The organism is Methylobacterium marchantiae (genome assembly GCF_042679825.1).
GTDB classification, from domain to species: Bacteria; Pseudomonadota; Alphaproteobacteria; order Rhizobiales; family Beijerinckiaceae; genus Methylobacterium; species Methylobacterium marchantiae.
The window spans coordinates 1-56,834 of record NZ_JBHTND010000023.1 but is presented as its reverse complement, the minus strand read 5'-3'; the positions used below and the strand labels follow the sequence as shown (position 1 = coordinate 56,834).

The 56,834-nt window shown below is 67.3% G+C and carries 51 protein-coding genes, 1 tRNA gene and 2 pseudogenes (1 of these 54 running past the window's edge); 26 read left to right on the top strand and 28 right to left on the bottom strand.

Annotated features, from left to right (window positions below; genetic code table 11):
* From ACFQ4G_RS16195 to ACFQ4G_RS16175, 5 genes are all read right to left on the bottom strand, one after another.
* A protein-coding gene (locus tag ACFQ4G_RS16195) for a hypothetical protein (protein WP_238207215.1) crosses the window boundary here: on the bottom strand, positions 1-283 show its 5' portion. It extends 233 nt beyond the left edge of the window; 283 of the gene's 516 nt are visible here — the first part of the coding sequence; its start codon is at positions 281-283; its stop codon lies beyond the left edge, outside the window.
* Between the two features lie 139 nt (positions 284-422).
* Positions 423-674 (bottom strand): hypothetical protein, encoded by a 252-nt coding sequence (locus ACFQ4G_RS16190; protein WP_238207213.1) that lies wholly within the window; start codon positions 672-674, stop codon positions 423-425.
* 194 nt (positions 675-868) lie between these two features.
* Positions 869-1,027, bottom strand: a complete 159-nt coding sequence (locus ACFQ4G_RS16185; protein ID WP_238207211.1) for a hypothetical protein — start codon at positions 1,025-1,027, stop codon at positions 869-871.
* Between the two features lie 116 nt (positions 1,028-1,143).
* Positions 1,144-1,467 carry a hypothetical protein gene (locus ACFQ4G_RS16180; protein ID WP_238207209.1) on the bottom strand — a complete coding sequence of 108 codons (324 nt, stop codon included), beginning with the start codon at positions 1,465-1,467 and terminating at the stop codon, positions 1,144-1,146.
* Complete coding sequence (locus ACFQ4G_RS16175) at positions 1,464-1,628, bottom strand: hypothetical protein (RefSeq protein WP_379040600.1); 165 nt, start codon at positions 1,626-1,628, stop codon at positions 1,464-1,466. Before ACFQ4G_RS16175 ends, ACFQ4G_RS16180 begins: the two co-directional genes overlap by 4 nt.
* A 663-nt stretch (positions 1,629-2,291) precedes the next feature.
* Between ACFQ4G_RS16175 and ACFQ4G_RS16170 the strand changes: the two genes are divergently transcribed.
* On the top strand, positions 2,292-3,200 hold the full coding sequence (locus tag ACFQ4G_RS16170; protein ID WP_238207205.1) for an MBL fold metallo-hydrolase: 909 nt from the start codon (positions 2,292-2,294) through the stop codon (positions 3,198-3,200).
* A 14-nt stretch (positions 3,201-3,214) separates the two neighbouring features.
* Here ACFQ4G_RS16170 and ACFQ4G_RS16165 read toward each other — a convergent pair whose 3' ends face one another.
* Together ACFQ4G_RS16165 and ACFQ4G_RS16160 are read right to left on the bottom strand one after the other, a co-directional pair.
* Complete coding sequence (locus ACFQ4G_RS16165; protein ID WP_238207203.1) at positions 3,215-4,687, bottom strand: amino acid permease; 1,473 nt, start codon at positions 4,685-4,687, stop codon at positions 3,215-3,217.
* A 150-nt stretch (positions 4,688-4,837) separates the two neighbouring features.
* On the bottom strand, positions 4,838-5,611 hold the full coding sequence (locus ACFQ4G_RS16160; RefSeq protein WP_379040597.1) for a DJ-1/PfpI family protein: 774 nt from the start codon (positions 5,609-5,611) through the stop codon (positions 4,838-4,840).
* A 259-nt stretch (positions 5,612-5,870) separates the two neighbouring features.
* Here ACFQ4G_RS16160 and ACFQ4G_RS16155 point away from each other — a divergent pair, with 259 nt between their 5' ends.
* From ACFQ4G_RS16155 to ACFQ4G_RS16145, 3 genes are all read left to right on the top strand, one after another.
* Positions 5,871-6,614, top strand: coding sequence for a sigma-70 family RNA polymerase sigma factor (locus ACFQ4G_RS16155; RefSeq protein ID WP_238207201.1), 744 nt, complete (start codon positions 5,871-5,873; stop codon positions 6,612-6,614).
* 239 nt (positions 6,615-6,853) lie between these two features.
* Positions 6,854-7,264: a DUF1236 domain-containing protein gene (locus ACFQ4G_RS16150; RefSeq protein ID WP_238207199.1), complete on the top strand. Its 411-nt coding sequence runs from the start codon at positions 6,854-6,856 to the stop codon at positions 7,262-7,264.
* A 195-nt stretch (positions 7,265-7,459) separates the two neighbouring features.
* Positions 7,460-7,777, top strand: a complete 318-nt coding sequence (locus ACFQ4G_RS16145; RefSeq protein ID WP_238207197.1) for a hypothetical protein — start codon at positions 7,460-7,462, stop codon at positions 7,775-7,777.
* A gap of 44 nt (positions 7,778-7,821) precedes the next feature.
* Here ACFQ4G_RS16145 and ACFQ4G_RS16140 read toward each other — a convergent pair.
* A pseudogene (locus ACFQ4G_RS16140) lies at positions 7,822-8,286 on the bottom strand (GGDEF domain-containing protein); the annotation flags it as partial.
* Between the two features lie 21 nt (positions 8,287-8,307).
* Positions 8,308-9,039, bottom strand: coding sequence for a GGDEF domain-containing protein (locus tag ACFQ4G_RS16135; RefSeq protein ID WP_238207194.1), 732 nt, complete (start codon positions 9,037-9,039; stop codon positions 8,308-8,310).
* Positions 9,040-9,416: 377 nt separating this feature from the next.
* Between ACFQ4G_RS16135 and ACFQ4G_RS16130 the strand changes: the two genes are divergently transcribed.
* Positions 9,417-10,208 (top strand): OmpW/AlkL family protein, encoded by a 792-nt coding sequence (locus tag ACFQ4G_RS16130; RefSeq protein WP_379040593.1) that lies wholly within the window; start codon positions 9,417-9,419, stop codon positions 10,206-10,208.
* A 76-nt stretch (positions 10,209-10,284) separates the two neighbouring features.
* Here ACFQ4G_RS16130 and mscL read toward each other — a convergent pair whose 3' ends face one another.
* The 3 genes from mscL to ACFQ4G_RS16115 form a co-directional block, all read right to left on the bottom strand.
* Entirely contained in the window at positions 10,285-10,707 is a 423-nt protein-coding gene (gene mscL, locus ACFQ4G_RS16125) for a large conductance mechanosensitive channel protein MscL (RefSeq protein ID WP_227437509.1), read from the bottom strand.
* Positions 10,708-10,764: 57 nt separating this feature from the next.
* Positions 10,765-11,649, bottom strand: a complete 885-nt coding sequence (locus ACFQ4G_RS16120; protein ID WP_238207192.1) for a CDP-alcohol phosphatidyltransferase family protein — start codon at positions 11,647-11,649, stop codon at positions 10,765-10,767.
* Positions 11,650-11,747: 98 nt separating this feature from the next.
* A complete protein-coding gene (locus ACFQ4G_RS16115) occupies positions 11,748-12,458 on the bottom strand; it encodes a phosphatidylserine decarboxylase (protein WP_238207191.1) in 711 nt (236 codons plus the stop codon).
* A gap of 271 nt (positions 12,459-12,729) precedes the next feature.
* Here ACFQ4G_RS16115 and ACFQ4G_RS16110 point away from each other — a divergent pair, with 271 nt between their 5' ends.
* The 10 genes from ACFQ4G_RS16110 (at position 12,730) to ACFQ4G_RS16065 (ending at position 25,995) form a co-directional block, all read left to right on the top strand.
* Positions 12,730-12,873, top strand: a complete 144-nt coding sequence (locus ACFQ4G_RS16110) for a hypothetical protein (protein ID WP_238207190.1) — start codon at positions 12,730-12,732, stop codon at positions 12,871-12,873.
* A 15-nt stretch (positions 12,874-12,888) separates the two neighbouring features.
* Entirely contained in the window at positions 12,889-12,978 is a 90-nt protein-coding gene (locus ACFQ4G_RS16105) for a K(+)-transporting ATPase subunit F (protein ID WP_238207189.1), read from the top strand.
* Positions 12,979-13,004: 26 nt separating this feature from the next.
* A complete protein-coding gene (gene kdpA, locus ACFQ4G_RS16100; protein WP_238207188.1) occupies positions 13,005-14,720 on the top strand; it encodes a potassium-transporting ATPase subunit KdpA in 1,716 nt (571 codons plus the stop codon).
* Between the two features lie 2 nt (positions 14,721-14,722).
* Positions 14,723-14,908, top strand: a complete 186-nt coding sequence (locus ACFQ4G_RS16095; RefSeq protein WP_238207186.1) for a hypothetical protein — start codon at positions 14,723-14,725, stop codon at positions 14,906-14,908.
* 84 nt (positions 14,909-14,992) lie between these two features.
* Positions 14,993-17,086, top strand: a complete 2,094-nt coding sequence (gene kdpB / locus ACFQ4G_RS16090; protein WP_238207184.1) for a potassium-transporting ATPase subunit KdpB — start codon at positions 14,993-14,995, stop codon at positions 17,084-17,086.
* A 213-nt stretch (positions 17,087-17,299) separates the two neighbouring features.
* On the top strand, positions 17,300-17,905 hold the full coding sequence (locus tag ACFQ4G_RS16085; protein WP_238207183.1) for a K(+)-transporting ATPase subunit C: 606 nt from the start codon (positions 17,300-17,302) through the stop codon (positions 17,903-17,905).
* Positions 17,906-17,930: 25 nt separating this feature from the next.
* The gene (locus ACFQ4G_RS16080) at positions 17,931-20,660 is read left to right on the top strand and encodes a sensor histidine kinase (protein WP_238207181.1); all 2,730 of its coding nucleotides are present in this window, start codon (positions 17,931-17,933) and stop codon (positions 20,658-20,660) included.
* The gene (locus tag ACFQ4G_RS16075) at positions 20,657-21,361 is read left to right on the top strand and encodes a response regulator transcription factor (RefSeq protein ID WP_238207179.1); all 705 of its coding nucleotides are present in this window, start codon (positions 20,657-20,659) and stop codon (positions 21,359-21,361) included. The genes ACFQ4G_RS16080 and ACFQ4G_RS16075 overlap by 4 nt, the downstream gene beginning before the upstream one ends.
* Before the next feature lie 499 nt (positions 21,362-21,860).
* Positions 21,861-22,958 carry a UV damage endonuclease UvsE gene (locus ACFQ4G_RS16070; protein WP_238207177.1) on the top strand — a complete coding sequence of 366 codons (1,098 nt, stop codon included), beginning with the start codon at positions 21,861-21,863 and terminating at the stop codon, positions 22,956-22,958.
* A 283-nt stretch (positions 22,959-23,241) separates the two neighbouring features.
* Positions 23,242-25,995 (top strand): PAS domain-containing protein, encoded by a 2,754-nt coding sequence (locus tag ACFQ4G_RS16065; protein ID WP_238207176.1) that lies wholly within the window; start codon positions 23,242-23,244, stop codon positions 25,993-25,995.
* A gap of 75 nt (positions 25,996-26,070) precedes the next feature.
* On the opposite strand, the gene ACFQ4G_RS16060 is transcribed toward ACFQ4G_RS16065, so the two are convergent.
* Entirely contained in the window at positions 26,071-26,529 is a 459-nt protein-coding gene (locus ACFQ4G_RS16060; RefSeq protein ID WP_238207175.1) for a response regulator, read from the bottom strand.
* Positions 26,526-27,587, bottom strand: a complete 1,062-nt coding sequence (locus ACFQ4G_RS16055; protein ID WP_379040587.1) for a sensor histidine kinase — start codon at positions 27,585-27,587, stop codon at positions 26,526-26,528. The genes ACFQ4G_RS16060 and ACFQ4G_RS16055 overlap by 4 nt, the downstream gene beginning before the upstream one ends.
* A gap of 438 nt (positions 27,588-28,025) precedes the next feature.
* On the opposite strand from ACFQ4G_RS16055, the gene ACFQ4G_RS16050 reads away from it, so the two are divergent.
* The 3 genes from ACFQ4G_RS16050 to ACFQ4G_RS16040 all read left to right on the top strand — a co-directional run bounded on the left by ACFQ4G_RS16050 (position 28,026) and on the right by ACFQ4G_RS16040 (position 31,427).
* Positions 28,026-29,489, top strand: a complete 1,464-nt coding sequence (locus ACFQ4G_RS16050) for an alpha/beta hydrolase (RefSeq protein WP_238207170.1) — start codon at positions 28,026-28,028, stop codon at positions 29,487-29,489.
* Positions 29,486-31,036 carry a GMC family oxidoreductase gene (locus ACFQ4G_RS16045; protein ID WP_238207168.1) on the top strand — a complete coding sequence of 517 codons (1,551 nt, stop codon included), beginning with the start codon at positions 29,486-29,488 and terminating at the stop codon, positions 31,034-31,036. The genes ACFQ4G_RS16050 and ACFQ4G_RS16045 overlap by 4 nt, the downstream gene beginning before the upstream one ends.
* 82 nt (positions 31,037-31,118) lie before the next feature.
* Complete coding sequence (locus ACFQ4G_RS16040) at positions 31,119-31,427, top strand: cupin domain-containing protein (protein ID WP_238207166.1); 309 nt, start codon at positions 31,119-31,121, stop codon at positions 31,425-31,427.
* A gap of 81 nt (positions 31,428-31,508) precedes the next feature.
* Here the strand turns inward: ACFQ4G_RS16040 and ACFQ4G_RS16035 are convergent, their stop codons facing one another.
* From ACFQ4G_RS16035 to ACFQ4G_RS16015, 5 genes are all read right to left on the bottom strand, one after another.
* Positions 31,509-32,279: an SDR family NAD(P)-dependent oxidoreductase gene (locus tag ACFQ4G_RS16035; protein WP_238207164.1), complete on the bottom strand. Its 771-nt coding sequence runs from the start codon at positions 32,277-32,279 to the stop codon at positions 31,509-31,511.
* A gap of 137 nt (positions 32,280-32,416) precedes the next feature.
* Complete coding sequence (locus ACFQ4G_RS16030; protein ID WP_238207163.1) at positions 32,417-34,048, bottom strand: alpha-D-glucose phosphate-specific phosphoglucomutase; 1,632 nt, start codon at positions 34,046-34,048, stop codon at positions 32,417-32,419.
* A gap of 125 nt (positions 34,049-34,173) precedes the next feature.
* The gene (locus tag ACFQ4G_RS16025; RefSeq protein ID WP_238207161.1) at positions 34,174-34,428 is read right to left on the bottom strand and encodes a DUF6894 family protein; all 255 of its coding nucleotides are present in this window, start codon (positions 34,426-34,428) and stop codon (positions 34,174-34,176) included.
* A gap of 318 nt (positions 34,429-34,746) precedes the next feature.
* Entirely contained in the window at positions 34,747-35,505 is a 759-nt protein-coding gene (locus tag ACFQ4G_RS16020; RefSeq protein WP_379040583.1) for a Crp/Fnr family transcriptional regulator, read from the bottom strand.
* A 628-nt stretch (positions 35,506-36,133) separates the two neighbouring features.
* A complete protein-coding gene (locus ACFQ4G_RS16015) occupies positions 36,134-36,859 on the bottom strand; it encodes a Crp/Fnr family transcriptional regulator (RefSeq protein WP_238207157.1) in 726 nt (241 codons plus the stop codon).
* Positions 36,860-37,400: 541 nt separating this feature from the next.
* Here ACFQ4G_RS16015 and ACFQ4G_RS16010 point away from each other — a divergent pair.
* From ACFQ4G_RS16010 to ACFQ4G_RS15990, 5 genes are all read left to right on the top strand, one after another.
* The gene (locus ACFQ4G_RS16010) at positions 37,401-38,117 is read left to right on the top strand and encodes a Crp/Fnr family transcriptional regulator (protein WP_238207155.1); all 717 of its coding nucleotides are present in this window, start codon (positions 37,401-37,403) and stop codon (positions 38,115-38,117) included.
* A gap of 263 nt (positions 38,118-38,380) precedes the next feature.
* Positions 38,381-38,656, top strand: coding sequence for a hypothetical protein (locus tag ACFQ4G_RS16005; protein WP_238207153.1), 276 nt, complete (start codon positions 38,381-38,383; stop codon positions 38,654-38,656).
* A gap of 212 nt (positions 38,657-38,868) precedes the next feature.
* On the top strand, positions 38,869-39,546 hold the full coding sequence (locus tag ACFQ4G_RS16000) for a response regulator (RefSeq protein ID WP_238207151.1): 678 nt from the start codon (positions 38,869-38,871) through the stop codon (positions 39,544-39,546).
* A gap of 276 nt (positions 39,547-39,822) precedes the next feature.
* On the top strand, positions 39,823-40,107 hold the full coding sequence (locus tag ACFQ4G_RS15995) for a hypothetical protein (RefSeq protein ID WP_238207149.1): 285 nt from the start codon (positions 39,823-39,825) through the stop codon (positions 40,105-40,107).
* Between the two features lie 72 nt (positions 40,108-40,179).
* On the top strand, positions 40,180-40,440 hold the full coding sequence (locus ACFQ4G_RS15990) for a PsiF family protein (protein ID WP_238207147.1): 261 nt from the start codon (positions 40,180-40,182) through the stop codon (positions 40,438-40,440).
* A 57-nt stretch (positions 40,441-40,497) separates the two neighbouring features.
* On the opposite strand, the gene ACFQ4G_RS15985 is transcribed toward ACFQ4G_RS15990, so the two are convergent.
* Positions 40,498-41,166, bottom strand: coding sequence for a class I SAM-dependent methyltransferase (locus tag ACFQ4G_RS15985; RefSeq protein ID WP_238207145.1), 669 nt, complete (start codon positions 41,164-41,166; stop codon positions 40,498-40,500).
* Positions 41,163-42,320 carry a glycosyltransferase family 4 protein gene (locus ACFQ4G_RS15980; protein ID WP_238207143.1) on the bottom strand — a complete coding sequence of 386 codons (1,158 nt, stop codon included), beginning with the start codon at positions 42,318-42,320 and terminating at the stop codon, positions 41,163-41,165. Before ACFQ4G_RS15980 ends, ACFQ4G_RS15985 begins: the two co-directional genes overlap by 4 nt.
* Before the next feature lie 148 nt (positions 42,321-42,468).
* Between ACFQ4G_RS15980 and ACFQ4G_RS15975 the strand changes: the two genes are divergently transcribed.
* Positions 42,469-43,668, top strand: a complete 1,200-nt coding sequence (locus ACFQ4G_RS15975) for a DNA topoisomerase IB (protein ID WP_238207141.1) — start codon at positions 42,469-42,471, stop codon at positions 43,666-43,668.
* Positions 43,669-43,708: 40 nt separating this feature from the next.
* Here ACFQ4G_RS15975 and ACFQ4G_RS15970 read toward each other — a convergent pair whose 3' ends face one another.
* Entirely contained in the window at positions 43,709-44,467 is a 759-nt protein-coding gene (locus ACFQ4G_RS15970) for an FkbM family methyltransferase (RefSeq protein WP_238207139.1), read from the bottom strand.
* Between the two features lie 387 nt (positions 44,468-44,854).
* Between ACFQ4G_RS15970 and ACFQ4G_RS15965 the strand changes: the two genes are divergently transcribed.
* A complete protein-coding gene (locus ACFQ4G_RS15965; protein ID WP_238207137.1) occupies positions 44,855-46,270 on the top strand; it encodes a cytochrome ubiquinol oxidase subunit I in 1,416 nt (471 codons plus the stop codon).
* Between the two features lie 39 nt (positions 46,271-46,309).
* Here ACFQ4G_RS15965 and ACFQ4G_RS15960 read toward each other — a convergent pair whose 3' ends face one another.
* Positions 46,310-46,993: a response regulator transcription factor gene (locus ACFQ4G_RS15960; protein WP_238207135.1), complete on the bottom strand. Its 684-nt coding sequence runs from the start codon at positions 46,991-46,993 to the stop codon at positions 46,310-46,312.
* Positions 46,994-47,250: 257 nt separating this feature from the next.
* Entirely contained in the window at positions 47,251-48,147 is an 897-nt protein-coding gene (locus tag ACFQ4G_RS15955; protein WP_238207133.1) for a GGDEF domain-containing response regulator, read from the bottom strand.
* Positions 48,148-48,504: 357 nt separating this feature from the next.
* Here ACFQ4G_RS15955 and ACFQ4G_RS15950 point away from each other — a divergent pair.
* Positions 48,505-48,579: transfer RNA gene (locus tag ACFQ4G_RS15950), tRNA-Thr, on the top strand.
* 163 nt (positions 48,580-48,742) lie between these two features.
* Here the strand turns inward: ACFQ4G_RS15950 and ACFQ4G_RS15945 are convergent.
* The 4 genes and pseudogenes from ACFQ4G_RS15945 to ACFQ4G_RS15930 all read right to left on the bottom strand — a co-directional run.
* Positions 48,743-49,178 (bottom strand): annotated as a pseudogene (locus tag ACFQ4G_RS15945) (IS5/IS1182 family transposase); the annotation flags it as partial.
* Between the two features lie 232 nt (positions 49,179-49,410).
* Positions 49,411-54,252 (bottom strand): NAD-glutamate dehydrogenase, encoded by a 4,842-nt coding sequence (locus ACFQ4G_RS15940; RefSeq protein ID WP_238207130.1) that lies wholly within the window; start codon positions 54,250-54,252, stop codon positions 49,411-49,413.
* Between the two features lie 245 nt (positions 54,253-54,497).
* Positions 54,498-54,629 (bottom strand): hypothetical protein, encoded by a 132-nt coding sequence (locus ACFQ4G_RS15935; RefSeq protein ID WP_379040576.1) that lies wholly within the window; start codon positions 54,627-54,629, stop codon positions 54,498-54,500.
* Between the two features lie 5 nt (positions 54,630-54,634).
* On the bottom strand, positions 54,635-56,834 hold a 2,200-nt coding region (locus ACFQ4G_RS15930), incomplete at its 5' end, for an SbcC/MukB-like Walker B domain-containing protein (protein ID WP_379040574.1).

The window sequence follows — 56,834 nt, the reverse complement described above, 5'->3', positions numbered from 1 at the left end:
GCACGCCGTAAGTGCCGTAGCCCCAAGCGCTCGGGACCAATTCGGTGGGCCGCGGGAAACGGGTCAACGGCGCCCCGAGGTAGTCGCCGCGGATCAGGGGGCCGGCATAGCTCTCGTCGAACCGCTGAAGCGATCCGCCGTGATGGCCATAGCTGGACGCGATGATGGTCTGCGCTTCCGCTGCCTGGGGAAAGGCAAATTGGGAGCAGGCAAGGCCGAGGCCCAGCAGGCATCCGAGCTTCGAGGCATGCGCGTACCTCGACCATCTGTGCGTGTGCGACATTCGAACCTCGTTGCATGCGGCGGGATGGGCATGAACCGCGCGGTGTCGACGGTCGTTCCGAAAGTCGGTGGGGCGCCAGAGGCGAAGATTGCGTAGAGGCCATCGGCCCCGATGGTGGCGGACCGGTACGGGCGTCGCCTTAGCGGCACGTGGTGACGCGGCGGACGATCCAGCCCTCGCCATCCACGAACATGCGCTTGCGCGACTTGGTGCAGGCGAGCCCGTCGTCCTCCGCCTCGATGCTGAGGGCCACCTTGCCGAGTTCGGCATCGTGATGGGGGGAGGAGGGAGAGGCGTTCTCCGTGACCGGCATTGCCTCGGCGGAGAGGGAAGACAGGCCGAGGATGAGCGCCGCGCCCAGCGCAGCGGAAAAACCGAACCGTTTCGTCATCACAACCTTGCCCGCGTGCCGTTTCACCGGAACGCCTTCGAAGACCCAAGCCATTGCGCCAATTGCAGCGCTTGGTCTGTAAAGTCGCGTCGAGCCGAAACGGTTGCAGTGCAATGACGTGACGCACCCCGAAAAGCGCGGGGTGCGTCGTCCTGTGCGATCTCACACGGCGGCGATCCTGCCGCGCGGTCGGATCAATGGGCGGCGGTGACGGTGAGCATCGGCAGGGTCACGGCGAGTTCCGAGGTCCCGAGGATGCGGGGCGCAAGGGAAGGAAGAGCCAAGGCCGCGATGCCCAGGGCGAGGCTCAGCCCCAGGAGCGACGTTTCGATGCCGCGATAGAATACGTCCATTCTAGCCCCTCCAACCTTCAGGATCGACGCGATCATGGCCGGGGGTGGGTTAACCAAATCCTCCGCGTCGGAGCGGGACGCGAAGTCGATCTGCGGCGGTGATCGCCCGGAAGCGGTCACGCCCTGCCGAGGGCGGCCATGTGGACGAGGTCGGATTCGGGTGGCTTCAGCAGTGAAGCGGCCAGATTGGCTTCGAGGACGATGAGATCGCTGTCCGGATCGGGCTCCCAGCCGCACGCGCAGCCGCCGGGCCCCTCATGGGCGTCGGCGATCTGCCGGTACAGCACACCGATGGTACGCGCCGCCACCGCCAGGGCCTGGAGCGCCGGGAGCGGATTGCGGTTCAGGCTGGTCCAGAAGGCGCGGCGCAGTGCCTCGTCCAGCTCGCTTCCCTCCTTGGGCGGCTCGATACAGGGGCGCGTCGAACGGACGGCGCTCACGCGAGCTCTCCTTTCGTGATCGGAACGGGTTCGGACGCCAGCATCGGCTCCCTCGCTGCGGCCAGGAAATCGACGAGGTCGGAGATGCGGTGCAGGCGCATGTCGACGGCGCATCCGTCCCACCATGCCAGTCGCGCATATCCGCGGATCAGTTCCAGCATCCGTTCCATCTCGGCCGGCCTCCTCGTCCCGCGATCACATGATCTGCGGGCATAAAAAGCGAAGCTGACCGATCAAGCAAGTGTATTCGCGAATATTGGAAAGAGTATAAGGCACATGCCGGCTGGCTCATTAGCAGTTTAGATTTGGATTTATTCTATTCTTTAAGGCAATCTCTGATCTTCTCGTCTATGGCCAGTGCCGTGCAGAGGCCGGTTCAGGGAAGGCATCGGCCGGCAGGCGGTTCGGAGGCGATGCCGACGAACGAACCTTCCGACTCAATTCGCGCACGGTCGGCCGATCGACCGGCGAGCATTTCGGCCGTTGAGCGGCGGCGAATTCTCGTGCCCGAACCGACGATCGAATCCTAAGCAGGTTCGCATTGGCACGCCAACGCTTCACGTTGCTTAGGCCCTTGATATGTCGCAGGTTTTTGTCGCAGAACCGATGACTACTTCTGCAAAACCTGCTTGGTTTCAGCTGAAATCGGGTATTCCAAGCCGTGTGCGTACCCGCACATCGATGTGCAAAGGGGCTGACTACCTGATGGTCAATCCCACATTGATCCTGGCAACCTGCTTGTGGCCGTTCTCGCGAGGAATGGGTCTCATCGGTGCGCCGAAAGGCACCGGATCTGAACGGATCGGGCAATCGGTAGTCGAACGATGACCATGACGCACACGCCTCCGACCGAGGACGGCCTGTCCCTGAAATTCTGGGGCGTCCGCGGTTCCACGCCCGTCAGCGGGCCGGATTATGCCGAGTTCGGCGGCAATACCCCGTGTCTCGAGATCCGCTGCGGCACGCGCCTGTTCGTGGTCGATGCCGGCTCGGGCCTGAACGCCTGCGGCCTGCATCATCGCGAATCGATGCCCAAGGAGATCGATCTCCTCTTCAGCCACCTGCATCTCGACCACACCGCCGGCCTGCCGTTCTTCAAACCGGTGGTCTTCAACCCCGAGCGGACGATCAACACCTATTGCGGCAATCTCGGTGGGGACAGCGCCAAGGCAGCCCTGGACAGGCTGTTCTCGCCGCCGCTGTTTCCGGTGACCCTCGACATCCTTCCCTGCACCCTGGCCCATCACGGTTTCAAGGCCGGGGAGCCGCTAACTTTCGCCGACGGATCGCGTGTCGACACGATCCTGCTCAATCATCCGCAGGGATCGGTCGGCTATCGCTTCGACCATGCCGGCAAGCGTCTCTGCATCATCAGCGACATCGAGCATTCCGACCCCTGGCCGGATGAGTCCCTGCGCCGTTTCGTGGAAGGGGCCGACCTCCTCGTCTATGACGGCATGTTCACCGAGGCCGAGTATCCGCGCTGCTGCGGCTGGGGACATTCCACCTGGCAGAAGGGCGTCGAACTGGCGAAGGCCGCCGGCGCCAAGGCTCTCGCGATCATTCACCTGCACCCCGCCCACAGCGACGCGACGCTGCGCGCTGTCGAGGACGAGATGCAGGCGGTGATGCCGACGGCCTTCATCGCGCGAGAGCGCCAGACCGTCGAGGTCGGGGAGGCGATGGAGCGGGCCTGCAGCACCCCGCACCTCGCCCTGATCAAGACGGCCTGAGGAAGGCGCCCGCCTCAAGCGGCCTGTTCGCGTCCGAGACGGCTGTTGCGGCGACTCCAGGCGAAGTAGATCACGAGGCCAAGCGCGAGCCACGCGACGAGGCGGAGCCAGGTCTCCCCATCGAGGGAGACCATCATCGCAAAGCAGCTGACGATGCCGAGGATCGGCACCAGCGGCACCAGCGGCGTCCGGTAGTCCCGGCGCGCATCGGGCTGAGTCCGGCGCAGGATGATGACCCCGGCGCAGACCAGCATGAAGGCCAGCAGCGTGCCGATGCTGGTCATGTGGCCGAGCTGGCTGATCGGCAAGAAGCCACCCAGCGCACTGGTGAACACCATGAAGAACAGGTTCGAGCGGTAGGGCGTCTTCCAGGTCGGATGGATCTTCGAGAAGAAGCCCGGCAGCAGCCGGTCCTGGCTCATGGAGTAGAACACCCGGCTCTGGCCGAGCAGCAGCACCAGGATCACGGTGGAGAAGCCGGCGATGACGCCGAGCGTGACGAGGCTCTTCAGCCACGGGAACGGCGTCTGCGCGATGGCCGTGTTCACCGGCGCGGCATCGCCCTTCATGGCGTCGTAATGGACGAGGCCGGTGAGAACGCCGGCGAAGGCGATGTAGATGACCGTGCAGATGGCGAGCGAGCCGAGGATGCCGATCATCATGTTGCGCTGAGGGTTCTTAGCCTCCTGCGCCGCGGTGGAGACCGCATCGAACCCGACATAGGCGAAGAACACCACGCCGGCGCCCCGCATGATTCCGCTCCAGCCATACTCGCCGAAGGTGCCGGTATTCTCGGGGATGAACGGCACGTAGTTCTGCGCCTTGATGTAGAACAGGCCGACACCCACCACGACCGCCACCACGGCGAGCTTGATCGCCACCACCACGGCGTTGACCCGGGCGGATTCGCGGATGCCGATCATCAGCAGGGCGGAGGCGCCGACGATGATGAGGATCGCCGGCAGGTTGACGAGGCCGTGCGCGGTTGCGCCGTCCGCCAGGGTGTAGGTCTCGAAGGGCGAATGGACGAGGCTGGGGGGGAGGTTGATGCCGAGCGTGTCCCGAAGGAAGCGGGTAACGTAGCTCGACCAGCTCACCGAGACCGTGGCGGCGCCCACCGCGTATTCGAGGACGAGGTCCCAACCGATGATCCAAGCCACGAACTCGCCCATCGTGGCGTAGGCGTAGGTATAGGCCGAGCCCGCCACCGGGATCATGCCGGCGAGCTCGCTGTAGCACATGCCGGCGAAGGCACAGGCGATCGAGGCGATGGCGAAGGAGATGACGACGGCGGGGCCCGCATGCTCGGCCGCGGCGATCCCGGTGAGCGAGAACAAGCCCGCGCCGATCACCGCGCCGATGCCGAGGGCGACGAGGCTCCAGGGGCCGAGAGTGCGCTCGAGCTTGTTCTCGCCGCCTTCGGCATCGGAATTCAGTCGATCGAGGGATTTCGTCCGGGTGAGATCGCCTGCGAGGCCTGATGCCATGGATCGACGTCCTTCATGGTCGGAGCGCGGGTGTCCGACGTTCAGCGGCATCGCGACTATGCAGCTTTCTCGCCACGGACTTGGCTTTGAAGGGCATAACCTTGGCCTTTCACTGGAGTTCCGGCAAAGGAACTCTTCACTTTCAGGCCCTCACCGTGGCGGCTGCAACGTGGCGGCCGCCAGCGAGCCATCCGCCAGATCCCTGAGGATGGCCCCGGCACGGGCGGCGATCTCCGCTCCGGCGGTCTCCGGCGTGCCGGCGGAGAAGGGCGGCTCCGGTGCATATTCGGCGACGAGCTGGCTCGTCCTGGCGTGATCGTCGCCGCGCAGGCGAGCCGCGAGGACGAGGGCGAAGTCGAGGCCGGCGGAGATGCCCGCTGCCGTCATCCGGTTGCGGTCCACCACCACCCGCCGGTTCACGGGAATCGCACCGAGGCGGGGAAGCACGGTCTCTCGCACGCACCAATGCGACGTGGCGCGGTAGCCGGCGAGCAGCCCGGCGGCACCGAGGATGAGCGAACCGGTGCAGACGCTGGTGATCCAGGACGCCCGGGCCGCCCGCTCGCGCAGGAAGGCCAGCGTCGCCTCGTTTCGCATCTGGCCGGGCGTCCCGTCGCCGCCCGGAACGAAGAGCACGTCCACGTCGCGCGGACAGGTCTCGAAGCTCGTGTCGGCCACGAGGCTCAGGCCGGTATCGCTCGGCACCGGTCCCGCCTGACGGGCGACGAGGTGCAGGCGGTCGCCAGCAAGGCCCGAGAGGATCGCCTGCGGCCCCACGAGGTCGAGAGCCGTCATGCCCGGAAACATCAGCATCGCGATCCGCACGGGCGGCCCGGCGGGTGCGGGCAGTGCTTCGGCGGCGACCGTGCCGGACAGGGCCGCCGCTGCCAGGCCGGCGGTGAAGGCGCGACGATCCATCGGCATTTCTATCCCCTCTTGGCGCGGCTCCCGGACCCGGTCCGACGATCCCTCGACGAGGCCGGCGCCATGGTCCGATCCGTCGCATGTGGATGCCCGTCACACACCCCATCTTAACCGTGTCCCGGCGGGATGCGTGACAGGGTAGGATGCGCTACAACCCCGGGACATGCTACGGCCCCGCCATCGACGTCAGGCGGACCGATCCGATACGGCCGGTCCGAACCGGACGATTTCCTGCCCAACGATCAGAATACGACGAGCCATGACACGCGACGTCCTCGAAACCGGCACCGAAGACCTGAACGGGATGGGCAGCGACGGGCGGCCGAACCTGTCCGCGACCATCCGCACCCATCTCGGCGATCATCTCCGAACCGTCTACGACCGCCTCGGCGCCGATGAGCCGTCGACGCGCTTCGCCGAACTCATCGAGAAGCTGGAAGCCGCCCTCAAGGCGCGCGGCGAGCAGGTGGAGCCCGAGTTCCGCAACGGTCTGCTCGCGGCGGTGCCGTCGCTAAGGGCCTTCGCGCTCTCGCTCACCAGCAACCCCGCCCGTTCGGACGATCTGGTGCAGGACACCCTGCTGAAGGGCTGGCAGCACCGCGCACGGTTCCAGCCGGGCACGAACCTGAATGCTTGGCTGTTCACGATCCTGCGCAACATCTTCTACTCGGATCACCGCAAGCGCGTGCGCGAGGTGGAGGACCAGGACGGCTCCTACGCGGCGCGCCTCGCCACGGCGCCGCACCAGGGCGACCGCCTCGACGTGGAAGATCTGCAGACGGCCCTCGCCAAGCTGCCGCCCGACCAGCGCGAGGCCCTCGTCCTCGTCGGCGCCGAGGGCGTGTCCTACGAGGAGGCCGCCACGATCATGGGTTGCAAGGTCGGCACCGTGAAGAGTCGCGTGAGTCGTGCCCGCGGGCGTCTCGCCGAACTGCTCGGCTACGACGAGGAGGATCTCAGTTCCGACCGGCTGATCCAGTCCGCCATGCCGAAGGACACCTGACATCCGAACGGGGGCACCCGCCGCGGATGCCCCCGCCGACGACCCATGACGAACTGCCGAGATAGCCGTTTTCCGTGTCCTCTCAGACCAGGGACGTCATTCTCCAATATCGGGCCGATCTCGGGAGAATCCGGCAAAATCGATTTTCGAGGCATCCCTTTCCGGAGATCGGGCGTTACTGCCCCGAACCCCCGCTGAGCGTCACCGTTCGCGGGTCATCGGATACGGAGACCTCGACCATGAACATCAAGACCCTTCTCGCCGCTTCGGCGATCGCCCTCTCCCTTCCGCTCGCTGCCCAGGCGCAGGGCCTCGTGCGCGGTGCCGAGCGCGGCGCGCAGGATGGCGCGGATGTGGCCGGCCCGGTGGGTGCCATCGTCGGTGGCGCGGTCGGCGCTGCGACGGGAACCGTCGGCGGCATTCTCGGCGTCGATGACCGTCCCCGCTTCCGCCAGTACGTCACCCGCGAGCGTCACACCTCCTACAATTACGACGGAGACGTCCGCGTCGGCGCTACTCTGCCCGGCAGCGGCGTGACCTATTACGAGGTGCCGTCCGAGTACAACGCCCGCGGCGCGCGCTACACCATCGTCAATGACCGTCCGGTGCTGGTCGATCGTAGCCGTCGCATCGTCGAAGTCATCGACTGATCTCCGGCCTCGATCGGTCTTCGGGCCCGATCAGAGCCCCCGGCGCCTCGGCACCGGGGGCTTTTTTCATGCCCCGTCGAGGGAGAAGTGTGAAATATTCGGTTCGTCACGAGCCGACCAACATTTGTGAGTCGGACGGCGCAACACTTGTCGTGCCCGGACCGTTATTGGTTTCGAGCGAGGGAGACACCCGACATGGCGAATGATCCCATCTTCGACATCGATACTCCGATCCCCGGGAAGCCGGCCTCCCTGGAGGTCGATCCGGCGCTGCCGGAGCCGGTGCGCGATCACCTCGGCCAGCAGTTGCGCTCCGTCTTCGCCACGAACGACGATGCGCCCCGGTTCCTCGGCGATCCCGCCGTGCCGGAAGAGTTCGCGCCTCAGCTGCGTCGTCTGGAGACCCGGCTGAAGACCCATGAAGAGGGTACCGTCGCCGTCGAACAGGCCCTGGACGGGATGCTCGACGACCTGAAGGAGGTCCACTCCGTCCCGGCCCGTTGCACGCCCTGATCGATCGGCGATCGCGATCGCGGCATTGACCGAGGCGATGACCGTCAGGCGACGAGTTGATCCGTGCCGAACGCTGCCTCGTCGAGCCCGTCCCGTCTCTCGACCTTCCGCACCGGGCTATTTCGGCAGACCCGATTTCTCCCCTGGGCCTTGGCCGCATAGAGAGCCGCATCGGCCCTGAGTATCGCGGGTTCGATGTCGGTCTCGCCCGGCTCCACCATGGCGACACCGATGCTCGCCGTGACCCTCATGGTCTGACCCGCGATCGGGAGGGCGCAACAGGCGGTCGCGAGGCGCAAGCGTTCGGCGATGGCCAAGGTCTGCTCTGGCCCCGCGCCGGGCAGGACGGCCAGGAACTCCTCGCCGCCCCAACGGACGGCGATGTCCTCTCGGCGGATGGTGCTGGCGAAGAGGCCGGCGAACGTGATCAGGACTTCATCACCGCTCAGATGCCCGAAACGGTCGTTGATCGACTTGAAATGATCGATGTCGGCCATCAGGATGCCGACCGGCTGCCCTTCCCATTTCGACTACCAGGCTTGGTGCAGGGTCTCGATCAAACCCCGACGATTGGCGAGACCGGTCAACGGATCGGTCTGCGCAAGACGGCCGAGACGAAGGCTGGCGCGTTCGCCCGACATGGCGAGATACGCGAAATGGACCAGGACGCCGGACACCTGATCGACCGCGAGAGACATGCGGGCGGCCTCCTCGGTCTGCATCGGCAGGTCCGTCGCCAGGAGAATGGCCAGTGAGGCCGCGAAGCTCAGAGCATAGAAACTCATCGCAGCAACGATGATGTATTGCGACCAGAGACGGTCACCCGCGCGCGTCCGAAGACATTCATAGACTGCCAGGATCGTGGTCAGCAGGCAGGGCGCGAAGACGAGCGCAAGGGCGATCCGTGGCGACAGGCCGACCAGCAATGCCCCGGTATGCAGGAGCCCGGGTAGCCAGGCCAGAAGCATGAGATGAGACGGCGCGACCGATCGGCCATAGAAGAGCCGCAGCCCGCTCCATGCCAAGGCCAGGCTCGCCCCGAAGCCGCAATAGGTCACCAGCCCCCGCGACAGCGGCATCCACCCGCCCAAAGGCCCGCTCATCATGAACAGGGAGGTGAGGACCGAGAAGAGGATCGAACCGATCCAGTGCCAGAGATAGATCTCGCGGCGCTGTCTCAACACGACCACGATGAACACGGCCAGATAGGCCCCGCGCGACGTCAACGTCGCAAACTGAAGCGTATCGACGTCAAGGGACACGATTCCGACCTCTCACTATACGCCGGTGACGACGCGACGGACGGCGCTTCCGCCACCGAGGGGCATCCGATACGCGATGGGCGTACCGACGCCGCGATGCGGATCGCCATTCCTGAAATGCCACAGTGTTGGAGAATTCAGCGATATCAAATATTATTGTGTGCTTGATCTGTGTTCCAATGTCGGCTGAGAGTGAGGCCATTTTATTAATGCATATAAAACAAATATGTCGAATTTGCCAGTATGCCAACCATATCTATGATCTGTCCTGCCGTGAAATCAGATCGCCACATGAGCGATAGCCAAGAAGGCGACAAGCAGACATTCATTCGAGGAAATGTAAGAAAGGGTTATTGTCTCGTTCATAGGCTGATCTGATGACAAGGACCGGCTCCCCTCGTGCTGAGGCCATCGACGGACGCCACCGATCGATCTCCGCGGTATCATGGAGGTCGCGTCTTCATCCCGAGGGACGGCAAGGGGCGGCGTGGGGCGTGGCTATCCGGCATCTGGGTCTCGCGGGAATCGTCTTGGCGATGGGCTCCTCGATCTGTTTGGGTGCAGACGAAACCTCTCCCATTGGCGTGCCGCTTCCGACGAGGTCGGGCTTTGCCGCGGGCGATATTCTGGTGCGGGGCCGAGTCATCGGCATGTTCGCGGTCGACGAACGATCTCGGATCGATCTGATCGAGGGTACGGTGAGGTTGCCCGCGATGATCCTGCCGGACGCCGACGTCACGTATTTCCTCACCGGCAATCTCGCCGTCGCGGGACAGGCCGGCATCAGCCGGACCAAGCCGGTCATCAAGGGATCGCTGGTTGGAGACATCCCGATCGGAGCGATCAGGAGCTTCGGCGCCTCAGCGGTGATCCAGTATCATGCTTTCTCCGACGGGCCGTTCAAGCCCTATATCGGCGTGGGCCTCAGCCTGTCCGTACCGCTCCGGACCGACCCCGCCGGCGGCTTCGTGACCGCCTTCAGCGTCGATCCCATCGCCGGCCTGCTGCTCCAGGCCGGCTTCGACTATCATCTCGGCGGCAATTGGTACGCCAATGTCGAGGTCAAGAAGATCTGCCTTCCCAGCTACACTCTGGGAAACGTCGGTATCGGCGCCACGGTCGAGATGAACACGGTGATCGTCGGCAGCGGCATCGGCTACCGCTTCTGAGCCGCCTTAGGGTCGACGATGCTCGCTCCGGGACGCGACGATCGAGCCCCGGAGCGAATGTCGAGCGGCCCGGACGTCAGAGGGTCGGCTTCGCTGCGAGGATGTCGCGAATCTCGCCGAGCAGCTTCACGTCGGCCGGCGTTTCGGGAGCGGGCTTCGCCTCTTCCTGCGTCTGAAGCTTGTTCATGGCCCTGATGACGAGGAACAGCACGAAGGCGACGATCATGAAATTGAGCGCCACGGTGATGAACTGGCCGTAGCCGATCACCGCGCCCTGCTTCTTGGCGTCGACATAGGCCGCGCCCTTCTGCACGCTCGAGGACAAGGCGATGTAGTAGTTCGAGAAGTCGAGGCCGCCGGTGACCGCGCCGATGATCGGCATGAATACGTCCTGGACGGCCGAGGTGACGATGGCACCGAAGGCGGCACCGATGATCACGCCGACGGCCAGGTCGACGACGTTGCCGCGCAACGCGAACTTCTTGAATTCTTCCAGCACCGATCGCCTCCCGAGACGCCGCCCTTGAGGGCCCCGAATCGAGGTTAGGCGAGGCGATCAGGATTCGACAGGCGCCGTGCCGCTCTGTCCACGGCCGGTTGCGTCGAGCGGCAGGGTCGCGCCCTCGTCCTCCGCCGACGAAGCGAGGCGATCTTCCAGTTTCGCCCGGCGCCGATACTGCGCCGCCCCGATGGGCAGGGTGATCAGGTAGCCGCCCGCCATCACCACCATCGCCTCGAACGGGAAGCTGATGAACAGGCCGAAGGCGGCGACCACGACGAGGAAGATCGGCAGCACCCATTCGCGCGGCACGCGCTTGCCCATGGTCTTGCCGGAGAAGGTCGGCACCGTCGAGACAACCAACAGGGCGATGCAGAGCGTGTAGCCGAGCACCACCGGCGCCGCCCAGCGCTCGAACGGCAAGCCGAGAAAGTGGAGATAGAGCGGCAGCATGGCGGTCAGCGCGCCGGCCGGGGCCGGCATGCCGACGAAGAAGTCCTTCTTCCAGGCCGCCCGGTTGGGGTCGTCGAGCATGGCGTTGAAGCGGGCGAGACGCAGGGCCATGGCGATCGCGAAGATCAGGGCGACGATCCAGCCGACCGAGCGCAGTTCCTTCAGGGCGAAGCCGTAGAGGATCAAGGCCGGGGCGCAGCCGAAATTGACGAAATCGGCGAGGGAATCGAGTTCCGCCCCGAAGCGCGACGTGCCCTTGAGCATGCGGGCGACGCGCCCGTCGATCCCGTCGAGGAACGCCGCCGCGACGATGGCGATCACCGCCGGTTCGAACTTGCCCTCGAAGGCGAGGCGGATCGCGGTCAGCCCCAGGCACACGGCCATCAGGGTGATCATGTTGGGCGCGATCATCCGGAACGGCACCGACTTGAAGCGGCGCGGCTTCGGCTCGTTGGCATCGGGTTCGAAGGGCGGAAACAGATCGTCCATGAGGCGCCCTCTGAAGGCCGGGCGAACAGTACGAGGCACCGTTCGCGGAAGATCGAAGCGCCGGCTTCCCGGCGGCGCGAGGCGAGCGTCGAGCGAGACTAGATCCGGCGGAAGCCGCGCTCGGGACCGCCGCCGAGATCGGCGAGCACCGTTTCGCCCGCCACCGCCTTCTGGCCGAGGCCGACCAGCACGCGGGTGCCCACGGGGAGGTAGACGTCGACCCGCGAGCCGAAACGGATCAGGCCGAAGCGCTCACCCACGTTCAGGGTGTCGTTGGCATGCACCCAGCCGACGATGCGGCGGGCCACCAGACCGGCGATCTGCACGACGCCGATCCGCAGGGAGCTGCCGCGATGGGTGGTCTCGATGACGAGGCCGTTGCGCTCGTTGTCGTCGCTGGCCTTGTCCAGTTCGGCATTGAGGAACAGGCCGGGCGTGTAGACGATCTGGCCGATCTTGCCGGTCACGGGAACGCGGTTCACGTGGCAGTCGAACACGTTCATGAAGACCGAAATCCGCGTCATCGGCTCCTGCGGCAGGTCGAGCTCGGGCGGCGGCAGCACGGTGGAGATCAGGTTCACCCGCCCGTCGGCAGGCGACACCACGAGGCCGTCCGCCACCGGGGTGACACGCTCCGGATCGCGGAAGAAGTAGCAGACCCACAACGTGAGGATCAGGAAGATCCAGCCCGCGAACTGCGCGAAATAGCCGAACAGGACCGTCAGCACGATGCCGATCAGGATGAAGGGATACCCCTCCTTGTGGATCGGCACGAGGGTTCGACGGATCGTCTCAAGCAGATCGGACATGAAGATTCGCTACTCCTGCGGGCCGATGGATCGGCCGCACCCGCTATGCGGCCGGGTTGGCAGCCCGGACGTCCGCCGTCAACTCTAACCCCCGCACGGCAAGGCAACGGCACCTTCGCTGGCGGCCCGCCGTCCGCCGCCGCTTCGCGGCGCCGATCTTGATGACATCCTTATAAAATCGGCCTTCGCCCTCTCTCGAATTCATACGCGCATCCCGGCCAGTATCGCCCGTCGGCAAACCCGGACCTGCGCGGCGGATGCCCGCCCGCAGGTGTGCTCCCCGTGGGGAGAAGCGGTTTGGCCGGCGCGACGATCCGGAGACCTGCGTCCCATGTCCGACATCCTGTTCCTCGCCGGAGGCCTCGCCTTCTTCGCGCTCAGCGCCGGCTACGCCGCCCTGTGCGACCGGCTCTGACGGGGCGCCCCTACCATGACCCTCGATCTCGCCCTCGGCGCCCTCGTGACCCTCGGGCTGCTCGCCTACCTCACCTACGCCCTCGTCCGCCCGGAACGGTTCTGACCGGCGGTTCTGAAGGATCGACACCCATGACGTTCAACGGATGGTTCCAGATCGCGCTGTTCGGCGCGGTCGTTCTGGCGCTGGTCAAGCCCCTCGGCGGCTACATGACCCGCGTCTTCACCGGGGAGCGGACGCTCCTCTCGCCCCTCGTCGAACCGGTGGAGCGCGGTCTCTACCGGTTCGCCGGCATCGACCGGGACCAGGAGCAGCATTGGCTCGCCTATGCCGGCGCGATGCTGCTGTTCCACGCGTTCGGCTTCCTCGTCCTCTACGCGCTCCTGCGCGTCCAGGACCTTCTGCCCTTCAACCCGGCCGGCCAGGCAGCGGTGGCGCCGGACCTCGCTTTCAACATCGCGGCGAGCTTCGTCACCAACACCAACTGGCAATCCTACGGCGGCGAGACCACGCTCTCGTACCTGTCGCAGATGCTGGGGCTGACGCACCAGAACTTCCTCTCGGCGGCCACCGGCATCGCGCTGTCCATCGCCCTGGTACGCGGCTTCTCGCGCGCTTCGGCGAAGACGGTGGGGTCGTTCTGGGTCGATCTCACCCGCACCACCCTCTACCTGCTGCTGCCGCTCTGCATCGTCTACACCCTTTTCCTGGTCTCCCAGGGCATCCCACAGACGCTCGGCCCCTATCTCGATGTCACGACCCTGGAAGGGGGAAGGCAGACCCTGGCGCTCGGGCCGGTGGCGAGCCAGGTGGCGATCAAGATGCTCGGCACCAATGGAGGCGGGTTCTTCAACGCCAACGCCGCCCATCCGTTCGAGAATCCCACCGCCCTGTCGAATTTCGTGCAGATGGTCTCGATCTTCGCCATCGGCGCGGCGCTCACCAACGTCTTCGGCCGCATGGTCGGCGACGATCGCCAGGGCTGGGCGATCCTCGGCGCCATGGGCGCGCTGTTCCTCACCGGGATCGCAGTGGTCTACGCCGCCGAGAGCGCCGGCAGCCCCGTGCTGAACGCCCTGCATCTCTCCGGCGGCAACATGGAGGGCAAGGAGGTCCGCTTCGGCATCGTCGCCTCCGCCCTGTTCGCCGTCGTCACCACTGCCGCTTCCTGCGGGGCGGTGAACGCCATGCACGATTCCTTCACGGCGCTCGGCGGCATGATCCCGCTCATCAACATGGAACTCGGCGAGGTCATCGTCGGCGGCGTCGGCGCCGGGCTCTACGGCATGCTGGTCTTCGTCATCGTCACGATCTTCGTGGCCGGCCTCATGGTCGGGCGCACGCCGGAATATCTCGGCAAGAAGATCGAGGGACGCGAGGTCAAGATGGCGATGCTCGCCATCCTGTGCCTGCCGCTGATGATGCTCGGCTTCACCGCTTTGGCCACCGTGGTCGCCGCCGGCCTCGCCGGACCCGCCAATGCCGGTCCGCACGGCTTTTCCGAAATCCTCTACGCCTATACCTCGGCAGCGGCCAATAACGGCTCGGCCTTCGGCGGCCTCACGGCGAACACCGCCTTCTACAACACGACGCTCGCCATCGGCATGCTGTTCGGCCGGTTCTTCGTCATCGTGCCGGCCTTGGCCATCGCCGGGTCGCTGGCGGCCAAGAAGACCCTGCCCGCCTCGGCCGGCACCTTCCCCACCCATGGCGGCCTGTTCGTCGGGCTGCTGGTGGGCGTGATCCTGATCGTCGGCGGGCTCACCTTCTTCCCGGCGCTCGCCCTCGGGCCGATCGTCGAGCATCTCGCGGGTGCCGCCGGCCAGACCTTCGGGACGGGAGGCTAGGGATGCGCCACGCCATGCCGCCGCGGATGGTCGGCCGCCACCGGCCCCGACCCCGCTCCGCGAGCCGCGCCCGTCCCGCCGAAGCACGCGCCTCCGACATCGTGCTCGCGATCACCGGCATCGTCGTCCTCGGGGCGCTGGCCCTCTACGCCGCGCTCCTCCTCGTCGAGCGGGCCGTGCCGGGTTGAGCCGAACCCACCCTCTCCCTCTGCGGGAGAGGGGAATGCGCACTGCCCACGCGATCCTCTCCTTCTCGGACCTCAGAGTCTCCCATGACCCGCCCATCCTCCTCCAGCCTGTTCAGCGCCGCCCTCGTCGGGCCGGCGCTCGTCGGCAGCGTCAAGAAGCTCGATCCCCGCGCCATGATCCGCAACCCGGTGATGTTCGTGGTCGAGGTGGTGGCCATCCTCACCACGATCCTGTTCGCCCGCGACCTCGCCACGGGCGCCCCGGACCTGGCCTTTTCCGGCCAGATCATCCTGTGGCTCTGGTTCACCCTGGTCTTCGCCAATTTCGCCGAGGCCCTGGCCGAGGGACGCGGCAAGGCCCAGGCGGCGAGCCTGCGCCGCACCCGCACCGAGACCAGCGCCAAGCGCCTGCGCGGCAACGGTGCGGATTACGAGACCGTGCCCGCCACCGCCCTCAGGGTCGGCGACGTGGTGCTGGTGGAGACCGGCGACATCATCCCCTCGGACGGCGAGGTCATCGAGGGCGTCGCCTCCGTCAACGAGGCCGCGATCACCGGCGAATCCGCCCCCGTCATCCGCGAATCCGGCGGCGACCGCTCGGCCGTCACCGGCGGCACGCAGGTCCTGTCCGACCGGATCAGGGTGCGGATCTCGGCCGCCAGCGGCTCGACTTTCGTCGATCGCATGATCGCCCTGGTGGAGGGGGCCTCGCGCGCCAAGACGCCCAACGAGATCGCCCTCAACATCCTGCTCGCTGGCCTGACGCTGATCTTCGTCTTCGCCGTGGCCTCGATTCCGAGCTTCGCCTCCTATGCCGGCGGCGCGATCCCGCTCATCGTCCTCGTGGCACTGTTCGTGACCCTGATTCCCACCACCATCGGCGCCCTGCTCTCGGCCATCGGCATCGCCGGCATGGACCGGCTGGTGCGCTTCAACGTGCTCGCCATGTCCGGCAGGGCGGTGGAGGCGGCGGGCGACGTCGACACGCTCCTCCTCGACAAGACCGGCACGATCACCCTCGGCAACCGTCAGGCCACCGAGTTCCGCCCCGTACACGGCGTCTCGGAGCAGGATCTCGCCGATGCGGCCCAGCTCGCCTCGCTGGCCGACGAGACCCTCGAGGGCCGCTCCATCGTCGTGCTCGCCAAGGACAGGTACGGCATCCGCGCCCGCGACATGGCGAGCCTCAACGCCACCTTCGTGCCGTTCACGGCGCAATCGCGCATGAGCGGCGTCGATCTCGACGGATCATCGATCCGGAAGGGCGCGGTGGATTCCATCGTGGCCAGCGTCGGGCAGCCGCCCATGGCGAGCCGCGGCTCGAACGCCGCCATCGCCTACAAGCCATCCGCCGATTCCCTGGAGATGCGCGAGGTCCAGTCCATCGCCGAGGAGATCGCCAAGGCCGGCGGAACGCCGCTCGCCGTCGCCCGCGACGGACGCCTCCTCGGGGTGATCTATCTCAAGGACATCGTGAAGGGCGGCATCCGCGAGCGCTTCGCCGAACTGCGCCGGATGGGTATCCGCACCGTCATGATCACCGGCGACAACCCGATGACCGCCGCCGCCATCGCCGCCGAGGCCGGGGTCGACGATTTCCTGGCCCAGGCCACTCCAGAGGACAAGCTGGCGCTGATCCGCAAGGAGCAGGCGCAGGGCAAGCTCGTCGCCATGTGCGGCGACGGCACCAACGATGCTCCGGCCCTTGCCCAGGCCGATGTGGGCGTCGCGATGAATACCGGCACCGTGGCCGCCCGCGAGGCCGGCAATATGGTCGATCTCGATTCCGACCCCACCAAGCTCATCGAGATCGTCGGCATCGGCAAGCAGCTCCTGATGACGCGTGGAGCACTGACCACCTTCTCCATCGCCAACGACGTGGCGAAGTACTTCGCCATCATCCCGGCGATGTTCCTCGGGCTCTATCCGCAGCTGCAGGCGCTAAACGTGATGGGGCTGGCCTCGCCGCAGAGCGCGATCCTGTCGGCGATCATCTTCAACGCGCTCATCATCGTGGCGCTGATCCCGCTCGCCCTGCGCGGCGTGACCTACCGGGCCGTGGGGGCCGGTGCACTCCTGCGCCGCAACCTCCTCGTCTACGGCCTCGGCGGCCTCGTCGTCCCCTTCCTCGGCATCAAGGCCATCGATCTGGCCGTGACGGCCCTGCATCTAGCCTGATCGAGGCACCCCTTTCCCGGCCGCCTGCAGCGAAGCGGAAGGTGAGCCGGGGCCCAGCATCAAAAGTCGCGAAGCGTCGAAACGTCAGCGACGTCCCTATCGAGCCGCTGGCGCGGCGCTTGTCGCGCGGGTTCCCGGATCACCGTCCGCCGATGCTTCAGGCGTCCGGGAAAGGGGAGCCCGAACCACTCCTCCACACCACGCGAGACCGTCATGCTCACCCAGCTCCGCCCCGCTTTCGTCCTCATCGTCGCGCTCACCGGCATCACCGGCCTCGCCTATCCCCTGGCCATGACCGGCATCGCCGGTCTGGTGTTTTCGTCCCAGGCCGCCGGCAGCATCGTCCTGCGTGACGGCAAACCCATCGGCTCGGCCCTCATCGGCCAGTCCTTCACCAGCGCGCGCTATTTCCAGGGCCGGCCCTCCGCCACCAGTGCCGCTGACCCGGCCGATGCCGCCAAGACCGTGCCGGCGCCCTACAATGCGGGCAATTCCGCGGGCTCGAATCTCGGCCCGACCAGCGCCGACCTCGCGACCCGCGTGAAGGCCGATCTCGACGCCCGGCAGGTCGAGAACCCGGAACTGCCCGTCCCCGTCGACCTCGTCACGGCGAGCGGGTCGGGCCTCGATCCCGACATCTCGCCGGAGGCCGCCCTGTTCCAGGTGTCCCGCGTGGCGACGGCCCGCGCCCTGCCGGAAGCTCGCCTGCGTGCCCTCGTGGAGTCGAAGATCGAGGGACGGCTCCTCGGCGTGCTAGGCGAACCCCGCGTGAACGTGCTTGCCTTGAACCTCGCCCTGGACGATCTCGGATCGCGATAGACCCTCTCGAGGAGAATTCCCCCGGATGTCCGATCTCCGCCGAGATCCGGATCGGCCGTCGCCCGAGGCGCTGCTCGCCGCGGCGCGCCGGGAAGAGCGCGGCCGGGGGCGGCTGAAGGTCTATCTCGGCGCCGCGCCGGGGGTGGGCAAGACCTACGAGATGCTCACGGTGGCGCGGGCCAAGCGTAAGGCCGGCACCGATGTGGTGATCGGCATCGTCGAGACCCATGGCCGCGCCGAGACGGAGGCCCTGGCGGAGGGGTTCGAGACGATCCCCCGCCGCTCCGTCCCCTATCACGGCACCGAGCTCGGCGAGATGGATCTCGACGCGCTTCTCGCCCGCCGCCCCGCCCTCGCTTTGGTGGACGAACTCGCCCATACCAACGCCCCCGGCAGCCGCCACCCCAAGCGATACCAGGACGTCGAGGAACTGCTCGAAGCCGGGATCGACGTCGACACCACCCTCAACATCCAGCACGTGGAGAGCCTTAACGACGTGGTGGCGCAGATCACGCGCATCCGCGTGCGCGAGACGGTGCCCGACGGCATCCTGGAGCGGGCGGAGGATATCGAGGTCATCGACCTCAATCCCGACGACCTGATCCAGCGCCTCAAGGACGGCAAGGTCTACGTCGCCGGCCATGCCGAGCGGGCGCTCAGGCACTACTTCTCCCGCGGCAACCTCACGGCCCTGCGCGAGCTCGCCCTGCGCCGCACCGCCGACCGGGTCGACGAGGAGCTGCTCACCCACATGCAGGCGAACGCCATCGCGGGCCCCTGGGGAGCCGGCGACCGCATCCTCGTCTGCGTCAGCGAGGACCCGCGCGGAAGCGGCCTCGTCCGCTACGCCAAGCGGCTGGCCGACCGGCTCCACGCACCCTGGATCGCCCTCACCGTGGCAGGACCGCGCGGTGCCGCCCTCGCCGAGGCGGAGCGCGACCGCATCGCCGATACCCTGCGGCTCGCCGACAGGCTCGGCGGCGAGGCGGTGACCATTCCCGGCGGCAGGCGCGTCGCCGACGACATCCTCGCCTATGCCCGCGCGGCGAACGCCAACCACGTCGTCGTCGGCAAGTCGGACCGCTCGCGGCTGTTCGAGATCGTCAACGGCTCGGTGGTGCACGACCTCGTGCGGCGCTCAGGAGCGATCAGCGTCCATGTCATCGCCGGCGAGGCCGTGGAGGACGTCCCCGTGGCCGCCAGGGCCGTGCGGACCGCCCCGCCAGCCCGCCCGATCGCGCCATGGCCCTTCCTCCTCGCCATCTGTGCCGTCGGGATCGCCCTCGGCTTCGGGCTCGCGCTCCAGCCCTTCGTCGGCGTCGAGAACGCCGATCTCGTCCTCCTCACCGCGGTGCTGGCGGTGGCGGTGCGCTACGGGCTGGGCCCGTCCCTCGTCGCGGTGGTGGCGGCCTCGCTCGCCTACAATTTCTTCTTCCTGCCGCCGGTCTACACGCTCACCATCGCGGACCCGACCAACATCGCCGCCTTCTGCCTCTTCACCCTGGTGGCGGTGCTGGTCTCGAACCTCGCCGCGCGCTCGCGCAAGGAGGCGGTGGTATCGCGGGCCCGTGCCCGCGACACCGAGCTCCTCTACGGGTTCAGCCGCAAGCTCGCCGCCTGCGGTACCCTCGACGACGTGCTCTGGGCAACGGCCTTCCAGGCGGCGGCGATGCTCAAGGTCCGTGTGGTGCTGCTGATGCCCGAGGCGGGTTCGGTCACGGTCCGGGCCGGCTACCCGCCGGAGGATTTCCTCGACGAGGCCGACATCGCCGCCGCGCAATGGGCCTTCGACAACGAGCGCCCCGCCGGCCGCGGTGCCGATACCCTGCCCGGCGCGAGGCGGCTGTTCCTGCCCCTGCGAACGGGACGCGGCATCCTCGCGGTGATTGGCCTCGACGCGGACGGGACCGGGCCGCTCCTCACGCCGGAGGGACGGCGCCTCCTCGATTCGCTGTCCGACCAGGGGGCGCTGGCCATCGAACGCGTCCGCCTGGTGGAGGATCTCGACCGGGCCGAGCGGGCCGCCGAGACCGACCGCCTGCGCCAGGCCCTGCTCACCTCGATCTCGCACGACCTGCGCACGCCGCTCGCCGCCATCCTCGGCTCGGCCAGCACTCTGCGCGACCTCGACGAGGCCCTCGACCCGCCCGCCAAGGTCGAGCTCGTCGCCACCGTCATCGACGAGGCGGAGCGGCTGAACCGCTTCATCGTCAACCTCCTCGACATGACGCGGCTGGAGGCGGGCGCCGTGGTGCCGAATGTAGGCCCGCAGGACGTGGCTGAGATCGTCGATACCGCCCTTAGACGGATGGAGAAGATCCTGTCCGGCCACCGGGTCGATCTGGACATCGCCGCGCGCCTGCCGCCACTCAGGCTCGACCCGGTCCTGTTCGAGCAGGTGCTGGTGAATCTCCTCGACAACGCTGCGAAATACGCCACCGAGGGCTCCACCGTGAGCGTGCGCGCCCAGCGGGACGACGGCGCCGTCCGGATCCAGGTCATCGACGAGGGCGAAGGTCTGCCGCCGGAGGATCTGGAGCGGATCTTCGACAGTTTCTACCGCGTCCGGAAGGGCGACCGCGTGCGGGCCGGGACCGGTCTGGGGCTGGCGATCTCCCGTGGCTTCATCGATGCCATGGGCGGCCGTATCGAGGCGGCCAACCGCACCGACCGGAGCGGCGCCGTCTTCACCCTGCACCTGCCGGTTCCCGCACCGGAACACGACCCGAGGCACGGGCCGGAGCTTGCCGCATGAGCCTGACCATCCTCGTCATCGACGACGAGCCGCCCATCCGCCGGTTGCTGCGCATGGGCCTGACCACGCAGGGCTACACCATCGTCGAGGCCCCCAACGGCCGGACCGCCCTCGACCTCCTCGGGCGCGAGCGGGTGGACCTCGCCATCCTCGATCTCGGCCTGCCCGACATGCGCGGGCACGACCTCCTGCGCGCCATCCGCGAGCGACATCGCGACCTGCCGGTCCTCGTCCTGTCGAGCCGCGACGACGAGCCGGGCAAGGTCGAAGCCCTCGATCTCGGCGCCGACGATTACGTGACGAAACCCTTCGGCATGGGCGAACTCCTCGCCCGCATCCGCACGGCCCTGCGCCACCAGCTCGCCCAGCAGGGCGAGCTGCCGGTCTTCCAGGTCGACGGATTGAGCGTCGACCTCGTTCGCCGGATCGTGCGGGTGAACGGTGCCGAGGTGAAGCTCACGCCGCGCGAATACGACTTCCTGCGGGTGTTCGTGCAGCATGCGGGCAAGGCCTTGACCCATTCGCAGCTGATGAGCGCGGTCTCTGCCTCGTCAGACCCGCAATACCTGAGGGTCTACATCCGCAGCCTGCGCCAGAAGCTGGAGGCGGACCCGGAGCGGCCGCGCATCCTCCTCACCGAGACGGGGGTCGGCTACAGGATGCGGGCGCCTGAGGATGCGGGACGCGATTCCGTTCGGTGACCGTGTCCGGGGCGCTGCCACCCGGTTTGTCCGCGCCGGATCCGAGGCGGAACTCGATCCGTTCCGCCGACAGAGGCACCGCCTCGGGCCGGCAGGGCGTCTCGCCGGCGGCGTAATGGACCGCGTCCCGGCAGCTCCGGAACAGGCCGCCGCCGAGACCATGGATCTCCACCGCGACCCAGCGCCCCTGGCGGTCCTGCCCGACGATGAAGCTATGAGGCGGAGGCGGCGCGGCCGCGATCTGGGGGAGGGAGAGCTGAAGGGCTCGGGGCATGGCCTGTCTTGGGTTCGCGCGATCCGATGCGAGGACCGCGCCGGAAACCTGGGCCGTTCCGCCTAAAGGATCGAGCAGCAACGGACTGGTTTCGCGTGAGGATCTCGTGAGGAAGTGGCGCCCTCACGGGACGCTCGGTGCCGCACGATCGGATGGGACATTGCACCGCCCCCGGTACGCGCAAGGGTCCGCGAGACCAAAGCGGGACGACGCCGTTATCCCCCCATGATGATGGACACGCCGCGTCTCGGTTTCTGCTGCACCTTCGTGCTCGAAGGGGACCCCGCCCGTTTCAAGACGCTGAAGGCCGCCCGCGAGGCGACGCTCCACATGAACCTGTCGCACACCACCATGAGCCATCTCGACGGGCTCGCGCCCTCCGCGAGGCGGGCGAAGCTCGAGGGGATCGCCCGGCACAATCTCGCGGCGCTGGAGCGTCAGATAGCCTGGGTCGCGGCCCGGCCGCCGCTGGAGCGGCTCCTGCGGATCGCCAGCAACGTCCTGCCCGGCTACACCCACCACGTGGCCCGCGGGATCTATGCCGAACCCGATGTGGTGGACCTCGTCGAGACTGGTCTGGCGCGGATCGGCGAGGGCGCGCGGGACAGTGGGGTCCGCCTCAGCTTTCACCCCGGGCCGTTCTGCGTCATCGCCTCGCGCAACCCGAATGCCGAGCGGAAGGGGATCAAGGAACTCGAATACCATGCCGCGCTGATGGCGATGATGGGCTACGGCGCCGGTTGGCATCCGCATGGCGCCCATATCAACATCCATGTCGGTGCCCGCGACCCCGGCATCGCAGGCTTCCGGGACAGCCTGCCGAAGCTCTCACGTACGGCGCGCGATCTCCTGACGGTGGAGAACGACGAGAACGCCTTCGGCCTCGATACGGTCCTGGAGCTGGCGGACCACGTTCCTGTGGTCCTCGACCTGCATCATCACTGGGTCCAGAGCGGCGGCTCCTATATCGAGCCCGACGTTCCCCGGATCGCCCGCATCCGCGAATCCTGGCGCGGGACCCGCCCGATCGCCAATGTCAGCCTCTCGCGCGAGGCGTTGCTGGAAGGGCACGACCCGGACCGGCTGCCCGACTACGCGGCGCTGGTCGCCGCCGGCCACAATTGGCGGGACATCGCCGCTCATTCGCAGCTGATGGGCAACCGGGCCCTCAACGCCCTGGTGGCCTGTCACCTCGCCTGGGCGGATTTCGAGATCGAGGCGAAGGGAAAGAACCTGGCCTCCACCGGGATCGCGGCCGAGATCGGCCGAGGCAGGAATTCCGATCCGGCACGCGGCGGCGGGGTCTCCGACGCGGCCGCGTGACGGGCGAATCGCGCGTCATGCGACGGATCCTGCCTCTCCCGGAGATGTGCCAGACCGCATCCGGAGAGTGGCGCAGAAAGCGCACATGCCCATGTCGATCGCCCTCGATCCGCCAGTGGACGAAACCGCTCGTCTTCGCCCAGCTTTGACCATGATCGACGTTGCTATGGGCCATGGCGCACACCATCTCGCACCCGGTTGCTGGGTCGGGACTTTCGGCGCATGAACCGGCAGATCTCGGCTGTTCTGTCCGAACGAGACGAAGACGGGCGGGAAGAGCTCTGTGGACCACGACGACACTAGCGCGGGCATCGAGACGGACCGGCGGGCGGCCCTCGCGCGCTACGGCATTCTCGACACCGAGAGCGAGGCCGATTTCGACGATATCGTTAAGGCGGCGTCGGCGGCCTGCGACATGCCGATCTCCCTGATCTCCCTGCTCGACGGCGACCGGCAATGGTTCAAGGCCGAGACCGGGTTCGGCCAGCGCGAAACGCCGCTCACCTCCTCCATCTGCGCCCATGCGGTCCACGAGGGGGACCCCGTGTTCGTGATCCCCGACACGACCCGGGACGAGCGGACCGCCGCCAATCCCCTCGTCACCGGTGCCGAGCATGTGCGCTTCTACGCGGGCGTGCCGCTGCAGACGGCGGAGGGCATCCCCCTCGGTACGCTCTGCGTCCTCGACACCAAGCCGAACAGTCTGAATCCGGCACAGATCCTCATCCTGCGGACGCTTGCGAGGCAGGTGATGGCCCTGCTCGACCTGCGCCGCGCCCTTCGGGAGCAGCGCGAGGGCGACCGGCTCAACAAGGCGATCCTCGAGAGCGCGGTCGATTACGGCATCATCTCCATGGACCTGTCCGGACGGGTGACGAGCTGGAACACGGGTGCGGAGCGGGTCCTCGGCTGGTCCGAGGCGGAGATGTGCGGCGAGCTCGCCCATATCTTCTTCACGCAGGATGACGTCGAGAACGGCCTTCCCGAGCAGGAGATGGGGGCCGCGCTGCTGCATGGCCGCGCCAGCGACGAGCGCTGGCACAGGCGCAAGGACGGCGCCCTGTTCTGGGGCCTCGGCGAGATGATGCCGCTTTTGAACGAGGACGATCGTCCGGAGGGGTTCATCAAGATCCTGCGGGACCGCACGGAACAGCGCCTCGCGAGCCAGAAGCAGCGCACCGACGCCGAATTCATGCGCAGCGTCCTCGCCTCCTCCGGTGACTGCATCAAGGTGCTCGACCTCGACAGCCGGCTGACCTTCATGAGCGAAGGTGGGATGCGCGTGATGGAGGTCAGCGACTTCAACGCGATCAAGGGCTGCCCCTGGCCGGATTTCTGGCATGATCAGGGCAATGCCGACGCCCTGGCGGCCATCGAGGCAGCCAAGGCCGGAGGCATTGGGCACTTTCAGGGTGTCGCCGATACGATGGCGGGAAACCCGCGCTGGTGGGACGTGCAGGTCACGCCGATCCTTGATGCCGAGGGCCGCCCCGAGCGGCTGCTCTCGGTCTCCCGCGACATCACCGTCCAGAAGACCGCCGAGCAGTTGATAAGCGCCAGCGAGATGCGCTGGCGTGGCCTGTTCACCAGCATGCAGGAGGGGTTCTTCCTCGGCGAACTCATCCGCGACGAGGCGGGGCGGGTCTGCGACTACCGGTTCCTGGAGATCAATCCGGCCTTCGCCCGGCAATCGGGCCTGCCCGAGGACGCCGTTGGCCGGACCATCCGCGACCTCGTGCCGGATATCGAGGATTGGCTGATCGAGACCTATGCCGATGTCGTCGAGACTGGCGAGCCGACCCTCTTCGAGATCACCGTGCCGGGCCTCGCCCGGACCTTCGAGGTCCGCGCGGGCCACGAGAGCGGTCAGCGATTCAGCTGCCTCTTCCTCGACGTCACCGAACGGACTCGGAGCGAGACCCGCCGCATTGCCATCGCGGAACTCGGCGACCGCCTCCGCCACCTCGGCGATCCGGTCGAGATCTCCTTCGCCGCGGCCGAGATCCTGGGCCGCACCCTCGGCCTGTCCCATGCCGGCTACGGCGCCGTGGACCAAGAGCGCGAGACCATCCTCGTCGGGCGCGGCTGGTCGGCGCCCGGCCTTCCCCGCATCGACGGACTTCACCAGTTCCGCGAATACGGTTCCTATATCGACGCGCTGAAGACCGGGGAGGTCGTCCTGATCGAGGATGCCGCCGAGGATCCGCTCACTAGGGCGGATGCGGCCTCGCTCGCCGCCATCAGCACACGGTCCCTCGTCAACCTGCCCGTCATGGAGCACGGGCGGTTCGTGGCCCTGTTCTACATCGTGAAGGACGTCCCCCATGCCTGGACGCCCGAGGAGATCGGCTTCGTCCGCAACGTCGCCGACCGGACCCGCGCGGCGATCGCGCGGATCGAGGCGGAGGCGCAGCAGCGCGTGCTCAATCTCGAACTCAGTCATCGCATGAAGAACATGCTGGCGATGGTGCAATCCATCGCCACGCAGACCATGCGCAACGCCACCGATATCGCCACCGCCAAGGACGTGCTGGCCGGGCGCCTGATCGCCCTCGGCAAGTCGCACGACCTGCTGCTGGGCGGGTCGCTCGGCGATACGCCCCTGAAGACCCTGATCGAGAGTGCCCTGGAAGCTCACAAGGACAAGCCGGACCGGTTCTCGCTTCGTGGGCCGGCCCTCAATGTCGGCGCCAAGGCGGCGATGTCGCTGGCCCTCATCCTCCACGAACTCGCCACCAACGCCGCCAAATACGGTGCACTCTCCACCGACGAGGGCGGCGTCACCATCGTCTGGGAGATTCGGAGAAACGAGGGTGACGGCAGCGATCAGGTGCTGCTGCGCTGGGTCGAGGCCGGGGGGCCGCCGGTGACGCCGCCGACCCGCACGGGGTTCGGCACGCGCCTGATCGGACGTGGCCTCGCCGGCAATTTCGGCGGCGAAGTCTCTCTCGACTATCGCACGTCCGGTGTGGTCTGCACCCTCGAAGCCTCGCTGAAGGGCCTTCAGGCCGTGGATACCCCGCCCGACTTCCGCTAGGCGACGGCCCGGAGGCGGATGCCGCATTTCGCGAAAATCCGATGACCAGCAAGTTTTAGCTCGACTGGACCGGCTTCAATCCGCCCGGATATGCGTCGGACCGGAATCCTTGGAGCCGAGCGTGCAGCCGCAGGGGAACGCTCTGGCGCCGGAATCGGACCGCTGCGGGATCGCCTCGCAGGTGAGGAGATGCTGAAGCAGCGCCTCCATCTGCTCCTTCCGATACGGTTTCTGCATCACCGGCACGCTCCGATAGGCCGGCTCCACGCCGACATGGCCGTAACCGGTCGCGAATAGGAACGGGATGCAGCGTTCGAACAGGATGTCGGCCACGGGATAGCTGCGTGCCTCGCCGAGATTGACGTCGAGAACGGCCAAGTCGAACTCGGTCGCCTGCAGATGCTTCAGGGCCTGATCCAGACGCATGGCGACGACGACCTCACAGCCGAGATCGAGCAGCATGTCCTCGGCGAGCATCGCCACCAGGCTCTCATCCTCCACCAGCAAGACGCGGCGTCCCATCATGATGCTCATGCGGCAGGACGCCCCGCCACGATGTCCTGCCCATGCCATCCCAAGGCGGTCAGCGGAATCTCGAGCCGGCAGACGACCCCCGTCGGCGCGAAGTCGATCGCGGCGCTGCCGTCGAACTCCAGCGGAAGCTGCCGCTCGATCAGGCGCGAGCCGAAACCCTTCCGCGTCGGCGGAGTCACTTCCGGGCCGCCCGTCTCCGTCCAGGTGAGGGAGAGCTGTTCGCGCCCCTCCACATCGGCCAGCGTCCACGCCACCGCCACCCGTCCGTCGGGAACCGAGAGGGCGCCGTATTTGGCGGCGTTGGTCATCAGCTCGTGCAGGGCCATCGCCAGCGTCACCGCCACCTTCGGGTGCAGCCTGGTATCCGCCCCGGCGAGCTCGAACCGCGTCGCGTCGGCCTCCGCGAGCGCATGGGGCGCGATCGCGCGCTCGACGACGCCGACGAGGCTGGCGCTTTCCCAGTTGGCTTCCGTCAGGACGTTGTGGGCGTTGGACAGTGCCGTCACGCGGGCGTCGAACACGGCGCGGGCCTGCTGGTCGGCGACGTTGCGGAAGGTCTGCGCCGCGATGGACTGGACGGTGGCCAGCGTGTTCTTCACCCGATGGTTCAACTCGTTGGTCAGCAGCCTCTGCCGCTCGGCCGCCGCCTTCTCCTCGGTGATGTCGCGGACTTCGATGATCGTGCCGATGATCTTGGCCGTATCGTCCCGGATCGGGCTCGCGGTGAAGCCGACCGGATAGAAATGCCCGTCCTTGTGGACGAACACTTCCTCGCCGCGCTCCTGGTTGTTCTCGGGGAAGGCGCGGTCGATGGCGCATTCCTCCAGCGGAAACGGCCGTCCGTCGGGATAGGTGTGGTGGACGATGTCGTGCAGCGGGCAGTCGCGCGCGAGCACCTCGCCGACGCTGAACCCGGTGAGCAGCTCGGCGGCGCGGTTCATGTAGACGCAGTGCTGTCGGTCATCCATCAGGAAGATCGCCACCGACGCATTGTTGAGCACCGCGTTCAGGCGGCGCTCGGTCTCATGCAACTGCGACCCGCGGCGCAGGGTCGGCAAGGAGGTCGATGCGTCGGTGGAGGATTGAAAAGGCGGCCGGGTCGGCACGAAACGGGCTTTCTGCGAGGAATGGGTAGGGACCCGATGATGCACCGCAACAGCTTAACGGGTCCCGCACGGTCAGGTAAGACGAGGGCAGCCAATCTCCGATACTCGCGAAGATCGACAGGCGAAAGTCCAGGTTGAAGGCGTTTGTTCCGCTTCCGCCGCGCGATGATGCGGATGCCGCTGAAAGAGGACGCGCCCGCACGGGCCGGGCCATGTCGGGACTTCCCCTTCCGACGGCGATGTCCCGCTGCCAAACCGGTCTTCGAGCCGGCGTCCAAATTCGGCGGCCGAGTCGGACGTCGAGGCGAGCATCGGGTCGGACGCCATGCCGCAAGCCGGAGCCGGGATTACGGTCTTGATCGGTCGGACATGCGCCCGAGTTCGGAAGGCATGCCAAACTCTCCCGTTGCCAGACCGGACATCGCAGATCCTGTCGCCGGTGTTCCCCCCGCGATCGTCTGCCTGCACTTTCTCGGCGGAAGCGCCCGCGAATGGGAGCCCATCGCCGCCCGGCTCGACGGGGTCGCTCGCGTCGTCGCCCTCGACCTGCCGGGTTTCGGCGACGCGGCCGAAACGTCCGGCTACACCGTCGAGGCCATGGCCGATCACGTGGCCGGTCGGATCGCCGCCGCCGGATTGGGAGGACGATGGTATCTCGCCGGCCACAGCATGGGCGCGAAGGTCGCCCTGGCCCTCGCGCGCCGCGCCGAGGACGGGGCAGCGGATCTGGCGGGTCTCGCCGGGCTGCTGCTGCTCGGCGGGTCGCCCCCGAGCCCCGAGCCGATGTCCGACGACAAGCGCCGGGAGATGATGGGCTGGATCTCCGCCGACGCGGCGACCCGCTTTGCAAAGGCGGCGGAGTTCATCGACCGGAATACCGGCGCTCCTCTCGCCGAACCCCTGCGGAGCGGCGCGATCGAGGACGTGCTTCGTGCCTCCCCCGCCGCCTGGACGGCTTGGCTGAACCACGGATCGCGGGAGGATTGGAGCCACCGGATCGGGATTCTGCGCATTCCGGCCGTGGTGGTCGGCGGGACGGAGGATGCCGATCTCGGTGCCGCCGCCCAGCGAGCTCTGACCCTGCCGCATCTGACCCATGGCCGGCTCGTGGCCCTGGAAGGCGCCGGGCATTTGCTGCCGCTGGAGCGGCCGGAGGCCGTGGCCGGCCTCATCGCGGGCCTCGTCGCCGGCGAGCCGCTTACGAAATCCGAGGCGCCGAAGGTGTCGGAGCCCTATCGCGCGCTGATCGAATCCGGCCGGGTGAACACGCGCCTGCGCGAGGCGCTCCTCGCCCGCGCCGAGCCCGACGACGCGGCCTACCAGCCCGGATGTCTCGATCCGGTCGAACTCGCGCTGCTTCGCGCCGTGGTGGACAGGGTGCTGCCGCAGGAAAGCATCGGCCGGATCGATATCGCGGCGCGTATCGAGGCCCGGCTCGCCGCCGGGGCGGGTGACGGCTGGCGCTTCGCCAAGCTTCCGGCCGATTCCCAGGCTTGCCGCGCGGCCCTGCGCACCCTTGATGCCGCCGCGCGATCCGTCCATGGATCACCCTTCCTCGGCCTCGACGTCGCCGCGCAGGACGCGCTCCTGACGGGGGTTGCGTCCGGCGAGCCCTTCTACCCCGACAGGCCGGAGGATGGGCTCGATGCCGAGCAGATGAGCCTGTGGTTCGAGGATCTGCGCGGCGATGTCGTGCGGACCTATCTCGCCCATCCCGCGAGCCTCGCCCGGATCGGCTTTTCCGGGATCGGCGCTGGCGGCGCCGATGTCCAGCGCCTGCCCGGCTTCGAGCGGGTCGGGATCGGCGAGTCGGAACCGTGGGAGCCCGTGGCGCTCGGGACGGACGGACGATGAAGCTCGACGCGATGCGTCGCTACGCAACCACCGACAGCGTCGATGTCGTCGTCATCGGCACGGGAGCCGGCGGCGCGCCGGTGCTCGCCCGCCTCGCGGCCGCGGGACTCAAGGTCGTCGCCCTGGAGGCGGGGCCGAACTTCGATCCGGCGCGTTTCGCCTTCGACGAGACCCTCGCCGACGAGATCTACTGGACCGAGGAGCGCCTCAGCGGCGGCTCGACCCCGGAGGCCTTCGGCGCCAACAACAGCGGCACCGGATTGGGCGGCTCGACCCTGCATTGGGGCGCCTTCACCCCGCGCGCGGACCGGCGCGACTTGCTTCTCCATACCGAGACCGGGATGGGCGTCGACTGGCCGATCGATTACGACGCGCTGTTGCCGTTCTACGAGCGCGTCGAGGCCTTCATCGGCGTCTCCGGCCCCGCCGACTACCCGTGGGACCCGGACCGTCATTATCCGCTGCCGCCGGTCCCCCGCAACGCGCCGGCTCAGGTGATGGCCATGGCCTGCGACAGGCTCGGCATCCGCACGACGGATTCGCCGGCGGCCGTGGTCTCGCGCGACTTTTCCCAGGAGGGCGGCGGCCTTCGCCGGGCTTGCATCAATTGCGGCTATTGCCATCAGGGCTGCCGGAACGGCGCCAAGACCAGCATGGACGTCACCTATCTGCCGCAGGCGGTGGCCGACGGCGCCGAGATCCGCCCGGATTGCCGGGTGCACGGGCTCGAGCGCGACCGCGAGGGTCGGATCACGTCGGTGATCTACCGGCACGGGGGCATCGATCATCGCCAGCGTTGCGGCGCCGTCTTTCTCAGTGCCGGAGCCGTGGAGACGCCGCGGCTCCTCCTCCATCTCGGGCTCGCCAATGGCAGCGGCCAGGTCGGCCGCAACTACATGGGCCACGTGGCGACCCAGGTCTGGGGCACGTTCGAGCCCGAGATGCGGATGAACCGCGGCTATCCCTCCTCGCTCATCAGCGAGGACATGATCCGACCGGGCGATGCCGATTTCGCCGGCGGCTACCTCATGCAGAGCCTCGGCGTCGAACCGCTGACCTGGGGCAACTCGGTGGCGCGCGGGCGCGGCCTATGGGGTCGGGCCCTCGTCGACCATCTCGATCGCTACAACCACATGGCCGGCATCGGGATCAACGGCGAGACCCTGCCTTGCGATGCCAACGTGCTGAGGCTCGCCGACGAGACCGACGCGCTCGGGATGCGCAAGGCGCGGATAGATTTCGGCTATTCCGCGAACGAGGACAGACTCAACGCTCACGCGACCCGGACCATAAAGGCCATCTGGGAGGCGGCGGGCGCCACCGACATCTGGGTGCTCGACCGTGTCGCCCACACGATCGGGACCTGCCGGATGGGAAGGAGCGGCGACAGCGCGGTGGTCGATCCCTACGGACGCAGCTTCGAGATCCCGAACCTCTGGATCAGCGACGGATCGACCTTCCCGAGTTCGCTGGCCGCCAACCCGGCGCTGACCATCATGGCGCTCGCCCTGCGCTCGGCCGAGGCGTTCCTCGGGCATCGCGCCTGAGGGATGCGCGCCTCACCGGTGGGAACGACGCCGGGTCTGCCCGGTTGGATTCCCACAGGACAAGGAACGGATTTCAAACGCCATGACCATCAAGGTATCCAGCAAGACCGCCCGCGAGGGCGCCCATGGCGAGATCAGTCTCACCAAAGGCGAGAAGGTCGCCCTGCGGATGTGGCGCCAGGAGCCGCCGACCGAGGACAAGCCGAGCGCCAGCCGGCCCTACGAGACGGTGGGCTACGTGATCTCCGGCCGCGCGGAACTCGTGCTCGCCGGCGAGACGGTGACGCTGGAGCCGGGCGATTCCTGGCTCGTGCCGGCCGGTGCCGACCACACCTACAAGATCCTCGAAGACTTCACCGCAGTGGAAGCGACCGCGCCGCCAGCGGCATAGTCCGCCGGTCGCGGCTGGATACGGGAAGGGCCGGATCGACGACGATCCGGCCCTTCTTCGTGAGTGCTCCGGAGCGACGGTTCAGGCGCCGCCCCACTGCATGGTCAGGCCGCCATCCACCACCAGGGTGTGCCCGGTGACGTAATCGGCGTCGTCGGAGGCGAGGTAGAGGATGGCCTTGGCGATCTCGTCCGGCTGGCCGGCCCGGTGCCACGGGATGTGCGCCAGGGAATTCTCGAGCTTGTCCGGGTTCTCGAATCGGTCGCTGGTCATCGGAGTCTCGATGAGGCCGGGGGCGACGTTGTTGACGTTGATCCTGTCCTCGGCGAGCTCCCGCGACAGGCTGCGGCAGAGGGAGCCGACGCCGGCCTTCGACATGCCGTAGGGGGCGCTCTCCGGCGTCGGCAGGTGCTGGGCCACCGACGAGACGATGACGATCTTGCCGCGTCCGCCATTGGCCCGGCGGACCTTGATGAAGGCGCGGGCGCAGAAGACCGGCCCCATCAGGTTGACGCGCAGGATCTGTTCGAGCTTGCCGTCGTCCATCTCGGCGACGGGCATGCCGCTCATGGCCTGCCCGGCATTGTTGATCAGGATGTCGAGGACACCGAACTCCTCGGCTACCCGCTCGAAAGTGGCCTCGACGGAGGCCGGGTCGCCGACATCGTTCTGGATCACGAGGCATTTGCGCCCCGCCGCCTCGACGCGGCGCGTCGTCTCCCGCGCGCCCTCCGCATCGGTATTGTAGGTGATCGCGACATCCGCGCCCTCGCGCGCGAACAACTCGGCCGCCGCCTGGCCGATCCCGGAATCCGCGCCGGTGATGAGCGCGCGCTTGCCCTGCAATTTCATGCCTGTCCCATCTGTGAGAGAAGGGGGCGCGGCCATGGCCCGGCCGGCGATCACCCGAGATCTTTAGGAAAATGGGTTGCGCGAAACGCGGTTCCCGGGGTGCGGCATCGGCGGGAAGGGCGGTGTCCCGCTCGTCTTCAGGTGATCACGCTGGGCTCGCTGCGGCCCGTCATGCCGGCGATGTCGGCGATCTCGCGCGCTGCCCGGATCACCGGGGCGAGGACGCTGTCCGGCGCCAGGTCGAGGCGGTCGGGAGCGTTCTCGTAACGCTCGATATAGACCCTCAGGGTCGCGCCCGCCGTGCCGGTGCCGGAGAGCCGGTAGACCACGCGGGCATCCTCGGCGAAGCTGATGCGGATGCCCTGCTGCGCCGTCACGGAGCCGTCGACCGGATCGACGTAGCGGAAATCGTCGGCCGCGGAGACCGTGAGATCGCCGATCCGGCGACCGGGGAGGCTCTCGATCTGCCCGCGCAAGCCATCCATCAGACGGTTGGCGCTCTCGGACTCGATCTCCTCGTAATCGTGGCGGGTATAGTAGTCGCGCCCGAACGTGGCCCAGTGCTCGCGCACGACGGCATCGGCGCGCTTGCCCGTCGCCGCCAGGACGTTCAGCCACAGCAGCACCGCCCAGAGCCCGTCCTTCTCGCGGACATGGTTAGAGCCGGTGCCGGCGCTCTCCTCGCCGCAGAGGGTGATGAGCCCGGCATCCAGCAGGGTCCCGAAGAACTTCCAGCCGGTCGGGGTCTCGTAGGCGGGAATGCCGAGGGAGGCGGCGACCCGGTCGGCCGCGCGGCTCGTGGGCATCGAGCGCGCGATGCCCGCCAGGCCGGCGGCGTAGCCCGGCGCGCGATGGGCGTGGGCGGCCAGGATCGCGAGGCTGTCGCTTGGGGTGACGAAGAGGCCGGGTGCCACGATCATATTGCGGTCGCCGTCCCCGTCCGAGGCCGCGCCGAAATCCGGCGCGTCCGCGCTCAGCATCAGCGCGTAGAGGTCATGGGCATGGACCGGGTTGGGATCGGGATGGTGGCCGCCGAAATCCTCCTCCGGTGTGCCGTTCACCACCGTGCCGGCGGGAGCGCCCAGCGCCTGTTCGAGGATCGCCACGGCGTAGGGGCCGGTCACCGCGCTCATGGCGTCGAACCGCATGCGGAAGCCGGAGGCGAAGAGGCGGGCGATCGCGTCGAAATCGACGAGTTCCCGCATCAGCGCCGCGTAATCCGCCACGGGATCGATGATGGCGACGACCATGCCGTCGATCCGCGCCTCGCCGACCGTGTCGAGGTCGAGGTCGGGCGCCTCCGCGATCCGGTACTCGGTGAGCGTCCGCGTGCGCGCATGGATGGCGGCGGTGATGGATTCGGGCGCCGGCCCGCCATTGGCGGTGTTGAACTTGATCCCGAAATCCCCGTCCGGGCCGCCGGGATTGTGGCTCGCCGACAGGACGATGCCGCCGATCGCCCCGTGCTTGCGGATGACGCAGGAGGCCGCCGGGGTGGAGAGGAGGCCGCCCTTGCCGACGAGGACGCGCGCGAAGCCGTTGGCGGCGGCGAGTTTCAGGGTCTTCTGCACCACCTCGCGGTTGAGGAAGCGCCCATCGCCGCCCACGACCAGGGTCGATCCCTCCCGGTCGGGGATGGTATCGAAGATGGATTGGACGAAATTCTCGACGTAATGAGGCTGTTGGAAGACCGGTACTTTCTTGCGAAGGCCCGACGTGCCCGGCTTCTGATCGGAGAACGGCGAAGTCGGCACGTGCCTCGGTGTCATTCGCAAAAGCCCTTCATCATCGGCCGGGACAACACAACGGCCGGTCCATCCCGGTCAACCGTGTGGAGCACATCTCGGCCGCGCTCGGGCAGGAATCTCGCAGAATCGCGACCGAGCGATCCGTGTCAGACCTTGGCCCGCGACGCGACGCCTTCCGAGAACGAGACCGTCAGGACGATCCGTCCGGTCTCGTCGGCGATCTCGAAGGAGCGGTCCAGAGCATCGCTCAAGGTCGACCCACCGACGAGGGCATCGGCGACGATCTGCTTTACGCTGATCATGACGTCGTCGCGAAGGTCGCCCATGGACTCGAACTCGTCTCCTTCCAGGTCGTGATGGAGACCGTCGGCATCCCGCAGGTTCAGGAAGTAGCGTGGCATACCGTTCTCCTTCCGCGGCAAACCTCGTTCCCGGTATGGCCTACGCCTTCCGAACCAGCGAAGAAACCGCGAACCGCAGGTGCTTGAACGGCGCGTTCGAAGCCGCAAGCGGTTCGAGCTCAAGCCCCTCCGAGACTCATCGAGATTCGCGGCGATCGGTTCCCGTCGCGATATCGGACCGGCCACGCCACGACGCCAGGCGGTGCCTCCGACGGATCACGCGAGCGAAACGGCCAACGTGAAGCCGCGCAGGTCTCATGAAAGGTTGCCGTAGGAATCGGCCCTGCACGGCTGGGATCCCGATGCCTACGGCATGTCCTATATGCCGGAATGCTCTCCCACGCGAAGATAGCCGGGTCTGAACTCGGCGAGGGATTTTAGCCTTGCCCAGTCGAGGATCTTGAGATTCTTGCCTCTCAGCTCGATCAATCCTCTGCGCCGCAATTCCTGCAGCGACCGGTTCACGTGCACCGTGGTCATCCCCGTCGTGTCGGCGAGCTCGTGCTGGGTCATGGGGAGATCGCAACTGTCTTCCGTCGCCAAGCCGACCGCACGAAGCCGTGTGAGCAGCTCGCAGAAGAGGTGCGCGATCCGTTCGAGGGCCGACCGGCAGCCGATATTCACCAGCCATTCCCGCAAGGTCGACTCGTCGATCAGGGCCGAAATCCGCATCGCACGAGCGACTGCCGGATGGTTCGCGATGATCTCCTGCAAAGCCGTTGAGCTGATGCGCGCGACCTTGCAGGCAGAGAGGGTCGCGATCGTATGATCCAGCCGGTTCAACAAGGTGATCTCGAGATCGCAGGTGTCGCCGGGCACGAGATAGGCCGTGATCTGGCGCGCACCATTGGTGCGCTGCTTGAACCGGCATCCGATCCCTTCGGTGATCAGGACGATGTCACTGATGGCATCGCCTTCGCGCGCGAGATTTGTGCGGGCGGCGACATCGCGCGCGCTCGCTGCAATCCGATGAAGGACGTCCCTGTCAGTCTCGCTCAAGACCACGAAATTCTCAAGCTTACGGATGAGCGGATTAAACGAAGCGCCCTCAATATTCGATACTCTATGTCGCGACACTGTCTTAATACTCTATGCGGTAATCATCGAACGGCATCGGAGAAGCGCTCCGGGCAGTAGCTTTTGCAGCAGACGCTTCCGACCGAAAGGTCCCATGCCGATCTTTATCGTCCAAAGGACGCCTTTGACCTGTGAAAAATGATTATCTTTTGTAAAACACTCCGATCGGGTTGCGTCCGACCGGTCAAGAATCCCGTGTTTCAACAACGATGTCCTCGACATATCGTGAAGAGGCACACCTTCTCTGCTTCCGCCCGGACATCCGGTTTCAGAGCGACCGTTCGCCATGCGGAAAGCACGCCGGGAGGGCCCGAATGCGGTGACGCGCGAAATGGATGAGGCATCGGACCCAACGACGTTTGACGCTGCCACTGGAACGATCGGTCCGCACGTACTCGTTCGCATGTGAGCCTCCCCGGCAAAAGGATGGCCGCTCCGACGACACATAGCCGCCAGTAGATGACCAGTACGCCGATCAGCGAAGGCGAGTAAGGCTTCCTACGATCTTCGTACGATATCCAACGTTCGATGCCAAAAACGTCGTCGGTTGCCGAAAGTTCGATCCGATCGTTCGATAACGTACATCGCCGGCAAGAATACCGCTCGCAACGCGATATCCGACAAGGTCTCAATCCGGGAGAGCGCCATTCGTGATCAGGCGGCGGTACTCTGCCTCCGGTACGCCGTAACTATCGCCGGCAACGATCCGAAGCTTCTCGCGATTCACGATCTCGATGAAGGATCGACGCGCCCTGATCAGGCCGGCGCCTTCGAGAACATGGATCGTCGTCGTGACGCCGGGACGATGAACACCAAGCATGATCGAGAGAAATTCATGGGTGATGGGAAACTCATCGCCATCCACCCGGTCGTGGCACATAAGGAGCCAGCGCGCCAACCGTTCCTCCAACGTATAGCTGCCATGCGACAATGCCGTATATGCCATATGAAGTTGAAAGACATGAGCATATCGGAGCATCACCTTGCGGAATGCCGGAATCTGCTCGAGGGCCCTGAAAAACGCGGCTTTGCCGATACGCAAAGCTTCACCTTCTATCTGGATGAAGGTTTCGTGCGGCGTGGAATCGACATCGAACAGGAGCGGCAGACCGGCCGCACCCTCATGTCCGACAATGCCGACCTCGATGCGCTTTCCCTCCGGCGTGCCGACCACGACCGAGGCGACCCCACGCTCCAAGAAATACACGTGGGTCAGCGGCTGCTCCGGCTGGACGAGGACGTCCTTGCGCCCGAGTGCCACCGGCTCGATAGCGGACTGGATCGCGGCATAATCGTCGGAGCGCAGGACAGACAGCAGGCCGTTGCGCACGTATCTTTTGGATGGAACCAGCATGTAATTGCCCCGGAGCGACGACGTTTCAGCTTTTCCACCGCTCGTCGACTGTCGCGATTTCGATATAGCATAAATGAACAAAGTGTGGTGCAAACAAAAGAAGCGACTATCCTTTGGTCGTCATCGACGAAGATGGACGTCAATGTACCATTTCGTACATCCCATTGCCTTAGTTTTTGTCTCCGATCGTATCGCATGATGCATCGAACTGTCGGTCTTCGATCGGAAGACGGGGGTCGCGTCAACCGTTCCATCGTTTCGTATTCGGGCGAATGGAGACGAGCCCCCTGGCGATCGACATCCCGGGCGTGGTCAAGTCCCCGATCATGAAAATCGGCACGGGGGAGGCTGGCCGCCATATAGAAGCATCGTATTTCCGGCGTAGCCAACAGGCTCGATTGTCGCCGAGCGTACATTGACGCCCTCTTTTATTGATTTTGTTTTCCGCGTCATCGGGGGTAGGGTGAAGAAGCCATCCGAAAGATTCCGGGCCTCGGATGTTTGAGAGAGTTTTCCTCCCGCCTGCAGACAGGCGGAGATCATGAAACACGATCTCGATCAGGGCGCAGTCAGGAATCGGCTTCTCACGACTTTGACGGCAGCGGAATTCGCGCTTCTCGCGCCCGATCTCAAGCGGGTCTCGCTAGAGCAGGGTTACGTCGTCCAGGAGCCGCTCCAGCCGATCCCCCATGTGTTCTTTCCGGAGCCGGGCGTGGTGTCGGTCGTGGCGCGGACGTCGGCGGGCGAACGGCTCGAGGCCGGCGTCATCGGCCCGGAAGGAATGACGGGCCTCGCCATCATCCATGGCATCGATCGTTCGCCGAACGAGATCTTCGTCCAGATTCCGTGCCGGGCCTGGCGCATCGAGACCGGACGGCTTCTCGCCGCCATCGCCGAAAGTACCAGCCTGCAGAATCATCTCCTGCGCTTCGCCCATGCCTTCTCGGTGCAGGTCGCGCAGACCGTCATCTGCAATGGCCGATTCACGATCGACGAGCGACTCGCACGCTGGCTGCTGATGTGCCACGACCGCTCGGATCGCGAGGATCTCCCTCTCACCCACGAATTCGTCTCCCTGATGCTCGGGATCAGGCGCTCCGGCACGACGATGGGACTGCAGCGTCTGATCCGGGCCGGTGGCGTCACGGCCAAGCGCGGGATCATCGGCATTCGCGACCGTGGCGTGCTGATCGAGGCGGCGGGGGACACCTATGGATTGCCCGAAGCCGAGTACGAACGCGTCATGCATTATCGTTAGGGCGGCATCGTCAGTTCGGGGGCGCGATCCGGTTCGCCTTCTGGCAGAAAAGTTGCGTGGTTCCGCGACGGCATGGGGTGTCGGAATGCGAGGTCGCCGGATCGAATGGCCGAGGGCCGCCCCTACGGACGGGGCCGTCTCACCTTGGGCTGTTCCCAATTCAAGGGCTTTACAATAAGCGTGGCGGTCGAAAGCGACCAGGAATCGTTCGGTTGAAAGATCAGGCATCGATCAATTTCTGGTAGCGCGCCGACCTATCGAAGATGGAGATCGAAGTGCCTAATTTCGTCAAGGCCATTGTCATGACATTGGTCGCGTTTTTTTCGGTCTATTATTTGACGGAAAGCACAACGATTTCGCTCTCCCTCTCGCTCATCCCTCTCGTCCTCGGGTTCGTCGGCGTGATGCATGGGCTCGCCTATAGCTTTGCCGCGATGTGCCTGATCTGCGCTGTGGCATGGTCGGTCTCGCCTCCGGAAACGAAGACGATGGTCCGGAGCGAGGTCGACAAGACGGGGTTCAAGATCACCGCCAAGTAAGTTCTCGCAAGCGGGTTTTTGCGGGAGGCCTTGCCGCTTCGATATTCCGCGATGGCCGACCCTGCCCATCGCGAGGTCTCCCGCCGCCGCTGACATTTCCAGCACTTTGGTGCCGTCGGCGATTGATCTGACCGCGGCGTTGACGGCATGCCGGTCGGCACGGTGCCGGCGATGGTTCGCTGCGGACGGGGAAGGCGGGGGGCACGGCGGCCATGAATCTCCTGATCGTCGACGATCATCCGCTCTTCCGCGATGCGCTGGCCAGCGCCATCGGATCGGCCTTTCCCGAATCGGCAATCCTCGAAGCCGACGGTATCGTCGGCGCCATGGCGATCCTGGCGGCCGATCGCACCATCGATCTCGTCCTTCTGGATCTCACGATGCAGGGCGTCGTCGGCTTCGACGGCCTCGTCTCGATCCGCTCGCGTTTCCCCCGCGTGCCGATCCTCGTCGTGTCCGGTCTCGAGGATCCGCGCATCATGCGCGAGGCGCTCCAGCACGGGGCCGCCGGCTTCGTGCCCAAGGCCGTCGACAAGGCGACGCTGACCCGGGCCATCGCCGACGTGCTCGGCGGAGGCCTGTCGGTGCCCGCTGCCCTCTCGGGTCCCGGGGCGAGCCTCGCCGCCCCCGCGACCAGGCTCGCGGAGCGCATCGCCCGGCTGACGCCGCAGCAATTGCGCGTGCTGCTGATGATCCGGCAGGGGAAGCTCAACAAGCAGATCGCGCACGAGCTTCAGGTCGGTGATTCCACCGTGAAGGCCCATGTCTCCGAAATCCTGCGCAAGCTCGACGTCATCAGCCGGACCCAGATCGTGATCCAGACCGCGCTGCTCGATTTCGACCGGATTCAGACCTCCGGAACCGGTTCAGCTGCGCGCCCGGACCTCTGAAACCGACGCCCGTCGATCACGGGAAATTGCCTGGGCAATCTCCGCCGCAGAGGGCAGAACGGCCTGCATGAGCACCCGGGACGGATGCCAGCGCGTCATCGAAGGGGGCGGAGCCGCCGAGCTCGGCGCTACCTCCAAGGCGGCGCCCCCCTCGGGTTCAGCTCTCAGGACACATTCAGGAAGCCATAGGCTTTCTACCGGTTCGGCGCGCGGCCATCATCTGGTGGGCCTCTCGTCGGATGTAGCTTCGAAAGGATGACGATGACGATTCGAATCATGTCGGTAGTCGCGTTGGTGGCCGGTTCCATCTGCATCGGCGGCGCGGTCCAAGCCGCCCCCCTGGCTGCTGCCCCGATGACGGGCGTGGTTGAGAACGGCCTCGTGACGAAAGTCGCGGGCTATTGCGGCCTGGGATACTACCCCGACCGCTTCACCGGCCGCTGCCGTGGCAACGGCTCCCTGGGTTACGGAGCGCGCCGGGCCTACGGACGGCCATACGTCCGTCCTTATGGGCGTCCCTACTATCGTGCGGCTCCGCGCCCCTTCTACCGCGGCTACTGATCCGGAATGGTCGGCCGATCCTCTTCGACATGCCTGTCTTCCAATGAAATGAGGTCGATCGTGAAGCGTTCGATGACAAGATTCCTGTTCGTCCTCGGGGTCGTCGGCGGACTTGCCGGCGTTCAGGCCACAGCGGCCTCGGCGGCCCTGGCCGGTAAGCTCGGCAGCTGTCGTACGGACGGTGTGGCGAAGGGATTGAAGGGCGACGATCTCAAGACCTTCATGAAGACCTGCAAGGTCGACGCCCGCAAGGCCTGTATCGATGAGGCGAAAGCGGCCAAGACGGCCAAGCCCGACATGCACACCTACCTGAAGACGTGCATGCGCGGCTGAACGACGGGCCGGAGCGGGTGACGCGCTCGCTCCGCCATCACGCGCCTGAACGCGGCATCAGTCTCGGAAGCGCCAGACGCTGCTGCGCTTGATCTCCGCATCCTCCAGGGAGCGGCTCACGGGGACCTCGTAGGTCGCCAGGATGTCGAGCCGGTCCCGCGGCAGATACGAGCGGCCGGGATCGCCGATGAGGATGGTGGCGCCCTGCCCGTGCAGGGCCGCCAGCCAGCCGGTGACGCGGGCCGCCACGTCCCGTTCGTAGAAGATGTCGGCGACGAGGATCACCGTGGCGCCGAGATCGGCCGGCCGCGAGCCGATGAGATCGTCGAGGACGGGCGTGATCCGCCCGCCGACGCCGTTGGCCTCGGCATTGAGGCCGATGGCGGCGATGGCGAAAGCGTCGAGGTCGCTGGCCGTCGCATGGGTCGCGCCGGCGAGAAGCGCGGCGATCGCCACCAGACCGGAACCGGACGCGAAATCCAGGACGCGCTGCCCGGCCACAAAGTCCGGCTGGTCGAGGATGTGGCGGGCCAGGGCCTGTCCGCCGGCCCAGGCGAAGGCCCAGAACGGCGGCGGCAGGCCGATCGCGTCGAGTTCATCCTCGGTCTTCTGCCAGAGATCGGTGGCCTCGTCGGCGACATGCAGCACGATTTCCGGCGCGTGGGGCACGGGCAGCAGCCGAGTATTGGCACGGATGAAGGCAAGGGGATCGACCGATTGCGTCACGCGCGGATCAACTCCGCGTAGATGCCGGCCACCGCCTCGGTCACGGCCTCCTCGGTGAACCCGCCCTCGACGATGCGCTGGCGTGCGGCCCCGCCCATGCGCGCGGTCAGGAGAGGGTCGGCGGCGAGGCGGACCATCGCGGCGGCGAGCGCCGGCGCATCGTCGGCCGGGACCAGCAAACCCTCGATCCCGTCACGAACCAACGTCCGGCAGCCGGGCACGTCGGTGGTGAGGATGGCGCGCCCGCAGGAGGCCGCCTCCAGCAGCGTGCGCGGCAGGCCCTCGCCGCCTCGAGAGGGCAGGCATCCCACATGGTGCTCCGCCCAGACGCGCGTCACGTCGCGGGTCGGGCCGTGCCAGGCGACGCCGTCGCGGCTCCACCCCCGCAGCGTCTCCTCGGGGATCGCCCGCCGGTTCGACGCATCGGGCGCGCCGTAGAGGGAAAGTTCCACGGCCGTACCCTGCGCGCGCGCCAGGCGCAGAGCCTCCACCGCCGTATCGATGCCCTTCGACCAGAGCATCCGTGCCACGATGGCGATGCGCAGGGGAGGGGAGGGCGGCTGCGTCGCCGAAGGAAACAGGGCGGGATCGATTCCGGCCCCGCCGACGATGGTGACCGTCGTATCGGCCGGGTCGAGGCCGAGGGCCCGTGCGTCGTCCGGGTTCTCGAACAGGAAGCGGGTCTTCTTCGAGGCGAGGGGACCGCGGATCAGCTGGCGCAGGCCGAGCCGGGCCATGCGCCCGGTGACGTCGCTGCGTGCGCCCATCAGGCCGAGCCCAGTCAGGGCGTAGATTCGGGCCGGGATGCCGGCCATCGCCGCCGCCGTGCCGCCGACGAGGATCGAGCGGAGCGCGATGCAATGGACGATGTCGGCCTTGAGCCCCTTCAGGATCGCCGCGAGCTGGCCCGCCGCATAGCCCGCCGCCATGGGGTTGAGGCTGGAGCGCTCGGCTTCGAGTTCGACCACCCGGGCGCCGGTCGCCTCGATTACCGCGCGATGCGCACGCACGCGGGTCACCACCGCCACGGACAATCCCATGGCCACGGCCGCCCGCGCCATCGGCAGGAAATGCGAGGCGAAGAACCAATCCTCGGTGACGACGAAGACGAGCCGATTCGTCGGTGCGGGCGAGGGCGGGGACAGCGTGACCATGGACGGCGCTGTAGCACGCCGCTGCCCGAGGCGGACCAGGACGGGTCGAGCGGAATGGAAGCGGCGAGACATCGCGCCGCCGGGTGGGGCCGGAACGTGCGCCGGGCCCGGCCGGTTGACCGTTCCCAGAACCGAAGGGAGGCGCAGGATGGCGGTGGATCGCGATGAGGACGGTGTCGTCGCCGATCCGCGGGATGCCGCCGCCGAGGCGGGCCTCGCCTATGTCGATGCCGATCGGCCGGGGCTGACGCGCCGCAAGAGCGGCACCGGGTTCTCCTATCGCGATCCAAAGGGGGCGCCCGTGCGCGACCCCAAGGTCCTCCGGCGCATCCGGTCCCTGGCGATCCCGCCGGCCTATACCGACGTCTGGATCTGCTCCCGCGCCAACGGCCACATCCAAGCCACGGGACGGGACGCCAAAGGGCGCAAGCAGTACCGCTACCACCCCGATTTCCGGCAGGCTCGCGACTCGACGAAGTTCGAGCACATCATGGCCTTCGCCGAAGCACTGCCCGGCATCCGTGCACGGGTCGACAAGGACATGAGCCTGCGCGGCCTGTCCCGCGACAAGGTGCTCGCCACCGTCGTCCACCTGCTGGAAGCGACGCTCATCCGCGTCGGCAACGACGATTATGCCCGCACCAACAAGAGCTACGGGCTCACCACCCTGCGCGACCCTCACGTGACGGTCGAGGGCGCCGAACTGACGTTCCGGTTCAAGGGCAAGAGCGGCAAGATGTGGAACCTGTCGGTGAAAGACCGGCGTGTGGCCCGGATCGTGAAGTCCTGCCAGGACCTGCCCGGGCAGGAGCTGTTCCAGTATCTCGACGACGAAGGCCAGCGGCGGGACGTCACCTCGGCCGACGTCAACGCCTACCTGCGCGAGATCACCGGCCGGGACATCACCGCCAAGGATTTCCGGACCTGGGCCGGCACCGTGCTCGCGGCCCTCGCCCTCCAGGAATTCGAGGCGTTCGACAGCGAGGCCAAGGCCAAGAAGAACCTACGTGCGGCCATCGAGAGCGTGGCCTCGCGCCTCGGCAACACGCCGACCATCTGCCGCAAGTGCTACATCCACCCAGAGGTCCTCGACGGCTACCTGGAGGGGGCATTGCTGCTCCAGGTCACGGACGCGGTGGAGGACGAGCTGCGCGAGGACATGGCCCGGCTGAAACCCGAGGAGGCCGCGGTCCTTGGGCTGCTGAGGGCCCGTCTCGAACAGGCGAAGGGTCGGGTTGCGACCAAGCGCAAAATTTCGACCGAGACGAAAGCCAAGGCGGCCGGGAAGGCGGCGGCGCGCAAGCCACGCTCCCGATCGGCGAAGTCTGAGGCCCTGGCGGCGGCGTAGACCGGGGCCTGCGCGCCGCCTCCCGGTCGGGCTCGCCGCGTCAGGCGGCGATGGCTACCTTGCCGGCGTTGGACGCGCGGAAGGTATGCGTGTCCCGGCGCAGGGCAATCGTATCCTGACCGGTCTCGATCAGCGCGAATCCCGCATCGGTCAGGACACGCCCGAGGGAGGCGGCATCGCTCGGCTTCATGCTGTCGCTCTCGTAGACCACGAGCTTGGCCGACAATTTGGCGAAATCGAACTGTGAGAGGATATCGTAGTCGAACCCCTCCGCATCGACGGCGATGATATCGGGATCGTCGGTCGTCGAACGGGCGAGAAGCTCGTCCACGGTGATGCAATTGACCTCGTCCGAGCGGATGTAGGCATCGATGTTCGGAATCTGGTCGCCCGATTTCAGGATCTGCTCGCGGGATAGGGTTCCGACGCCGCAGGCCCATCCCGGAAGCCGACCGCTGCTGCAATCCAGCGTATACATGGTCATAGTTCCGGCCTGCCGCGCGATAGCGCATCGGAGGAAGGTCATCCCGCCGAAACCGGCATAGGTGTTGCGCAAGGCCCGGTGATAATTGGTCTGCGGTTCGACGAATGTGCCTTCGATCCTGTGCGAGAAGATCGCGAGATTGAGCGGGTCGGAATAATAACCGTCATTGGCCCCGATCTGGAGAAACGTCTTCGCACCATCGTTGACGATGATGCTGTCGATCATCCGCTCGATCTCGCGCGGTTTATACTTGCCGATCCGATGGGCGAAATGACGAAGGGTGGATTTCTGCCGGCCGGTAAGCTTGCGTGACATGATGGATCTGATCATCGCACCCTCCGAGTCTCGCCGATCAACTTTCATTGATGGAACCGCTCTAATGGACAATGCATCAATGGCGTTCGACTGCAAAGACGTACTGGATACTGAGTGAGCCGATGATTAATTCGCGGGCTGCATCTCCCCGGTCCGCTATGCCGTGGAATCGCGTGGTGAGACCTGCTCCGCAGGCCGGAATGCGACGGGCGCGACGAAGCCGGGAGAGCCCGCCCTTGGGAGCGCCACGCGGCGGCAAGGCGATCGACCGGTCGCTGATGTTGCCGGTCTTGCGGCGACGCGGCGCTTGGGATGAGGCGAGACGTGTTCTAGGCTGGATCAATTCCAGGCTCGATCGCGAACGAGCCGCCTTTCGGGAACATCGCCATGGACGTCGACGCGCTCACGCTCTCGCGTATCCAGTTCGGCTTCACCATGGCCTTCCACATCATCTTCCCGGCCTTCACCATCGGACTGGCGAGCTTCCTCGCGCGGCTCGAAGGCCAGTGGCTGTGGACCGGCAACCCGATGTACCGGAACCTCTACCGGTTCTGGGTGAAGGTGTTCGCGGTCTCGTTCGGCCTCGGCGTCGTGTCCGGCATCGTGATGAGCTACCAGCTCGGCACCAACTGGTCGCGCTATTCCGATTTCACCGGCAACGTGCTCGGGCCCCTGATCCAGTACGAGGTCATCACCGCCTTCTTCCTGGAGGCGGGCTTCCTCGGGATCATGCTGTTCGGCTGGGAGCGGGTCGGCGACCGGCTGCATTTCGTCTCCACCTGCATGGTGGCGCTCGGCACCCTGATCTCGGCGTTCTGGATCCTCTCGGCCAATTCCTGGATGCAGACTCCGGCCGGCTTCGTGGTCGAGAACGGGCGGGCGATCGCCACCGATTGGTGGCAGGTGATCTTCAACCCGTCCTTCCCGATCCGCTACGCCCACATGGTGCTCGGCTGCTTCCTCACCACGGCCTTCGCGGTGGCGGGCATGTCGGCCTGGATGATCCTGCGCGCCCGCAAGGAGCCGGCCGAGAAGGTCGCGGGCGCCAGGATCTCGCTCTCCATGGCCCTGTGGTTCGCGGTGATCTGCACGCCGATCCAGATCTTCATCGGCGATGCGCACGGCCTCGCGGTGCTGAAGCTGCAGCCGACCAAGCTCGCGGCGATCGAAGCCAATTGGGACCGGCAGGCCGACATGCCGCTGCTGCTGTTCGCGATCCCCAACATGAAGGAGGAGAAGAACGATTTCGAGATCGGCATCCCGAGGCTCGGCAGCTTCATCCTCACCCACGATTTCTCGGGCGTGGTGCCGGGTCTGAAGGACGTGCCGCCGGACCAGAGGCCGCCGGTCTGGCCGGTCTTCTACTCGTTCCGCATCATGGTCGCGATCGGCATGGCGATGCTGGGCCTGAGCCTGTGGAGCCTCTACCTGCGCTGGAAGGGCACCCTCTACTCGAACCGGTGGTTCCTGAACGCGGCGATGCTGATGACGCCCTCGGGCTTCGGCGCCGTCCTGTTCGGCTGGTTCACCGCCGAGATCGGGCGCCAGCCCTACATCGTCTACGGCTACATGCGCACGGCGGATGCGCATTCGCCCCTCACCGTCAACGCGGTGACAGCCTCGCTGATCGGCTTCCTCGTCACCTACGCGATCATCTTCGGCTTTGGCAGCTACTACCTCGCCAAGCTGCTGCGAAAAGGCCCCGAGCCCCTCGAAGAGGCCCTGCGCGGGGAGGACACCCATCGCAAGCCCAAACGACCGCTCTCGGCCGTCACCGAAACCCTGGAGGGAAACCCGGCCTGAGGCCGGATCATCCCGCGCGCGCCGGCCCGCCGCGCCCCGTCAATGGCGCGCCATCGCTTCCATGGTCGGCCCACGGCCGTGGAGGCTGGTCTCCCCGCCGCTGCGGCGCGGCGCCTCGCTATCGACCACGGGGGCCAGGCCCAGTTGCCGGGCGAGACAGACGAGGTCCTTCAGGCGTCCCGTCTGGGTCTTGCGGCGCAGGTTGAGCCGGTGCGTCTCCACGGTGCGGACGCTGAGGCTGAGGCGGCGGGCCACTTCCTTGTTGCTGAACCCGGCGCTGAGGAAGCGCAGGATCTCCGCCTCGCGCGGCGTAAGCCCCTCGCCGGCCTCCGCGACGCCGGACGTCTCCCTATCCGCAGCGGCGGAATGGGCCAGGGCGACGATCGTGGCACTGATCTCACGCGGGGTGGCGGATTGCGCGATCACGGCATCGACACCCGCCACCAGGAGAGCGCGCAGGGCCTCGGCGCCCAGGCTCTGGAAGGCGGCGAGCACGCGCAGACGCGGATGGCGCTTGAGCGCGGTGATCTGTGCGATCCCGCCCTCGGCCATGCCTTCGGGCAGGAAGACCAGGGCGACGACGGTCTCGGTGCCCGGACCGCCGAGCGGCAGGTCAGCCTCGCCCACCGTGTGGAGGCTCGGTTCATGCTCCAGGAATGCACGCAGTACAGGCCCGAGCCCGACTGGCTCGTCGACGATCAAGACCCCAACGGCTTGGTTCATTGCCGCTCCCCCTTCTGTCCCATCGCGAAACGTCGCGACCAGGCTGGTCAAGAGCAGATCAAATCCTGTTCCATGATCTCGTTAATCAAGAATGCTATAGGAATCCGCCGAGACTCAAGAGAATCCTGTAAAAATCTGCCGTGAAAGCCCGCAAGATTGGTTAAGACAGGTGGTTCCGATCCGGATGCTGCGCGGGACTGTCTCGCGGAGAAACATCGCGGCCCTGCCGACGGTCCGAAACGGGATCGCGCCCGGATTCAGCCGGCGCGGGCGAGGAGGAGGTCGGAGGCGGCGGAGATCACCCGGTTGCGGCCCGTGGTCTTGGCCTCGTAGAGGGCGATGTCGGCCCGTTTGATCATGGCTTCGATCGTGTCGCTCTCGGTCCATTCGCTGACGCCGAAGCTGCAGGTCAGCCGGATCGGCGTGCGCGCGCCGCGGATGCGCATGGCCTCGACGAGGAGGCGCAGCCGCGACGCGAGGGCCTCGGCATCGGCCATCGACCGGTACGGCAGCACGATGCCGAACTCCTCGCCGCCGAGCCGACCCACGATCCCCTCGTCGGCAATGACCCTGCTGACGCTCTGGATCGCCGTGTCGCCGACATCGTGACCGTATTCGTCGTTGATGCGCTTGAAATGGTCGATATCTACCAGGATCGCCGACATGGCGCCGTGCTTGCCGACGCGGTCGGACGCGTCCCGCACGCGCTGCAGGAAGGCGCGGCGGTTGAGGAGGCCGGTGAGAGGATCTGTTTCCGCGAGGCGGATCAGTTCGCTCTGCATGGTCGTCAGCCGGTCGGCCGCGCGCATGCGGGCATGGAGTTCCTCGGCGCCGGGCGGCTTCTCGATGAAATCGTCGGCGCCGCTGTCGAGGGCCTCGGCGAGATTCCGGGAATTGCGGGCCGAGGACATGGTGATCACGTAGAGCGGCCGGTTGGTCTCGGCGATCAGCCGCGCCGACCAGCACAGTTCGAGGCCGCTCAAGGGGCGCACTTCCAGGCTCGTGATCATCACGCGCACGGTGGGGGTGTAGGTGACGAAATCGAGAGCGACCTGCGAATCGGTGAAGACGTCGACCGTATGGCCCTGCGGTTCGAGCAGCCCGGCGACGACCTTCAGGACGACGCGGCTCGTATCGACGATGACGATATGCATGCCGTTTCCCACCCGTCCCAGATTCGCCGGTTCATCATCGAGAATGCCGGCGACAGATTAATTTGTTGCCAAGACCGACAGCCCACATTTCGTCCCGCCGACAGCATCGGGAGAGGCACATCGCCCCCGCGCGGACGTCTGTCCGCGGGATGTCCTGCCCGCGCACGTCCGGCTCGATCGTCGGGCCCGCGTCATCGGCGGTTGAATGCCTTGCGCCCGGCTGGTAGCTAACGGATCGATCCGGCGCAGCTTACCCTGCGATCGGATCGCCTCGAGGCGTGAAGCCCGCCGATCACCCGCCGGAAGAGCGTAGGGTTCGGGCGAGGATCGAACGGGCACCGGGACCGGTGTCGGAATGCCGGATTAGCTCAGCGGTAGAGCAGCGGTTTTGTAAACCGAAGGTCGGGGGTTCAATCCCCTCATCCGGCACCATTCCCGTTGGGCGTTACATGAGGCCCCACGATCGTCGCTGAAATTCTACTCAGCGTCCCATAAGTGCCGGCCGCGCCAGAATTTTATTCGGTCGAGCGCATCCTACGCCCCATGAGTGACCCAAACTGGTGGCTTGCACGGATCGACCGCACGCTTAAAGCGCCTAGCCGAACCGTCTGCAGTGGTTGCGAGCGATGAGGCTCACTGAAACGCCAGTGAAGGCCTCGTCGATGTCGCTGAGCGTTCCTTACGGTTCGGCGCGGCGCTCGTGCGGACTGGCAGGCGGCGGAAGCGGTTGAACCAGGCGTGGCTGCGCTCCGCGACCCAGTGCGGCGGCCGAGTTTCTCGCCGCTCTCGATGCCTTTACGTGCGATGCGGGGCACGATCCCCTGCGCCCGGCAATCGTGTCGACGCTGTCGGACTTCATAGGCTGTGTCGGCGTGCAGCCCGTCCGGCCGGCGTCAAGATCGTCCCCTCCGACCGCTCCGCAAAGGCTGTATGGCATCGAGGATTGCTGCCCTCATCACGCTGTCGTGCCGGTGATCCCGATCCGTCGGGTTCGGGCCGGTGGCAGAAGCGGGGCGATCTCGGTCCAGAGATCATCAGGGAGAAGGAAGCGAGCTGTAAAAGGACCAACGCTCACCCATGCCATCCGTGCCCGTTCTGCGAGGCGCTCTTTTGTCTCCCTCTTCGAAGACATGTTCCTACTGCTCCCAGCTTCGTTCGAGCGGCGCGTTCCGGTCGCCTGCGAAATCGGACGATGGTCTTTGGAAGGCCGATCCCGTGAGGTTTCGCGTCTTCCGGCCGTTATGGCCGGGAGACCGTCCCGCGTTACGGGCGCCGGGCCAGATCGGCGAGGAGGCTCGCCGCGACCACCGCCTTCGAGACCGTGAGGCCGGAAGAGGCGATGGCTTCCACCGCGCCGCGGATGCGCTTGAGCGCGGGGCCCTTCGCCTCGCTCCAGGCCGCCACGGCCTCCGCCCCCGCGCCGACATCTCCCACCACTTCGGCGGTGAGGCTGCGATGAGCCGTCGACATGCCGGCGACCGCCCGTTCCAGGGCGACGTGATCGAACGTGTCGGCGATGGGCACCTTGCGGGCGGCGGCGGTGAGGTCGTCGAGGCGGAAGGCCTGTTCCAGGGCGAAGTGCGTCGCCGCGATCTCCGGCAGCGAATGGCCGTCGGTCTCGGCGACGCGAACGATGTCGGGCGCCGAGAGCAGCGCCTTCAGGCTGGCGAGCCGGCGCGCGGGCTCATCCGCCATGCCCCGGCCGGTGAGATCGGCCCTGCGCGCCTCGATCGCCGCCATGGCCTCGTCGTCGAGCACCTTAGGCAGCGCTTCCAGCACCGCGCTCACCCCCTCCCGGTAGCGGGCGACGATCGGCGAGATCCCTCCCGAGAGATCGAGATTGCGGATGAACCAGACGATGCGGTTCGAGAGCAGGTCCTGCACCTCGGCATAGAGCCCGAGCTGTTCCTGGCCCGGGATGGTCCCGTCGAGCCCGTCGATGGCGAGGTTGAGTTCGAGCAGCCCGTAGGCGTCGCGGGTGATGGCATAGGCCTTGGCGATGGCCGCCGCATCGGCCCCGGTCTCGTCGATGAGCCGGGTGACGAGGGTCGGACCGCCCCGGTTGACGATGATGTTCGAGAGGGCGGTGGCAATGATCTCCCGGCGCAGGCGGTGGCCCTTCACCGCGTCGGGGAACTGCCGCTTGAGCGCCGGCGGGAAGTAGCGCTGCAATTCCCGGTCGAAATACGGATCGTCGGGCACGGGGCTCGCGAGGAGGGAATCGTAGAGCGAGAGCTTGGCGTAGGCCAGCAGCACCGCATATTCCGGCCGGGTCAGACCCTCGCCGCGACGCAGGCGGTCGCCGAGCGCCGCGTCGTCGGGCAGGAGCTCGACGCCGCGGTCGAGGCGCCCTTCCGCCTCCAGCGCCTGCATCACCCGCATGGCGAAGCCCGTCTCGCCGGCGCCGCGACGCAGGGCCAGCGACAGGGCGAGGGTCTGGAGCTGGTTGTTGCGCAGAACCAGGGCGGCGACATCGTCGGTCATCGTCACGAGGAGCGCGTTGCGCGCTTCCGGATCGAGGCGCCCGTCGCGCTCCGGCGTCATCAGGGCGATCTTGATGTTCACCTCCACGTCGGAGGTGTTGACGCCCGCCGAATTGTCGATGGCGTCGGTATTCAGGCGGATGCCGGCGCGCGCGGCCTCGATGCGCCCGCGCTGGGTCAGGCCGAGATTGGCGCCTTCCCCGATCACCTTGGCGCGCAGCATCGCCCCGGTGATGCGCACGGCGTCGTTGGCGCGGTCGCCCGCCTCCTCGTCGGTCTCGCTGGCGGCGCGGATGTAGGTGCCGATGCCGCCGAACCAGAGGAGATCCACCGGCGCCTTCAGGATCGCCTGCATCACCTCCGCAGGCGACGCCTCGCTCCGGTCGATGCCCAGGGCCGCCTGGATCTCGGGCGAGAGCGGGACGGTCTTCAGGCTGCGCGGGAAGACGCCGCCCCCGCGCGAGATCAGCGCGCGGTCGTAATCGGCCCAGGAGGAGCGCCCGAGATCGAACAGGCGGCGGCGCTCGGCGAAGCTCGCCGCGGCGTCGGGATCGGGATCGAGGAAGATGTCGCGGTGGTCGAAGGCCGCGATCAGCCGCAGGCTCCGCGAGAGCAGCATGCCGTTGCCGAAGACGTCGCCGGACATGTCGCCGACGCCGACCACGCGGACCGGATCGGTCTGGGTGTCCACGTCGATCTCGCGAAAATGGCGCTTGACCGCCTCCCAGGCGCCGCGGGCGGTGATGCCCATGGCCTTGTGGTCGTAACCCTGGCTGCCGCCCGAGGCGAAGGCGTCGCCGAGCCAGTGGCCGCGCTCCTGCGACAGGCCGTTGGCGATGTCGGAGAAGGTGGCGGTGCCCTTGTCGGCGGCGACCACGAGATAGGCGTCGTCGGAATCGTGGCGGACGGTATCGGCGGGCGGCACGATGCCCTCGCCGACGATGTTGTCGGTGAGTTCCAGCAGCGTGCGGATGAAGATCCTGTAGCTCTCGGTGCCCTCGGCGAGCCAGGCGGCGCGGTCCGAGGCCGGCGGCAGGCGCTTGGGGAAGAAGCCGCCCTTGGCGCCCACCGGCACGATCACGGCGTTCTTCACCTGCTGGGCCTTCACCAGCCCCAGGATCTCGGTGCGGAAATCTTCCGGCCGGTCCGACCAGCGCAGGCCGCCGCGGGCGACGTAGCCGAAGCGCAGATGCACGCCCTCGACGCGGGGAGAATAGACGAAGATCTCGAAGAAGGGGCGCGGCAACGGCATGGCCGCGACCTTGGCGCAGGCGAACTTGAACGAGATCGTCTCCCGCGGCCGTCCGTCCGGCCCGGTCTGGAAGACGTTGGTGCGGATCGCCGCCTCCACCAGATTGACGAAGCGGCGCAGGATGCGGTCGTCGTCGAGGCTGGTGACGTCGGCGAGCGCGGCCTCGATCCCGGCGCGGATCTCGTCCTGCGCCGCCGTGCGGTCGCCCTGCAGGCCGGGATCGAAGCGGGCATGGAACAGGGCGACGATCCGGGCGGTCAAGGCGCCGTGCCGGCTCAGCGTCGCGGCGAGATAATCCTGGCCGTAGCGGATGCGGAGCTGGCGTAGGTAGCGGCCGAGGGCGCGCATCAGGGCGGCATCGCGCCAATCCAGCCCCGCTTCCATCACCAGCCGGTTGTAGCCGTCGGATTCCGCCCGTCGGTCGGACAGGGCCAGCAGCGCCGCCTCCAGGGGCCTCTCGACCCGGGCAAGATCGATCGGCCCGCCGCCGGCGCGCTCCAGCAGCATGTCGTGCAGCCAGATGCCGGCCTCGGCCTCGGGGGTCAGGATGCGGTAGGTCCGCTCGTTGATGACCCGGAAGCCGAGATTCTCGAGGCCCGGCACGCGTTCCGAGAGCGGCAGCGAACCTCCCCGCGAGAACACCTTGAGCCGCACCTGCGTGTCGGGATCGGTGTCGCGGCGGCCGAGATCGGCGGCGCGCGGCGCCGCCTCGCTCAGACGTTCCAGGATCGCGATGTCGGAGACCGCCACCGCCGGCGTGAAGCTCTCGCGGTAGCTGACGGAGAAGGCCTCCGCATAGCGGCTCGCCAGGATGCGGGCGCTGTGGCCCGGCATGGCTTCGGTGAGGGCCTCCTTCAGGCCGTCGCCCCAGGTCTGCACGATGCCCATGATGCCGGCTTCCAGGGCCGCAGGATCACGTTCGCGCGTGGATTTCTCCAACAGGCCGATGATGAAATGCGTCCGGGCCAGCGGACCCTCCGGGAAATCCGGATAGGCCGCCGAGAGCCGGCCGCCATATTCCTCGGCGAGATAGGCGCCGATGCGTCCCCGCACGGTGGTGTCGTAGCGGTCCTTCGGCACGTAGACGAGGAGAGAGACGAAGCGGCCGAACCGATCGGGGCGCGACAGCACCCGTACCCGCGGCCGGTCGGCGAGATTCATGATCGCCAGGGCGAAACGGTACAGGCGGTCCGCGTCGATCTGGAAGAGGTCGTCGCGAGGATAGGTTTCGAGCACGTCGATGAGGGTGCGCCCGGCATGGCTGGTAGGATCGAGATCGGCCTTGGCCGTGACCTCCGCCACCTTGCGTCGCAGATAGGGCACCTCGCGGGCCGGGGTGCCGTAGGCGCTCGCGGCGAACAGGCCGACGATGCGCAATTCCCCCGAGAGCTCGCCCCCCGCTGAGAACAGCTTGACCTCGATATAGTCGAGATGGACCGCACGATGCACCCGCGAGCGGGCGCTGGCCTTGGTCACGATCAGCGCATGCGGGCCCTCGAGGAAGGCGGCGATCTCCGGCGTCATGTCGACGAAGCTGCGACCGAGGCGCAGGACCTCGACCGCTGGATCGCGCAGGAGCCCCAGAGCGGTGCGGCCGAGGCTCTCGTGCTGGTGTCCGTCGAGCCCATGGGCGCGCATGCCCAGCGGCGTGAAATGCCCGTCGCGCAGCCAGGCGAGGAACGCCGCCGCCTCGTCGATCTCGTCCCGGGCCAGCGGTGCATCGGTGCCGCGATAATCCGCGACGAGCCCGTCGATCAGCGCGAGCATGGCGGCCTGGTCATCGGTCGCCTGGATCACGTCGGAGAAGACCTGCCTCAGGTCGGCCTCCAGGCGCGCCCGGGCCTCGCCCTCGTCGAGGCGGTCGAGATGGAGGTGGAGGAAGCTCTCCCGGCGCAGGTCGCCATGGGCATCTGCCGTGGTCTCGCCGACGACGCGGATCAGGACTCCGGAGGCATCGCGCTCCACCCCGAGGATGGGATGGGCCACGAGGAGAGGCGTCAGGCCCTGCCTGTTCAATTCGGCGAGCGTCGAATCGAGCAGGAACGGCCGGTTGTCGTTGATGACCTCGACGATGGTCAGGTCCCGGGCGCGGCCGCCGCGCTCGACGGTGACGTCGTGAAGCCGGAGAGCCGCCGGATCGCCCTGTCGGCGCGGGGCCGCGAGGTGACGTCGCGCGTCGATCGCCAGGGACCCCAGCGCCTGCGGGGCATAGAGCGCCAGATCCTCCGGCGGCACCCGCCCCAGAAGGTCCTGCACGAACCCGCCGGGCTCGTTCTGACCCTCCACCAGCGCGGCTGCGCTCTCGATCAGGTCGATCCGGGTTGCCTTGCCCTCGGCGGATGACAGGGCCGTTGCCGCATCCAGAGTCATGGCGCGTCTCCTCGGCCGAACCGTTCCCCGGCCGCCGATCCCGGCCATGGCAGGCCTTGCGGATCGAGGGAAACGCCGTGCGGACCGGGCGCGACCCTTGCCGGAAACGCCGTCACGATCAACCGACCCGGCGAGAGTTCTTCGAGAAGTTCCTTACAATCCGGGCGGGCCCCAACGAACCGGCCCGCGCCCTCGACGGGCCGATTTTCGGCCCGCCATCCGCATTCCCTCCCGCGACGGGCTGATCACACCGGTGCGAACAGGAAGTTTCCGTCGTTCAACGACGCGGTGCTCACGTTGTGCAGGATGATCATGTGGCTCGGGTCCTGATCGCCGAAGAAAGTGATCAGCGTGTCGGCACCGATTGCCGTCTTCACAACCCTCATCCCATCCCCGCTTCCACGACCCGCACGACGCTGCGGCCGTTGCCGCGCTTCTCCACCCGCACCTGAACGGCGATGCGCTCGATCATCGCCGCCACATGGGTGATGACGCCGACCTTGCGGCCCCGGCCCTGCAGCGTCTCCAGTGCATCCACGGCGAGGTCGAGGGTCTCCGCGTCGAGGGAGCCGAAGCCCTCGTCGATGAACAGCGTGTCCACGAAGGATTCACGGCCTTCGAGGCCGGACAGGGCGAGCGCCAAAGCGAGGGAGACGAGGAAGCGTTCGCCGCCCGACAGGCTGCGGGTGGCGCGGACCTCCTCGCCCATGTCCCGGTCGAGCACGTGGAGGGCAAGGGTCGCCGCCTCGCCGCGCACCAGCCGGTAGCGCGGGCTCAGCGCGAGCAGGTGCTCGTTGGCGAGCCGTACGAGATGCTCAAGCGTGACCCCCTGGGCGAAGCGGCGGAACTTTCCGCCATCGGCCGAGCCCACCGCGTCGTTCACGGCCTCCCAGGTGGCGAATTCCGCCCGCGCCTCCGCGATCTTCTCGTCCAGGCCTGCCGCCCGGTCGCGGGCCGCGTCGTCGCGGGCGAGATCCGCGGCCAGAGCGCCGAGTCCCTGCTGATGCGCCGCCATCGTCTCGGAGAGCGATGCGGCCTCCGCCTCGGTGGCCGGGCCGTCGATCTCGGGCGCATCGAGCAGGAGGGCGAGATCCGCCTGCCGGGTCGACAGCGCGATCCCGGCCTCCTGCGCCTCCATGGCACGGCCCTCGACCGCTCCACGCAGGGCGGAGCGGATCTCGGGCGACAGGGCGAGCAGCTCGCGCACCACCTCGACGGTGCGGGGGAGACAGGCCGCCGCGAATGCCGCGTCGGCCTCTTCGCGCCGCTGCCGCAGGGCATCGCGGCCGGCTAGGGCATGATCGGCGGCGGTGGTCGCCGAGGCCAGGGCGGCCTGGGCGGCCGCACGCTCGTCCTCGGCGCGCTTGAGCGCATCGCGGGCGTCCCGCCTCGCCGCGTTGATCCGGGTCCGGTGCGCGCCGGTCTCCTCGCCGCCGAGGAGGGGCGCGCGCTCGGCGCGAAGCGCCGCGAGGCCGTCGGTGCGGACCTGCGCTTCCTGCTTGGCCCTTTCGGCGAGCGTCCGGGCATAGCCGGCGGCCTCGACCGCGCCGGCGCGGCGGGTCGAGAGGGCCTGGACCTCCCGGTCGAGGCTGGTGCGGTGCGCAGCGAGGGCACGATGATCGGCGGCGATGCGGCCCACCAGCTTTGTGGCGGCTTTGGCATCCCGGTCGAGATCGTCCGGAGACAGGCCCGCCGCCGCGAGATAGGGCGCGATCTCTCGGCCAAGGGATTCGATGCGCTCCGCGAGCCCGGCGGCACGCATCGTCTCGGCCGTGGCGGCGAGGTCGGCCACGCGCAGGGCTTCACGCCCGGCGGCGCAGGACAGTTCGGCCGCCTCGATCTCCCTGCCGGCGGCCTCGACCTCGACGGTCAGACCGTCGATCTCCTCGCGCAGGAGCTGTGCGCCGTCGAGGACGAGGAGGAGGGGCGCGCGGGCCGCCTTCGCGGCCTCGACGACGGCGGCGATAGCGGCGCCGGCTTCGGCGTCGAGGCCCTCAGGTACGAACCCGTCGAGTCCGGCTTCCGCGTGGGCGGCCCGAAGGGATGGGCAAGCGGCGGCATAGGCCGTAGCGGTCGCTTCCATGGTCTCCCGCGCGTCGGCGGCAACGCGCTCGGAATCCTGCAGCCGGGCGCCCGCGGCGGCCTGGGCGGCGGCGGATTGGGTGATCGCCGGGCGGGCGGCGGCGATGACGGCCTCGTGCTCGGCGCGCTGCGCCTTGAGGGCGGCGGCCACCGTCGCGAGCCCGTCCTGTCCGTGGACATGAGGATGGTCGAGGGCGCCGCAGACCGGGCATGGCTCCCCGTCCACCAGCAGGCTGCGCCACCGGGCCGCCTGCTGCGACAGGGCCTCCTCGGCGAGATCCGCCAGGGGAGCGACGGAGCGGCGAAGGTCGGACGCTCTCGCCTCCTGCAGGGACGCTTCGTCCCCGGCACGCCGTGCCGCTTCGCCGGCGCGCCGTGCCGCCTCCGCATCGGCCACCGCCCGAGCCAGCGTGCGGGAGGCATCCGAATGGGAGCGCGCGAGGGGGGCGGCCTCGCGGAGGCCGTCGACCAGCCGGGCCAGATGAGCGGCGCGACGGCCG

Bases quoted from the DNA above. Each gene is read 5' to 3' on its own strand.
- ACFQ4G_RS16015 (WP_238207157.1), bottom strand. From the start codon at position 36,859: ATGCTGGTTCCATCCAAAAGATACGTGCGCAACGGCCTGCTGTCTGTC.
- ACFQ4G_RS16070 (WP_238207177.1), top strand. From the start codon at position 21,861: ATGATGATGGACACGCCGCGTCTCGGTTTCTGCTGCACCTTCGTGCTC.
- ACFQ4G_RS15940 (WP_238207130.1), bottom strand. From the start codon at position 54,252: ATGACTCTGGATGCGGCAACGGCCCTGTCATCCGCCGAGGGCAAGGCA.
- ACFQ4G_RS16075 (WP_238207179.1), top strand. From the start codon at position 20,657: ATGAGCCTGACCATCCTCGTCATCGACGACGAGCCGCCCATCCGCCGG.
- ACFQ4G_RS16060 (WP_238207175.1), bottom strand. From the start codon at position 26,529: ATGAGCATCATGATGGGACGCCGCGTCTTGCTGGTGGAGGATGAGAGC.
- ACFQ4G_RS16095 (WP_238207186.1), top strand. From the start codon at position 14,723: ATGCGCCACGCCATGCCGCCGCGGATGGTCGGCCGCCACCGGCCCCGA.
- ACFQ4G_RS16115 (WP_238207191.1), bottom strand. From the start codon at position 12,458: ATGTCCGATCTGCTTGAGACGATCCGTCGAACCCTCGTGCCGATCCAC.
- ACFQ4G_RS16165 (WP_238207203.1), bottom strand. From the start codon at position 4,687: ATGGCATCAGGCCTCGCAGGCGATCTCACCCGGACGAAATCCCTCGAT.
- ACFQ4G_RS16080 (WP_238207181.1), top strand. From the start codon at position 17,931: ATGTCCGATCTCCGCCGAGATCCGGATCGGCCGTCGCCCGAGGCGCTG.
- ACFQ4G_RS16025 (WP_238207161.1), bottom strand. From the start codon at position 34,428: ATGCCACGCTACTTCCTGAACCTGCGGGATGCCGACGGTCTCCATCAC.
- ACFQ4G_RS16190 (WP_238207213.1), bottom strand. From the start codon at position 674: ATGACGAAACGGTTCGGTTTTTCCGCTGCGCTGGGCGCGGCGCTCATC.
- ACFQ4G_RS16120 (WP_238207192.1), bottom strand. From the start codon at position 11,649: ATGGACGATCTGTTTCCGCCCTTCGAACCCGATGCCAACGAGCCGAAG.
- ACFQ4G_RS16185 (WP_238207211.1), bottom strand. From the start codon at position 1,027: ATGGACGTATTCTATCGCGGCATCGAAACGTCGCTCCTGGGGCTGAGC.
- ACFQ4G_RS16150 (WP_238207199.1), top strand. From the start codon at position 6,854: ATGAACATCAAGACCCTTCTCGCCGCTTCGGCGATCGCCCTCTCCCTT.
- ACFQ4G_RS16050 (WP_238207170.1), top strand. From the start codon at position 28,026: ATGCCAAACTCTCCCGTTGCCAGACCGGACATCGCAGATCCTGTCGCC.
- kdpA (WP_238207188.1), top strand. From the start codon at position 13,005: ATGACGTTCAACGGATGGTTCCAGATCGCGCTGTTCGGCGCGGTCGTT.
- ACFQ4G_RS16085 (WP_238207183.1), top strand. From the start codon at position 17,300: ATGCTCACCCAGCTCCGCCCCGCTTTCGTCCTCATCGTCGCGCTCACC.
- ACFQ4G_RS15960 (WP_238207135.1), bottom strand. From the start codon at position 46,993: ATGAACCAAGCCGTTGGGGTCTTGATCGTCGACGAGCCAGTCGGGCTC.
- ACFQ4G_RS16005 (WP_238207153.1), top strand. From the start codon at position 38,381: ATGGAGATCGAAGTGCCTAATTTCGTCAAGGCCATTGTCATGACATTG.
- ACFQ4G_RS15975 (WP_238207141.1), top strand. From the start codon at position 42,469: ATGGCGGTGGATCGCGATGAGGACGGTGTCGTCGCCGATCCGCGGGAT.
- ACFQ4G_RS16155 (WP_238207201.1), top strand. From the start codon at position 5,871: ATGACACGCGACGTCCTCGAAACCGGCACCGAAGACCTGAACGGGATG.
- ACFQ4G_RS16145 (WP_238207197.1), top strand. From the start codon at position 7,460: ATGGCGAATGATCCCATCTTCGACATCGATACTCCGATCCCCGGGAAG.
- ACFQ4G_RS16105 (WP_238207189.1), top strand. From the start codon at position 12,889: ATGACCCTCGATCTCGCCCTCGGCGCCCTCGTGACCCTCGGGCTGCTC.
- ACFQ4G_RS16170 (WP_238207205.1), top strand. From the start codon at position 2,292: ATGACCATGACGCACACGCCTCCGACCGAGGACGGCCTGTCCCTGAAA.
- ACFQ4G_RS15980 (WP_238207143.1), bottom strand. From the start codon at position 42,320: ATGGTCACGCTGTCCCCGCCCTCGCCCGCACCGACGAATCGGCTCGTC.
- ACFQ4G_RS16010 (WP_238207155.1), top strand. From the start codon at position 37,401: ATGAAACACGATCTCGATCAGGGCGCAGTCAGGAATCGGCTTCTCACG.
- ACFQ4G_RS16035 (WP_238207164.1), bottom strand. From the start codon at position 32,279: ATGAAATTGCAGGGCAAGCGCGCGCTCATCACCGGCGCGGATTCCGGG.
- ACFQ4G_RS16130 (WP_379040593.1), top strand. From the start codon at position 9,417: ATGACAAGGACCGGCTCCCCTCGTGCTGAGGCCATCGACGGACGCCAC.
- ACFQ4G_RS16030 (WP_238207163.1), bottom strand. From the start codon at position 34,048: ATGACACCGAGGCACGTGCCGACTTCGCCGTTCTCCGATCAGAAGCCG.
- ACFQ4G_RS15955 (WP_238207133.1), bottom strand. From the start codon at position 48,147: ATGCATATCGTCATCGTCGATACGAGCCGCGTCGTCCTGAAGGTCGTC.
- ACFQ4G_RS16175 (WP_379040600.1), bottom strand. From the start codon at position 1,628: ATGCTGGAACTGATCCGCGGATATGCGCGACTGGCATGGTGGGACGGA.
- ACFQ4G_RS16160 (WP_379040597.1), bottom strand. From the start codon at position 5,611: ATGCCGATGGATCGTCGCGCCTTCACCGCCGGCCTGGCAGCGGCGGCC.
- ACFQ4G_RS15990 (WP_238207147.1), top strand. From the start codon at position 40,180: ATGACAAGATTCCTGTTCGTCCTCGGGGTCGTCGGCGGACTTGCCGGC.
- ACFQ4G_RS16045 (WP_238207168.1), top strand. From the start codon at position 29,486: ATGAAGCTCGACGCGATGCGTCGCTACGCAACCACCGACAGCGTCGAT.
- kdpB (WP_238207184.1), top strand. From the start codon at position 14,993: ATGACCCGCCCATCCTCCTCCAGCCTGTTCAGCGCCGCCCTCGTCGGG.
- ACFQ4G_RS16000 (WP_238207151.1), top strand. From the start codon at position 38,869: ATGAATCTCCTGATCGTCGACGATCATCCGCTCTTCCGCGATGCGCTG.
- ACFQ4G_RS15970 (WP_238207139.1), bottom strand. From the start codon at position 44,467: ATGTCACGCAAGCTTACCGGCCGGCAGAAATCCACCCTTCGTCATTTC.
- ACFQ4G_RS15995 (WP_238207149.1), top strand. From the start codon at position 39,823: ATGTCGGTAGTCGCGTTGGTGGCCGGTTCCATCTGCATCGGCGGCGCG.
- ACFQ4G_RS16040 (WP_238207166.1), top strand. From the start codon at position 31,119: ATGACCATCAAGGTATCCAGCAAGACCGCCCGCGAGGGCGCCCATGGC.
- ACFQ4G_RS15965 (WP_238207137.1), top strand. From the start codon at position 44,855: ATGGACGTCGACGCGCTCACGCTCTCGCGTATCCAGTTCGGCTTCACC.